Genomic DNA, 57,034 nt, shown 5'->3' with positions numbered 1-57,034 from the left:
TCAGTCGCCGGCAGCCCCTGTTCGATCAGCATATTGAGTAACGCCACAATCCCGCCTTTTTCCAGCAGCATGTCTGGGGGGACATCGTCGGTGCAGACGGTGATTTGTGATGACAGGTGCGGCAGTGTTTTCAGTGCTGCGACGATTTCCGGCAGCAGGTAAGGGTGGGAACCTCTGATCTCCAGCGTCAGACCGGCGCGTAATTTCTCCAGCGCATCGGCTCCGGAGGTCAGTTCATGGTCAGAGGTGACTCCCGCCGCCAGATAAGCCTGCAGATCGGCACCGCTCAGGCCGCGTGCGTGGCCTTCGATCAACTTGCCGCTGTTCAGCCCGGCATTGAGGATCTCCAGCATGCGTTCGCTGCCGTTCAACACGCCGTGCATGTCCATTACCTCGGCGACGCCGCCGACTTCCGGCCAGGCCAACATGGTTTCCATTTCCTGACCGGCAAAATCGGCACCGGACATTTCCAGTCCCGGCGTGGAGGGGACGCTCGAGGGCGCGGCACAGATCACTCTGAGTGGCAAGCCACGGCTGGCGTCTACCGCATAGCGCACGCCGGCTACGCCGAGTACGTTGGCCAGTTCGTGCGGATCCCAGAAAATGGTGGTGGTGCCTTGAGCGACGACGATCTCGGCATAGCGTTCCGGTGGCAGGTGTGAACTTTCAACATGGACGTGGGTGTCGATCAGTCCGGGGCTCAGATAGGCACCGGCCAGGTCCTGCGTCTGCAGGGCTTCGTTCAGGGCACCACAGGGATGAACGCTGGCGATCAGTGCACCAACGATGCCGACATCGGCGCTCCGGACTTCACCGGTTGCCATGTCAATCAACGCGGCGTTAGTCAGCAGCAAATCAAAAGGAAGTTGGCCCAGTGCGGCCTTCACCGCACGCTGGCGTTCGCCCGTGCTGATGCAATGAGTGGTCATGGTAATTACCCGGCATGATGACAGGGTTGTTACTCTAGGGGCCCCGGCAGGCTTTGCACAGATGATTTAATTTATCGCCTGATAAGAAACGTTTATGCTGTCGCAAACGTTTACTTTTTAGCGGACGGAAAGCTGATATGTCTGAACCCTGGCGCCGATTGCCGGCGCTTTCTCTTAAGCAGATCCAATATTTCGTCACTCTGGCGCAGCTTCGGCATTTTACCGACACCGCGAACCGTCTGGCGATCAGTCAACCCGCGTTGAGTAGCGCATTGCGGCAGATAGAGTCGGTGCTGGGTGGCAAACTGGTGAACCGTACCGCCTCTGCGGTGACGCTGACGGAGCAGGGCGCCGCTATCTTGCCGCATGCTGAACGGCTGCTGAATGTGGCACAGGTGGCTTTTGACGATATGCAACGTATTATGCTGGCGGGCGGAGACGGCACTTTGCGTATCGGGCTGGTGCCTTCGGTCAGCGGGCTGTTATTTCCTGCCGTGCCGCAATTGCTGGCGGCGAATTTTCCGCGCTTGCGCATAGAATTTCACGATCAAACCAATGACTCGTTGTTATTACAATTAGAGAACGGCCTGATTGATTTTGGCATTGGTGCGCTCGACAGTTCGGTACCGGAGTCACTGGAAATATATCCGCTGCAAGAGGACCCGTTCGTGGTAGTGATGCGCCGTGACGATCCGATGGCTGAATCTCACCATCTGCCATGGCGACAATTAACCCGGAGAGATATCGCGGTTTTTTCCAAGGGGAATATCAGTCGGTTGGTATTGGCATTGGCGGAAAGTCATCGTCTGAATTTAACCGCACGCTACCAGGTTGATTTTCTGGAGACGTTATATGGTTTGGTGCGTTCGAAATTAGCGGTGGCTATTTTACCGCAACTTTATACTACCCATTTGAATGATGATGAATTAACCGTGGTTCAACTGCAGCAACCCATGCTTAGCCGCACCGTGGCGTTAATGCGCAGCGCGCATCGGAACCATCCGGCGTTAATTGAAGATTGTTTCCAATTGCTATTGCAGGATTTTCAGCAGCGAATGAAAGTGTAGTAAGTCAATGAGATAAATACGGGGGCAGGATAAACATTGAGGCCGACGAATGTATCGGCTCAACGCAGTTTAGTCGGAATTATCTTACGAATTTCCAAACGGCCGTTGGGATTTTATCGTACAGCTTATTCATGGTGAGCTCGGCAAGGCGGTGGTCGGCTGCAGAGTAAAACAGCTCCAGCTCGTCATCTGAAAGCTCGTACTTGTTTTTTTCAATAACGCGTTCCAGTGTCTCAATTGTGGTGCATTTACGTAAACGCATCAGATAATCAATTTTAGTCATGATAGCCTTTGGTGTTATAAACCGTAGAATGGAATAAATTGGGGATAATTATCCCCTAAGTTTTCATTGTCGTACAGATGTCCTCTCCTGAGAACATTCTGAATAATCGCGCCTTGGTCTTTTGCCAGCGACGCAGATCGGAATCATTGATACCGTAACTGCTGAACAGCGTGTAGGTATCATCGAGATACTCTCCGACCAGTTCCGATAAATCACTTTCGTCCATGTATTTAATTTTATAACTCATCACAAACGAAGCAATATGTTCTATCAACTCATTAAGCTGGAGGTTGACGGAAGACGTCGGATCGTTCACCCAGCCGTGGTGGCTGTCGCCCAGCGTGGCAATGCCTTCATCATACAGGTTTTCACACAAGAATTTCAGCTGAGCAATATCGTGCCTTTTAGGCGAATACTCATCCATATCATCCCCTCCGTAAGTCTTAATTTCGGTGTTGATAACACTCTGTGAGTAAGCTGATTTACATCATGGCCAGAGGTAGCTTAATGATGATGATAAAATAAACTTTCTGTATAATGAATATAAATCATTTCTCCGCATCTGGCCTGCTGTTATTACGTAAACTTACAATTCATCTGCGGTAGATGGACGGGAGTTATCAATGATGTCAAAGATGAGCCCTGCTTCGGCCAGGCTAAATGTGACACTATCGCTGATGTATTCCTCGGCGCTGATATCCAGACAGGCATTGAAAATTGTCCATTTATAGCGGTAACTCATTGAATAATGGCCGTTGCTCATTTCTTGAATATCAAGTATTTCTAATGAACCTTCAGCATAACGCGCGCTTTCAGAATAAAAACTCAGGCCACTGGTCAATGCCGGTGCCAACTCTGATATTTTTTCGTTAATCACTTTCTTTAGTTTTTTAACAGAAAGTGCTTCCGTCATTGTGTCGCAGCGAAGAGTTACTTGCATTTAATGCCTGACCATATCGCGATCCTATCTATTAATCTTACTCCTTTTTTATCCATTCGTCGGTAAACTTTTCGTTTGTTACCGGCTTTTTTACCCTATCTCAACGTTGTTTACTGATTAATAACCCTGATATTTCTCAGTCTATCTCCAACGGGGTAGTGCCAGCGTTCTGAAGCCGGGGAATAGTCAGTGAAGCATGACGTGCATTGTTACGTTCAGTTGCATTAATCGTTGGGGCAGAGGCTTGAGTCATTGAAGTGTTTGTGATGTTATATTATAACATTTAAATCTCCTTTCGTTTGGCCATGAAACTGACACCGACACCTCAAGATGACGCTGTACCGTCATTAAACTCATTGTTCACCGCCTCTGCAGGGTTGCGCTGCGGTATCGCCGTGATGCTACTGGTCCTACTCTGGCTGGGCATTCACTGGGCGGTAGCACTGCCATGATCACTCTGCAGCAGGCCGTCCTGGGCTACGGCGGGGAGCCCCTTTTTCCCCCACTCAACGGTCACTTTGCCGCGGGTTCTCTGACGGCGGTGGTCGGCGTGAATGGTGCGGGCAAGTCCACGTTGTTGAAAGCTTTGGCCGGACTTTTACCGCTGCAAAGTGGCAAGCTGTCTTTCAGCGGTAATAAACCGCCCCGAATGGCTTATTTACCGCAGCAGGCCGAGTTGGATCGCCAGTTCCCGATCGTGGTGAGCGATCTGGTAGCGATGGGCAGTTGGCTGCAGATGGGGATGTTCGGTGGACTGAGCAAGCGCGCAGCGCAGCAGATTGCCGAGGCGTTGGCTGCCGTCGGTATGACCTCAATGGCCCACAGTCCGGTCGGTGAGCTTTCCGGCGGCCAACTGCAACGGGTGCTGTTTGCCCGCCTGCTGGTCCAGCAGGCACCGCTGATTTTATTGGATGAACCCTTTACCGGCATCGACAGCGCGACCACCCAGTTATTGTTGCAAGTGATCGCTCAGTTGCATAAACAGGGGAAGACGGTGATTGCTGTGCTCCATGACATGTCGATGGTAGAGAGGCATTTTCCGCAGGCCTTGTTATTGACGCCGCAGTGCTGCCACTGGGGAGCCGCCGATCGGGTGCTGGACCACATTCCCGCGTTGAATATTGCCAACCCGCCGCTGTGCCGTAGGGAGGTGGCGCAATGATGCTGCTTGAGCCCCTCATCGATCCCTTTGCCTCTTTCGGTTTCATGCGCCGTGCGCTGGTTGCCTGTTTTGCACTGTCGCTCAGTGCTGCGCCGCTGGGGGTTTTTCTGTTGTTACGCCGCATGAGCCTGGTGGGTGATGCGCTGTCCCATGCGGTGCTGCCTGGTGCCGCGATAGGCTATCTGATCTCCGGCATGTCGATGGTGGCAATGGGCGTCGGCGGCTTTATCGCCGGGCTGGCGGTAGCGATGTTATCTGGGCTGGTCAGTCGCCGGACGCCGCTGAAAGAAGACGCCAGTTTCGCCGGTTTTTATCTGGGTTCGCTGGCGCTGGGAGTGACCCTGGTTTCGCTGCGCGGTTCCAGCGTTGATTTGCTGCATGTGTTGTTTGGCTCGATTCTGGCGGTGGATACACACGCCATTGTGATGGTGGGGGCGATAACCAGTTTTTCTCTCCTGGCGTTGGCCGCACTGTACCGTGCCCTGGTGATTGAATCTTTCGACGCCATTTTTTTACGTGTCGGTGCGCCGCGCTGGCTGGCGGTAATACACGGGTTGTTTCTGGCGTTGGTGGTAATCAATCTGGTCGCCGGTTTTCAAATTCTCGGCACCCTGATGTCGGTCGGGCTGATGATGCTGCCGGCCGCCAGCGCACGTTTCTGGGCGCGTAATCTGCCGCAAACGCTGGCGGTGGCTATGGGCATCGGCATGCTGTCCAGCCTGATCGGGCTGGAGTGGTCGTACTACGCTTCGTTGCCCGCCGGCCCGGCAATTGTGCTCAGCGCGAGCGTGATCTTCTTTGTATCAATTTTGTTTGGGACGCGTGGGGGGATTTATTCCCTGGCGCGCCGTTGAGAAGTGCTATATGCAAGGAGAAAGTATGAAACGTTTACCTTTATCGCTGGCGGTCGCTGCTCTGCTGTCCAGCCCATTGGCCATGGCCAAGACCGTGGATGCCGTCGCCAGTTTTTCCATCCTCGGCGATATCGTCAAGCAGGTGGGGGGAGAACATGTCAATGTCTCTACGCTGGTAGGGCCGGATGGCGATCCCCACAGCTTCGAGCCTTCACCGAAAGACAGTAAGTTGTTGTCGCAGGCTGATGTGGTGTTCGTTAGCGGCCTGGGGCTGGAAGGATGGATCGATCGCCTGGTCAGTGCGTCGGGTTACAAAGGGCCGGTTATTACCGCTTCGCAAGGGGTTAACTCGCGTCAGATGAACGACGACGGCAAAGAAATCACCGATCCCCATGCCTGGAATAGCATGAAGAATGGCGTGCAGTACGCCACCAACGTGATGAACGCGCTGATTGTCGCCGACCCTGAAGATGCCAACTATTTCCGCCAGCGGGGTGCCGAGTATATCCAGCAGCTGCAGAAGTTGGATCTGTGGGCCAAAACGCAGTTTGCCGCAGTGCCACAGCAAAAACGTAAGGTGCTGACCAGCCACGATGCTTTTGGCTACTTTGGACAAGAATATGGCGTCACCTTCCTTTCCCCGGTCGGCTTCTCTACCGAGGCTGAGGCGAGTGCCAGCGACGTGGCTGGGCTGATCAAACAGATCAAGCAGGAGAAGGTTAATGCTTACTTTATTGAGAACCAAACCGATCCGCGCCTGGTGAAGCAAATTGCCGCGGCTACCGGTGCTAAAGCCGGCGGTGAACTGTACCCAGAGGCGTTGTCCAAACCGCAAGGACCGGCGGCCAGCTATGTGCAGGCATTCAAACACAATGTCGATACCTTGCTGGGTAGCATGAAGTAAACCGTAGCGGCCCTGTCATCATGATGGGGCCACTGTGGGCGTTTCAGTTTCTCCATAAAAAAAGCCCCGTTGAGCAGCAACGGGGCTTTGCGACAGACAGATGGCAATGCTCTTTACTTAACGCTTTTTCTTACGTCCCTGTACCGCTTTGAAGCGTGGGTTAGCTTTACAGATCACATAGATACGGCCTTTACGGCGCACGATCTTGCAATCCGGATGGCGTTTCTTCGCCGAACGCAATGAACTCAAAACCTGCATGTAGATCCCCTGTTACTTATTGCCAGTAAAGAAGCGACCAAAACGCTGCTGGAAGCGCGCCGTGCTGCCTTCTTTTGAGAAATCTTTCTGCTTGCCGGTGTAATACGGATGCGAAGCGGAAGAGATGTCGAGCGTGACATACGGCCAGTTCTCACCTTCAAGCTCAATGGTGCGATCGGTCTTAATGGTCGATCCCACTTTAAAGTAGGTATCGGCACTCAGATCGTGGAACACCACGGTACGGTAGTCAGGATGGATGCCTGCTTTCATGATGCACTCCAATGTAATGTTATACTATAACAATAATTATGCGCCGCACGGCAGGGCGGATCAAGTACAAAATGCATCTGCAGAGGAATTAATGAGAGTGGTTTGTATTAAGCCGCTGAAGCCAAAGAAAAAGGCCGCATAAGCGGCCTAAGATTACTGACGAAGTTACTTGGGGTTAAAGCAACGACTTGATAGCTGCCAGAACCAAAGGATGCTGTCTCTGGTTTAGCCCAAACATCCGAAAACCACGTTTTTCGGGTGTTTGTCGATAAGTTAAAGGCCGCATAAGCGGCCTTTGTATTCAGGGAGAAGCAGTCACTGAGTTATCAGTGATGATCAACCGGATGGCTGTGTTCTACATCGTCAGACTTCTTACTGAAGCGGCGGCGAACCACCACAAAGAAGACCGGTACGAAGAAGATGGCCAATACGGTCGCGGTAATCATCCCGCCCATAACGCCGGTACCTACCGCGTTCTGTGCGCCGGAGCCTGCACCGCTGCTGATAACCAGCGGCAGAACCCCGAGGATGAATGCCAGAGAAGTCATCAGAATTGGACGCAGACGCATACGCACCGCTTCCAACGTGGCTTCGATCAGACCCTTGCCTTCTTTATCCATCAGGTCCTTGGCGAATTCCACAATCAATATGGCGTTCTTCGCCGACAGGCCGATGGTGGTCAACAGCCCCACCTGGAAGTAAACGTCGTTGTTAAGGCCGCGCATGGTGGCCGCCAATAACGCACCGATAACCCCCAGTGGCAGAACCAGCATGACCGAGAACGGAATTGACCAGCTCTCGTACAATGCTGCCAGACACAGGAATACCACCAGAATCGAGATGGCATACAGTGCTGGAGCCTGGTTACCGGACAGACGTTCCTGATAGGACATACCGGTCCAGTCGTAACCAATGCCGCTTGGCAGCTTGGAGGCCAGTTCTTCCATCAGGTTCATGGCTTCACCGGTACTCTTGCCTGGCGTTGCCTGGCCCAGAATTTCCATCGAAGGCAGACCGTTATAACGTTCCAGACGTGGTGAGCCGTATTCCCATTTCGCCGAGGCGAAGGAGGAGAACGGAACCATCTGGCCGCTGGTGCCGCGGACAAACCATTTATTGATGTCTTCCGGCAACATACGGAACGGCGCATCAGCCTGCACGTACACTTTCTTCACACGGCCGCGGTCGATGAAGTCGTTAACGTACGAGCCACCCAACGCGGTGCTCAGCGTGCTGTTAATGGTGGTAATGCTAACACCCAGCGCCTTGGCTTTTTCCTGGTCGATAATCAGCTTGAACTGCGGCGTATCTTCCAGACCGTTAGGGCGCATGCCCACCAGCAAGTCCGGATGCTTGGCAGCCATGCCCAGCAACTGGTTACGTGCATCGGTCAGTTTTTCATGCCCCAGGCCACCCTGGTCGATCAGCTGGAAGTCAAAACCGGTCGCGGTACCCAATTCGATAATCGCCGGCAGGTTGAACGGGAATACCATGCCGTCTTTAATCTTCGAGAACGCGCCCATTGCACGGCCTGCGATCGCCGGCACTTTATTCTCTTCGCCTTTACGCTCAGACCAGTCTTTCAGGCTGACGAACGACAGGCCGTTGTTCTGGCCATTACCGTTAAAGCCGAAGCCCGCAACGGTAAACACCGAAACCACGTTGTCTTTTTCTTTGGTCATGAAGTAGTCGGTGACTTCTTCCAGAACCTTAGAGGTACGAGCTTCGGTAGCCCCCGCAGGCAACTGCACCATGGTCAGCAAAATGCCCTGGTCTTCGTCCGGCAGGAACGAGGAAGGCAAGCGCAGGAACAACAGCGCCATGCCGACAACGATCAGCAGGTAGATCACCAGATAACGACCGGTACTGCGCAGAATATTGGCTACGCTGTCGGTGTAGTGGTGGGTGCTCTTTTCGAACATGCGGTTAAACCAACCGAAGAAGCCGGTTTTAACCCCGTGGTCGCCTTTTTTCACTGGTTTGAGCATGGTGGCGCACAGCGCCGGCGTCAGAATCAACGCCACCAGTACCGACAGCGCCATCGCGGAAACGATGGTGATGGAGAACTGACGATAGATGGCACCGGTCGAGCCGCCGAAGAACGCCATCGGTACGAATACCGCTGACAGCACCATGGCAATACCGACCAGCGCACCCTGGATCTGTTCCATCGATTTCTTGGTGGCTTCTTTCGGCGGCAGTCCCTCTTCGGACATCACACGCTCGACGTTTTCCACCACCACGATGGCATCATCCACCAACAAGCCTATCGCCAGCACCATGCCGAACATCGTCAGGGTGTTTATCGAGAAGCCGAAGGCCGCCAGAATGGCAAAGGTCCCCAGCAACACTACCGGCACCGCAATGGTTGGGATCAAGGTTGCGCGGAAGTTCTGCAGGAACAAATACATCACCAGGAATACCAGGATGATGGCTTCGATCAGCGTTTTCACCACTTCGTTAATCGAGATCTTAACGAACGGGGTGGTGTCGTACGGATAAACCACTTTCATCCCTTGCGGGAAGAATGGTTGCATCTTGGTCAGCGCGTCTTTAACCCCTTGCGCGGTGTTCAGGGCGTTGGCGCCGGTCGCCAGTTTGATACCCAGACCCGCTGCCGGTTTACCGTTATAACGTGCGGTTACCGCATAGCTTTCAGCACCGCGCTCAATATGAGCCACGTCGCTCAGGCGAACCTGAGAACCGTCCGCATTCACCTTCAGCAGGATCTTGCCGAACTCTTCAGGCGAGGTCAGACGGGTCTGCGCGATGATTGAGGCGTTAAGTTGCTGACCCGGTACCGGTGGCATCCCACCCAATTGCCCTGCGGCGATCTGGTTGTTCTGCTCGGTGATGGCGGACGTCACGTCCGTCGTGGTCAACTGGAAATTATTCAGCTTGTTCGGATCCAGCCAGACACGCATTGCGTACTGGGCACCAAACAGTTGCACCTCACCCACACCGGATGAACGGCTGATCGGGTCCTTGATGTTGGAGGCCACATAGTCCGCGATATCGTCCTGAGTCATGCTCGGGTCATCGGAAATGAAGCCGGCCACCATAAGGAAGCTGCTGCTGGACTTTTCAACTTTCAGGCCCTGTTGCTGCACTTCTTGCGGCAGTAACGGCGTAGCCAATGACAGTTTGTTCTGGACCTGAACCTGAGCGATGTCTGGGTCAGTGCCGGAGTTAAAGGTCAGTGTAATGGTGACGCTACCAGAGGAGTCACTGGTGGAGGACATGTACATCAGATTATCGATACCGTTCATGTTCTGTTCGATAATCTGAGTGACGGTATCCTGCACCGTTTTAGCATCTGCGCCCGGATAGTTTGCGGAAATACTTACCGCCGGTGGTGCAATAGTTGGATACTGCGCAATCGGCAGTTTCATTATTGACAGCACACCCGCCAACATGACGATGATGGCGATTACCCAGGCGAAAATAGGGCGATCTATAAAGAACTTAGCCATGTCTTACCGGCTCCTTTTTATGACTTCTGCGCTTCAGACTGCGGCTGCTTTTGCGCCTGAGTGTCAACTTCCTGCACTTTTACCTGAGCGCCTGGGTGGGCTTTCATCAGGCCGGTGACAATCACGCGGTCGCCGGTTTTCAAGCCGTCGGTAACCAGCCATTTGTCGCCAATAGCCAGATCCGCTTTCAGCGTGCGCAATTCGACTTTGTCGTCAGCACCCACCACCAATGCGGTAGCTTCACCACGCGGGTTACGTGTCACACCCTGTTGCGGCACCAGCAAGGCATCGCTACGCACGCCTTCGTCCAGACGGGCGCGAACGAACATGCCCGGCAACAGCGTATCGTTCGGGTTAGGGAATACCGCACGAATAGTGATGGAACCGGTAGTTTCATCAACGGTGACGTCAGAGAACTCCAGCGTACCTTCCTGAGCGTACTGCGTGCCGTTTTCCAGCAGCAGTGTCACCTTGGCCTTGCCGTTTTCCTGTTTCAGCGCACCGCTGGCCAGTTCTTGTTTCAGGCGCAGGAAATCGTTGCTCGACTGAGTCACGTCGACGTACATCGGATCCAACTGCTGCACGGTGGACAGGGCAGTAGTCTGGCCGTTGGTAACCAGCGCGCCTTCAGTCACGGCAGATTTGCCGATGCGTCCGGAGATCGGTGAAGTCACTTTGGTGTAAGCCAGGTTGATGCGTGCGGTTTCCACTGCGGCTTTAGAGGCCACTACTGCGGCTTCTGCCTGTTGCAGCGTGGAGACAGCAGTATCGTAATCCTGTTTACTGATGTAGCTGGTACCCAGCAATGGTTTGTAGCGGTTTACCGTGACGCGCGCGATCGAGGCACTTGCCTGGGATCTGGCCAGGTCGCCTTTGGCGCTGTCATAGCTTGCCTGATAGGTAGCAGGATCGATCTGATACAGGGAAGACCCTGCCTTGATATCACTGCCTTCAACAAAGTTGCGTTTCAGGATAATACCGCTGACCTGAGGGCGAACTTCGGCGATACGATACGCAGCTGTACGGCCAGGAAGATCGGTAGTCATATTGAGAGGCTCGGCCTTCAACGTCACTACACCCACTTCGGGAGCCGGTGGTTGGGCGCCTTGCTGTTGGGTTTCTTTATCGTTACATCCTGTAAGCATTAAGCTGCCTGAAAGCATCAGAACTGCCGCCAGAGGCGTTAACCCTCTGTTTTTGTTCATAGAAAAACCTCAAGTGTCCGATTTCAAAATGATCAATGGATCACAAGCTTTAAAACCCATTGCTGCGTTAATTATATGTGCGTGCTATGGTACATACATACGCGAATGTATGTAAATCACACTCCCCCGAAAAAACAACGCCATGGCACGAAAAACCAAACAGCAGGCGCTAGAAACTCGACAGCACATACTTGATGCTGCGGTGCAAGAATTTTCTGAACGTGGCGTTTCTGCAACCTCACTGACAGATATTGCCACGGCTGCCGGAGTTACGCGTGGTGCAATTTATTGGCACTTCAAGAACAAGGTAGACCTGTTTAACGAAGTTTGGGAATTATCAGAGTCAAAAATTGGCGATCTCGAACTAGAGTATCAGGCAAAGTACCCCGAGAATCCACTGCGTATTTTACGAGAAATTCTGATTTACATTCTGACGGCTACGGTCGATGACAGCCGTCGGCGAGCCCTGATGGAAATCGTTTTTCACAAGTGCGAATTCGTTGGTGAGATGATGCCGCTGCATGAAGCGCGTAAAGTCTTGTACCTGGCAGGTTACGAACGTATTGAGTCGGTCCTGCGCGACTGTATAGCCCATGGCCAATTGCCCGCTGATTTACATACCCGTCGCTCGGCAATCATTATGCATGCCTATATTACCGGCCTGATGGAAAACTGGCTGTTTATGCCGGAGAGCTTTGATCTGAAAGCCGAAGCGCCGGTGTTGATCGATTCTTTCCTCGAAATGGCCCAATTCAGTCCCACGTTGCGGCTCAGGCCGGAAGAGCTGGCCGCGCAGCCGCGCAGTGTCGAAAGTCATCCTTTATAAGGAGTAATACCATGTCATCGTCCTCCGTTGTGTTGATTGCCAATGGCGCCGCCTATGGTCACGAATCCCTGTTTAACGCCTTGCGTCTGGCGATTACCCTGAAAGAGCAGCAAAGCGATCTCGACCTGAAACTGTTTCTGATGTCTGACGCGGTCGTCGCCGGTCTGGCCGGGCAACAGCCGCGAGAGGGTTATCATTTGCAGCAGATGCTGGAAATTCTCACTGCGCAACAGGTGCCGGTAAAACTGTGCAAGACCTGCGCCGACGCGCGTGGCATCAGTCAACTGCCGCTGGCGGATGGGGTGGAGATTGGTACTCTGGTAGAGTTGGCGCAGTGGACGCTGGCGACCGGGAAAGTGCTGACGTTCTGATCCCGCGATCTCTCTGTACATCACCAGCAACGCTTTTCTTATTCTGTGGCTATCTGCGATCGTGATAATCTTGACGCTTCTTTATTGATTCGAAGCCAAATCATGCATCGCAGGTTAGCTAAACGTTCTTTTCTGGCGTTACCCTCGTTCTTCGGTGTGGGCCTCTCCCGCGCCCTTGCCCTGTTTTTACTGATCGCGGTTTGCGCGGTCTGCCAACCTGCGGCCTATGCGTCCCTGAATGGTGATCTGCCGTCACGCAGCGAAATCCAAAGCCAGCTTGAAGCGCTGAACAAGCAAAAGACGCTGACGCCGGTCAATAAACTCACCCAACAAGATTTGACCCGCACGCTTGAGCTGCTGGATGCCATCGAACGCACCAAACAGGACGGCGCTCAGCTTAAGCAGCAGTTGCAGTTGGCTCCGGGGAAACTGCGTCAGGTCACCGCCGATCTGGATGCGTTGAAGACGCCGGTCGACAGCGCAGCCGCCAGGGCAGAACTGCTGCCGCTTTCCCTGCGTCAGTTGGAAACCCGGCTTTATCAGACACTCGACGATCTGCAAACCGCACAGGAAAACCTGTCGACTTATAACAGCCAACTGGTTTCGCTGCAGACCCAGCCGGAGCGGGTACAGAGCAGCATGTATACCGCTTCGCAGCGCCTGCAGGAGATCCGCAACCAGATCAACGATCAGACACCGGGCCAAAACTCACTGCGCGACAGCCAGTTAGTGATGCTGGCGACCGAACAGACGCTGCTCAATGCGCAAATTGACCTGCAGCGCAAGAGCCTGGAGGCTAACACCACTTTGCAGGATCTGCTGCAAAAGCAGCGTGATTACACCACCGGGCACATTGATGCGCTGGACCACAACGTGCAGTTGCTGCAAGAGGTGGTCAACAGCAAGCGCCTGACGCTGTCGGAAAAAACCGCCAAAGAGGCACAGAACCCGGAAGACGCCACGGATATCCAGCACGATCAGTTGGTCAGTAAAGAGCTGGACGTTAACCGCCAGCTCAGCCAGCGGCTGATTGCCGCCACCGAAGAGAGCAACGTGTTGTTCCAGCAGAATATTCGGGTGAAGAACTGGCTCGATCGCGGCCTGCAGGCGGAACGCAATTTGAAAGAACAAATCCAGGTGCTGAAAGGCAGTCTGGTGCTGTCGCGCATTTTGTATCAGCAACAGCAAAGCCTGCCGCAGGGCACGCTGGTGGCGGACATGGGCACGCGCATCGCCGATCTGCGTCTGGAACAGTTTGATATCAATCAACAGCGCGACGACCTGTTCAAAGGTGACGACTACATCAATAAGCTGGTTGCCGACAGTAAAGAAAAAGCCAGCACGGACGTGCTTGATGCTTTGAGCGAAATCGTCGATATGCGACGTGAATTGCTGGATCAGTTAAACAAACAGCTGAGTAATCAGTTGGCACAGTCGATCAGTCTGCAGATCAACCAACAGCAGCTGACCAGCGTTAACAGCTCGCTACGGGATACGCTGACTCAGCAGATTTTCTGGGTCAACAGCAACAAGCCGGTTGATCTGGCGTGGCTGAAAGCTTTGCCGGGCGCGCTCAGGGATCAGATTGCCACTCTCGACTTCAAATTAGACATCGGCAAAATGGTGCAGGGCGGGCTGAATTCACTGGTCATCCTGATCCCGTTGCTGCTGTTGCTCGGCCTGCTGCGCTGGCGCTACAAGTTGATCGACAGCCATTTGCAGAAACTGGCCAACGATGTTGGGCAGTTAAAGCGTGATGGCCAACTGCACACGCCAAAGGCCATCATACTGACCTTGCTGAAGGTATTGCCAGGCTCAGCGTTGCTGCTGGGTGCCGGTTTCTGGTGCTATCGTGCTGAAATTGGCCTCAGTGACTTTATTTGGGCGCTGTCGCAACAATTGGCGCTGTTTTGGCTGATTTTCGGTTTCACCTATCGCACCCTGGCGGTGGGGGGCGTTTGCGAGCGGCACTTCAATTTCACTCCTGAGCTTTGTGCACACTACCGCCGGCAGACGGTGCGTCTGGGCTTGGCGCTGCTGCCGTTGATCTTCTGGTCGGTATTGGGCGAGAAAGCGCCGCTGCGGCTGGTGGAGGATGTCATCGGTCAGGTGGTGGTGATGCTGACGTTGGCGCTGCTGGCCGTACTGGTGTTCCCGATGTGCCGTGACAGCTGGCGTGAGAAAGGCTCGCACGCAGTGCGATTGGTGATTGTTACCGCGATTGCCGCCACGCCGCTGATCCTGCTGGGGCTGATGTTTGCCGGTTACTTCTACACCACGCTGCGGCTGGCCGGTCGCTGGATCGACAGCCTGTATCTGTTCTTCCTGTGGAACATTGTTTATCTGACGGCTATTCGCGGCCTGAGCGTGGCGGCGCGGCGTTTGGCCTATCGTCGTGCGCTGGCCCGTCGCCAAAGCCTGGCGAAAGAAAAAGAGGGGGCCGAAGGGCTGGAACCGGTCGAAGAGCCACCTTTGGCGCTTGATCAGATCAACCAGCAGTCGCTGCGTCTGACCACCATGGCCCTGTTTATTATCTTTGCCAGCGCCTTCTATGCCATTTGGTCCGATCTGGTGACGGTGATTTCGTATCTGGACAGCATCACGCTGTGGCATTACACCAGCACCGTCGCCGGCAGCAGCGTGGCGCAGGCGGTGACGTTGGGCAACATGATGGTGGCGATTGCTGCGGTTATTGTCGCCTACGTCATGACGCGCAACCTGCCGGGCTTACTGGAGGTGGTTGTGCTGTCGCGGTTGCAGTTGCGGCAGGGCACCTCTTACGCCATCACCACCATACTGACCTATCTGATCACCACCGTGGGTGCAGTGACCGCGCTCGGATCGCTGGGCGTATCCTGGGATAAGCTGCAATGGCTGGCCGCCGGTTTGACCGTGGGGCTGGGCTTCGGACTGCAGGAGATTTTCGCCAACTTTGTCTCCGGCCTGATTATCCTGTTTGAACGGCCGATCCGCATCGGCGATACCATTACTATTGGCACTTTCTCCGGCTCGGTCAGTAAAATTCGTATTCGCGCCACCACCATCACCGACTTTGACCGCAAAGAGGTGATCATCCCGAACAAGGCGTTTGTCACCGAGCGGCTGATTAACTGGTCGCTGTCAGACACCATCACCCGCGTATTGATCAAGGTTGGCGTGGCCTACGGCTCCGATCTGGACAAGGTGAAAGCGGTGTTGCTGCAGGCAGCGCGTGATAACCCGCGGGTGATGACCGATCCTGAGCCGCAGGTGTTCTTCCTGAATTTCGGCGCCAGCACGCTGGATCACGAACTGCGCCTTTACGTGCGTGAGTTGCGTGACCGTAGCTATACCGTTGACGAACTGAACCGCTCGATCGAACGCCTGTGCCGCGAGAACGATATCAACATCGCCTTTAACCAGCTTGAGGTGTACTTGCACAATCAGCAGGGCAATGAGGTGCAGGAAGTGAAACGGACGCTATCACCGGATGAAGGCGGTATGTCGGCAGGCTAATGGGATAAGGATAAGGGTTCAGCGCAGGCTGAACCCTTTTTACTGGTCGACAGGCAGGTAAGGGGAGGTCACACCGTTGCGTTGCAATTTTTCCTGATAGTCCCGTTTGACAATATCCAGCGCCGCCAGCGCGGTAACCGGATCGATCTCATTACATTCCAGCAGATAAATCAGATCTACCGCCAGTTGCAATTCTGCTGAGGCATTTTCCAGAGACATAAAACCCACGTTTAAATTGAGATGAATGAGTGATGCTTCGCTTCGGCTGAGTATAGTGAACAAGATCCGCGGAGGGGAATAATCATTAAAATATTGTGATAAATATTCAAAAACCGTTTTCTTTACGTTCGATACTGCGCTCAATACGGGCCAGCGCCTGACGGCAACGCATCAGTCGACCTTCCAGCGCCGCCAGCTCATGCTGCAGTTTTTGCTGCGCCGCCAGCGTGGTCTGCCTGCCTAACAGACTTTCCCGATCCTGGATCATCGAAATGATCCGACGTTCATAATCCTGATGTTCAGCCAGCTTGTGATACAAATCTACGGCCGTCACTTGCTTGGGCTGATTTTTCCGACGCAACGCCTGGGTCGCCAATTCGCGCTGCAGGGCGGTGATTTGCGCCACCAGTCTCTCGGCCAGAAAGGCCACCTGGGTAGTGCGGCTATCGTTGGCTGCAGTTTGCAACTGGGCAAAGTTCTTTTGTACTTCTGTCAGGTAATCGCGCAGCCGGGTACCACGGTTGGAAAATAACGCAGCGTCAAAGCGTGCCTGAGGGATCGGGGCGTCGCCTTGCGGCGTGATTTCACCGGCTAACACGGTGATCTGCTGTTCTAACACTTGTAAAAGACGCTGAGTGCTCACGTTGGCTCCATGACGATGATATTGGGCTCAGCTTGCCTTCGATCACGCTGTGAAACAAGCGCTGTGCACATATTCCGGCCGTTGCGGCTGGTGGCGCAGGGGAGGCCGATGATAAAGTGACGGCAGACAGGTTGATGGACAAGGACTCGCATGACGCGTTGGTTATTGATAATCCTCGGTTGGTTAGCGGTGGTGCTGGCGACGCTGGGCGTGGTATTGCCCCTGCTGCCCACCACGCCGTTTCTGCTGTTGGCCGGCTGGTGCTTTGCCCGTTCATCGCCGCGATTCCATGCCTGGCTGCTGTACCGCTCCTGGTTTGGCTCCTATCTGCGCCACTGGCAACAGCACCGGGCATTACCGCCTGGGGCCAAATGGAAGGCGGTGTTGATGATTGTGCTGACGTTTGCGGTTTCTCTGTGGTTGGTGAAAATCTGGTGGGTGCGCGGCTTACTGTTAGCTATGCTGGCCATTCTGCTGATCTTTATGTTGCGTCTGCCGGTTGTTGACCTGTCGCAACAAAAACAGCGTTGATCGCACACCGCCGGTTGCATTTGTCCGCCAGTTTGCATAAATTTGAGCGTTTTCGTGCGCGGGTTGCAGACGACCTGTGCGCAAGTCATCAGGCAGTTTTATCAGGCAACAATTATGACCGCTACTGCGCAGCAGCTTCAGTTTATTAAAGACAGTATCAAAACCATCCCGGATTACCCTAAGCCGGGCATACTGTTCCGTGACGTCACCAGCCTGCTGGAAAACCCGCTGGCCTATGCCGCCAGCATTGAATTACTGGTTGAGCGCTTCCGTGAAGCGGGCGTCACCAAAGTGGTTGGCACCGAAGCGCGCGGCTTCCTGTTTGGCGCTCCGGTTGCGTTGGCACTGGGCGTGGGCTTTGTACCGGTACGTAAACCGGGCAAGCTGCCGCGTGAAACCCTCAGCGAAAGCTATGAGCTGGAATACGGCACCGACCGACTGGAAATCCATACCGATGCTATCAGCGCCGGCGATAAAGTGCTGGTGGTGGACGATCTGCTGGCTACCGGCGGCACCATCGAAGCCACCGCAAAACTGATCCGCCGTCTGGGCGGTGAAGTCACCGACGCCGCCTTTATAATCAACCTGCCGGATCTCGGCGGTGAAGCGCGTTTAAACACCCTGGGTATTGAATGCTACAGCCTGGTCAACTTCTCCGGCCACTGATCTGCATTACCACAACGGCCTCGCGGATCGCCGCGGGGCTGTGTTAGCATGACCCTCCAGATTACTCGACTTTTCCGGTATTAATGAGCTATCAGGTTCTTGCCCGTAAGTGGCGCCCTCAAACGTTTGCAGATGTTGTCGGACAGGAACATGTCCTGACTGCACTGGCTAACGGCCTCTCGCTGGGGCGGATCCATCACGCCTATCTGTTCTCGGGCACGCGTGGCGTGGGTAAAACCACCATTGCGCGCCTGCTGGCCAAAGGCCTGAACTGTGAAACCGGCATCACCGCCACACCGTGCGGTCAATGTGACAACTGCCGCGAGATTGAGCAGGGACGTTTTGTCGATCTGATCGAGATCGACGCCGCGTCCAGAACCAAGGTGGAAGATACCCGCGATTTGCTGGATAACGTCCAGTACGCTCCCGCCCGCGGCCGCTTCAAGGTTTACCTGATTGACGAAGTGCACATGCTTTCGCGTCACAGCTTTAATGCGCTGTTGAAAACGCTGGAAGAGCCGCCTTCGCACGTCAAATTCCTGCTGGCAACCACCGATCCGCAAAAGCTGCCGGTGACCATTCTGTCACGCTGTCTGCAATTTCATCTCAAGGCGCTGGACGTCGATCAGATCCGTGGCCAACTGGAAACGGTGCTGCAGGCGGAACAGATCACCAGCGATCAGCGAGCGTTGCAGCTATTGGCGCGAGCCGCCGATGGCAGCATGCGTGACGCACTGAGCCTTACTGACCAGGCGATTGCCATGGGCCAGGGGCAGGTGACTACCGCCACCGTCAGCCAAATGCTTGGCACGCTTGACGACGAACAGCCGTTGGCGATCCTCGAAGCGCTGGTCAGTGCCGATGGCGAAAAGGTGATGGCGCAGGTTGCGCAGGCCGCTTCGCGCGGTGTCGACTGGGAAAATCTACTGGTCGAGACGCTGGCGTTGCTACACCGGATTGCGATGGTGCAACTGCTGCCGTCGGTGTTGGACAATCATTACGCCGCCATTGAACAACGGCTGCGTGAACTGGCGCGTACCTTGCCGCCGACTGACGTACAGCTCTATTACCAAACGCTGTTGGTTGGACGCAAAGAGCTGTCCTTTGCGCCAGATCGCCGCATGGGGGTTGAAATGACTCTGCTGCGCGCGCTGGCGTTTCACCCGAAAGCGGTGATCCCGGAGCCGGTGGCGATGGTGCAAACCGCGCCAGTGCAGATGGCTCAGCCACAGGCTCAAGCGGCCCAGCCGTCACAGTTTCAGGACGCGCCCCCGCCGTTAGGGCAGGTTGCGCCGCAGAACAATCAGCAAGCGAATTTACCGGATGCCACCGCGCAATTATTAAAGGCGCGAACCCAACTGCTGAGGCAGCAGGGAGCATCCACACCAAAAAAGAGTGAACCGGCGGCGCCTGGAAAAGCGCGGCCGGCAAACTCAGCACTGGAGCGGTTAGCTTCCGTGACTGAGCGCAGCCAGCAGCGCCAGGCGGAAAAGATCGTGCAGGAAAAACCGGCCAAGCCGGAGGCTTATCGCTGGCGTGCACTGACCGAGCCGGTGGCCGAACCAGAGCCGCTGGCCACGCCGAAAGCGCAGCGTACCGCGCTCGAGCATGAGAAAACCCCCGAGCTGTCGGCCAAGCTGGTGGTTGAATCGCTGGAACGCGATGCCTGGGCGGCGGAAATCGATAAGCTGAAAATACCGAAACTGGTGCAGCAGTTGGCATTAAACGCGGTTAAACAGCTGCTGGAACCCGGTAAGATTTGTCTCCATCTGCGGTCGTCGCAGCGTCACCTGAACTCGCCTTCGGCGCAGAAGGTGCTGACCGAGGCGCTCAGCGAGCTGTATGGCAGCCCGGTTGAGTTGACCGTGGTGGAAGACGATAATCCGGCGGAGCGGACTCCGCTGGAATGGCGACAAGCCATTTACGAAGAAAAACTGGCGCAGGCGCGCCAGTCGATCGTTGCGGATACCCATATTCAGACGCTGCGCCGGTTCTTCGACGCGGATCTGGATGAAGACAGTATTCGCCCCATTTAAACGCCGCGTAAAGTGCGCGGCCCTAGCGACGAGAGACGACTATGTTTGGTAAAGGCGGTCTGGGCAACCTGATGAAGCAAGCCCAGCAAATGCAAGAAAAAATGCAGCAGATGCAGGAAGAAGTCGCCAAATTGGAAGTGACTGGCGAATCCGGTGCCGGCCTGGTGAAAGTCACCATCAACGGCGCGCACAACTGCCGTCGTGTGGAGATCGATCCGAGCCTGATGGAAGACGATAAAGATATGCTGGAAGATCTGATCGCTGCTGCGATCAACGACGCAGCACGTCGCATCGACGAAACGCAGAAAGAGAAGATGGCGTCTGTGTCCAATGGCATGCAACTGCCACCTGGCTTTAAGATGCCGTTCTGATGCAAACCAGCCCGCTCCTTGAAACATTGATGGAGGCGTTGCGTTGCCTGCCGGGCGTTGGCCCGAAGTCGGCGCAGCGCATGGCATTCCAACTGTTGCAGCGCGATCGCAGCGGTGGCATGCGTTTGGCGCAGGCGCTGACCCGCGCCATGTCGGAAATCGGCCACTGTGCCGATTGCCGCACCTTCACCGAGCAGGATATCTGCACCATCTGCGCCAATCCGCGCCGTCAACAAAACGGCCAGATCTGCGTGGTGGAAAGCCCGGCTGATATTCACGCCATTGAGCAGACCGGGCAGTTCGCCGGGCGCTACTTTGTGCTGATGGGCCACCTGTCGCCGATGGACGGCATTGGCCCAGGCGATATCGGTTTGGATCGGCTGGAGCAACGGCTGGAAAAAGAAAGCGTTACCGAAGTGATCCTGGCGACCAACCCGACGGTGGAAGGTGACGCAACCGCCAACTACATCGCCGAAATGTGTGGTCAGTATGGCGTAGTGGCCAGCCGCATTGCCCACGGCGTGCCGGTGGGTGGTGAGTTGGAGATGGTTGACGGCACCACGCTGTCACATTCCCTGGCCGGTCGCCACGTTATCAAATTCTGATGCTTGGCGGGGCCATCGCGGCCCCGTTACTTTCCAAAAAAATTCCCCCCAGTCGCTTGAAAAACAATACCCTGACCCCCACTTGATCCTCATTGTCCGATTTTGGTAGCTATATCTTTGAGGTAATCAATGAGTATGAAAGGTCAAGAAACCCGTGGTTTCCAGTCTGAAGTAAAACAACTGCTTCATTTGATGATTCATTCGCTGTACTCCAATAAAGAAATTTTCCTGCGCGAGTTGATCTCCAACGCCTCGGACGCCGCCGACAAGCTGCGTTTCCGCGCGCTGTCCACGCCTGAGCTGTATGAAGGCGACGGCGAGCTGCGTGTGCGTCTTTCCTTCGATAAAGACCAGCGTACGCTGACCATTGCTGACAACGGCATTGGCATGAGCCGTGAAGAAGTGATTGAAAACCTCGGCACCATCGCGAAATCAGGGACCAAATCCTTCCTGGAATCTATCGGTTCCGATCAGGCCAAAGACAGCCAACTGATCGGCCAGTTCGGCGTGGGCTTCTACTCCGCGTTCATCGTGGCGGATAAAGTCACCGTGCGTACCCGTGCTGCCGGTGCAGCCGCCGATCAGGGTGTGTTCTGGGAATCTGTCGGCGAAGGCGATTACACCATTGCCGATGTCAGCAAAGAAGATCGCGGTACTGAAATCACCCTGCATCTGCGCGAAGGCGAAGATGAATATCTCGACGCCTGGCGTCTGCGTTCGGTGATCGGTAAATACTCCGACCACATCGCACTGCCGGTTGAGATTGAAAGCAAAAACGAAGAAGACGGCACCGTTACCTGGGAAAAAATCAACAAGGCGCAGGCCCTGTGGACCCGTAGCAAGGCCGACGTCACCGACGAAGAATACAAAGAGTTCTACAAGCACATCGCTCACGATTTTACCGATCCGCTGAGCTGGAGCCACAACCGGGTGGAAGGCAAGCAGGAATACACCAGCCTGCTGTATATCCCGGCGCAGGCTCCCTGGGATATGTGGAACCGCGATCACAAGCATGGTCTGAAACTGTATGTACAACGCGTGTTCATCATGGACGACGCTGAGCAGTTCATGCCGAACTACCTGCGCTTCGTACGCGGCCTGATAGATTCCAACGATCTGCCGCTGAACGTCTCGCGTGAAATTCTGCAGGACAGCCGTGTGACGCAAAACCTGCGCGGCGCGCTGACCAAGCGTGTGTTGCAAATGCTGGAAAAACTGGCCAAAGACGACGCGGAAGGTTACCAGAAGTTCTGGCAGCAGTTCGGCCTGGTGTTGAAAGAAGGCCCGGCGGAAGACGCGAACAACAAAGAAACCATTGCCAAGCTGCTGCGTTTCGCTTCTACCCAGAGTGACAGCTCGGCGCAAACCGTCTCGCTGGAAGAGTACGTTGGCCGCATGGCGGAAGGGCAGGAGAAGATTTATTACATCACTGCCGACAGCTATGCCGCCGCCAAGAGCAGTCCGCACCTGGAGCTGTTCCGTAAGAAAGGCATCGAAGTGTTGCTGCTTTCCGATCGCATCGACGAATGGATGATGAGCTACCTGACCGAGTTTGACGGCAAGCCGTTCCAGTCGGTCAGCAAGGCGGACGACGCGCTGGACAAGCTGGCGGACGAGACCGAAGAGCAGAAGGCCGCAGAGAAGCAGCTGGAGCCGTTTGTTGACCGCGTGAAGACCCTGCTGGGCGATCGGGTGAAGGACGTGCGCCTGACGCACCGCCTGACCGATACGCCGGCTATCGTCATCACCGACGCCGATGAAATGAGCACCCAGATGGCGAAACTGTTTGCCGCTGCGGGCCAGGAAGCGCCGGCCGTGCAATACATTTTCGAACTGAATCCGGAGCATGCGCTGGTCAAACGCGCATCCGATGTGGGCGATAACGAACAATTCGCCGAATGGATTGACCTGTTATTGGATCAGGCGCTGCTGGCTGAACGCGGCACGCTGGAAGACCCAAATCAGTTTATCCGCCGCATGAATAAGCTGTTGTCCGCATAACAGTGACTCTATACGCCCCTGGCCTAAAGGTTGGGGGCGTATTTTTTTGCTTTTCTCACTGATTTTCCATGTTTTATCCTCTTTTATGTCCCTTCTGCTCCGCAATCGATTTCCTCGCGTACCTTGAGCCAGCCCCCCCTGAAATGGTATGGTTGAGCGTTTTCGCAATTTTATAAAAACTACATAGCAAGGGGATTTACGCAATGCGTATCATTCTGCTGGGCGCTCCGGGCGCTGGTAAAGGTACTCAGGCTCAATTCATCATGGAGAAATACGGTATTCCGCAAATCTCTACGGGTGATATGTTGCGCGCAGCCGTGAAGGCCGGCAGTGAACTGGGCAAGCAGGCGAAAGAAATCATGGACGCCGGCAAGCTGGTGACCGATGAGCTGGTTATTGCACTGGTTAAAGAACGCATCACTCAGGAAGACTGCCGTAAGGGCTTCCTGCTGGACGGTTTCCCACGCACTATTCCACAGGCTGATGCAATGAAAGAAGCCGGCATCAACGTGGATTACGTGCTGGAATTTGCCGTGCCGGACGAACTGATCGTTGATCGCATCGTTGGTCGTCGCGTACATGCGCCGTCTGGCCGCGTGTATCACGTGAAATTCAATCCGCCGAAGGTGGAAGGCAAAGATGACGCGACCGGTGAAGAACTGACGACTCGTAAAGACGATCAGGAAGAAACCGTGCGTAAGCGTCTGGTGGAATACCATCAGATGACGGCACCACTGATTTCCTACTACAGCAAAGAAGCTGCAGCAGGCAACACCCAATACCGTAAAATCGACGGCACCCGTAAAGTGGCCGAAGTGAGCGCTGAACTGGCAACCATCCTCGGCTGATCGGTTTTTCATTGCGGTGTATAGCGCCAGGCCCTATCGGTCTGGCGTTTTTTTTCGCCATTTCCCAGCCGAACTGTGATCGCCGTGGCTTGTTGCGCCCGTGTGCTTTAATCATCTGCGATAAATGGCGTATAACTGCCCCCATGTAACCCTCGGGGATCATCCTCATGTTCAGACCCACCAATTTGCTGGCAGAATCCACCGCGCGCCAGATCGTGCAGCGGGCGATGGGTATCATCAATCATTCCGTCAACGTGATGGACAGCAATGGCGTCATCATCGCCTCCGGCAACCCCTCACGGCTGTTCCAGCGCCATGAGGGCGCGGTACTGGCGCTGACCGAAAATCGGGTGGTGGAAATCGATGCGGTCACCGCTGCGCACCTGAAGGGCGTGCGTCCTGGTATCAATCTGCCGTTCAGTTTTCGTAGCCAGCAGGTAGGGGTGATCGGCATTTCCGGTGAGCCAACCCAGGTGCGCGCCTATGCCGAGCTGGTAAAAATGGCGGCTGAGCTGATGGTGGAGCAGGCGGCACTGCTGAGCCAAAACCAGTGGGAAAAGCGCTACCGCGAGGAGCTGGCAAACCAGTTGCTGCAGCCGCAGCCGGCATCGGCCTCACTGGAGGCCATGGCCGCTTATATGGGACTGGATCTGCAACTGCCGCGCATTGTTTGGATCGTGGAGTTGCAGGAGCCGCAACCGCATTTGCTGCGTGAACTGCTGACGGAGCTGGAACACACCCAGCGCGAAGCGTTGCTCACCATCACCGGCTTCAACGAAATGATCCTGCTGCGGCCCGCCAGCCTGGTGCAGGGGGAGTGGAGTTTGAAGCAGGAGCGCAAGCAGGCACAGCAGTTGCAAAGCCAGCTGCAGTCTCGTTTCAACCTGCGTTTGATTATTGGCGGTTTTTTTAGTGGTGAAGCGGGACTGCATCGCTCAAACCTGACCGCCCGCGCCACGCAGGCGATGGCGCAGCGGCTGAAACTGCGTCACAAGACGCTGTTCTATCAAGATTATCCTCTGCCCTCATTGCTGTGTGATTTGGGTGAGGACTGGCGGGCACAGGAACTGTCTCGCCCCTGGCAGACTCTGGAGGCCAATGATGAAAAAGGGGTACTGCGCAGTACCCTGCGGCACTATTTTTCGCGGAATTGTGATCAGACGCAGACCGCCACTGAGCTTCATATCCACGTTAATACCCTGCGTTACCGCCTGCAGCGTATTGAGGCGATTACAGGATTAAAAATCAACCAGTTAACTGATGCATTGCAGTTGTATATCGGCATGCTGATGCACGACTGAATTGTGTAAAACCACAACTTTCCGGCGCACCACTCGACGGGTTTTTGTGGCTTCCTCTCACGCTAATGTTCGGCGCTCAGGATATGTTTTCCCCACACCAACAACGGGGAAAATAATAATGACAACGGTATCCACATTGGGGGCGCTGGTGGCATTGGTCGTCGCTATCGTTCTGATTTTACGCAAGGTCCCGCCGGCTTACGGCATGATTGCCGGTGCACTGGCCGGTGGATTATGCGGCGGCGCCGATCTGGTACAGACCGTGACGCTGATGATCACCGGCGCTCAGGGCATCACCAACGCCGTGATGCGCATTCTGGCGGCGGGGGTGCTGGCTGGGGTGTTGATTGAGTCCGGCGCGGCACACACCATTGCTGAAACCATTGTCCGCAAGGTCGGGGAAACCCGAGCGCTGCTGGCGCTGGCGATAGCTACACTGATCCTGACGGCGGTTGGGGTATTTATCGACGTGGCGGTGATCACCGTGGCGCCGATCGCACTCTCCATTGCCCAGAAGGCCGGGATCTCGCGGGGGGCCATCCTGTTGGCGATGATCGGCGGCGGCAAGGCCGGTAACGTGATGTCGCCCAACCCGAACACCATTGCCGCTGCCGACAACTTCCATGTGCCGCTGACCTCGGTGATGATGGCCGGTATCGTGCCCGGCCTGTGTGGGTTGGTGGTGGCCTATCTGCTGGCCCGTCGCCTGAGTAACAAGGGTGAAAAGGTGATGGCAGAGGAACTGACTCAGCATGCCGAAGGTTCTCGCCCAGGTTTTGCGGCGGCGATCAGCGCGCCGTTGGTTGCCATTGTGCTGCTGTCGCTGCGACCGATCGCCGGTATCGCAGTTGATCCGCTGATTGCATTACCGGCTGGCGGCCTGGTCGGGGCCCTGTTGATGGGGCGTATTCGCCAGTGTAATCAATTTATGGTTTCTGGCCTGAGCCGCATGGCACCGGTGGCCATTATGCTGCTCGGCACGGGTACGCTGGCAGGTATTATCGCCAACTCGGCGTTGAAGGACGCATTGATTAACGGGTTGACCCACACCGGGATGCCGGCCTGGCTGCTGGCACCGCTCTCGGGGGCGCTAATGTCGATGGCGACGGCCTCGACCACAGCCGGCACCGCCGTGGCATCCGGGGTATTCAGCAGTACCTTGCTGGAGCTGGGCGTCAGCGGGTTGGCCGGTGCGGCGATGATCCATGCCGGTGCGACGGTGCTGGATCACCTGCCACACGGCAGCTTCTTCCACGCTACCGGTGGCAGCGTCAATATGGCAGTCCATCAACGGCTGAAGCTATTGCCGTATGAAACCCTGATCGGCTTTACCATCGCGGCCGTCTCGGCGCTGATGTTTGGCGTATTTAATCTGGCGGGATAAGGAATACTGATGAAAACGCTGAAAAAAGTGGTTATTGCCCCAGACTCGTTTAAAGAGAGCCTGAGTGCGATGGAGGTGGCCGAGGCCATCGAGCGCGGATTCCGCCAGATTTACCCGCAGGTGCAGTATATGAAGTTGCCGATGGCGGACGGCGGTGAAGGGACGGTGGACTCGATGGTGGCGGCCACCGGCGGAGAAATCGTCAGCGTTGAGGTGACTGGCCCGCTGGGCCAGCCGGTATCTGCCTTTTACGGCTTGCTGGGGGAGGGGGAAACCGCCGTGATTGAGATGGCGGCCGCTTCCGGCCTGCATCTGGCGCCTAATGGTCGACGCGATCCGCGCATTACCACCAGTTACGGTACCGGTGAATTGATCCTGGCGGCGCTGGAGCGCGGCGTGAAGGCGATTATTCTGGGCATCGGCGGCAGCGCTACCAACGATGGTGGTGCCGGTATGATGCAGGCGCTGGGCGCCAGGCTGCTGGATGACAACCAGCAGCCGCTGGCACCGGGTGGCGCGGCGCTGGCCCGGTTGGCGCAAATTGACCTTTCTGGGGTGGACCCACGCCTGCAGCAGGTGAGCGTGACGGCCGCCTGTGACGTGGATAATCCTTTGTGTGGCCCGCATGGTGCCTCGGCGGTGTTTGGCCCGCAGAAGGGCGCCACGCCGGAGATGGTGACGCAGTTGGATGCGGCACTGAGCCATTTCGGCCGTTTGCTGGAGCAGGCTACTGGCCGTCAGGTGCTCAATGCGCCGGGTGCCGGTGCGGCGGGCGGAATGGGGGCGGCATTGCTCGGCATGCTCAACGCCCGCTTGCGACCGGGGATTGAGATCGTGATTGAAACCTTACGGCTGGAAGAGGCGCTGCGTGATGCCGATCTGGTGATCACTGGAGAAGGGCGGCTGGACAGCCAGTCGATCCACGGTAAAACGCCGATTGGCGTGGCACGGGTGGCCAAACGCTACGGCCTGCCGGTGATCGGCATTGCGGGCAGCCTGTCGAAAGATTATCAGGTGGTGCACCAGCATGGCATTGACGCGGCCTTTTCGGTGCTCGATCGCGTCGTCACGCTGGAAGAGGCACTGACGGATGCGGCCACTAACCTGGAGGTGACGGCACGCAACGTGGCGGCGGTCTGGCGGCTGGCGCAAGGCTGAGGTCAACCTCTTTTACCATGGGCACTACCTGTTGCTGATATCGGTTCCGATGAGGCGCTTTTCCGTTACAATAGGCGCCATTAATCGAGGTTAATCCCCTGACCCAGAATGGGGGGTTAGCTTGCAAGGAATCAAGGGGAACTGAGATGAAGCAAGAGAAACACGGAGTATTGCTGGTGAACCTGGGCACACCAGATGCTCCGACCTCGTCGGCGGTAAAACGCTATCTGAAGGAATTTCTTAGTGACGACCGCGTGGTGGATACTGCCCCTCTCATCTGGTGGCCGATCCTCAACGGGGCGATCCTGCCGATCCGTTCACCGCGGGTTGCCAAGCTGTATCAGTCGGTATGGATGGACGAAGGTTCACCGTTGCTGGTTTACAGCCGCCGTCAGCAGCGCGCACTGGCCGCACGCATGCCGAACACGCCGGTTGAACTGGGTATGAGCTACGGCTCCCCGAGCCTGGCCGAGGCGATCGACAAGCTGTTGGCACAAGGGGTGACTAACCTGGTGGTGTTGCCGCTGTATCCGCAATACTCCTGTTCGACCAGCGCTGCGGTGTGGGATGGGGTGGCTCGCATACTGAAAGGCTACCGTCGTCTGCCGTCAGTCAGCTTTATCCGTGATTATGCTGAGCACCCGGCCTACATTGCCGCGCTGCGCCAGAGCGTTGAGCATTCGTTCGCTGAGCATGGTCAGCCGGATCGTTTGGTGCTGTCATTCCACGGCATCCCCAAGCGCTATGCGCGCCTCGGTGACGATTATCCGCAGCGTTGTGAAGACACGTTACGTGCTCTGACGGCGACATTACCGCTGGCGCCGGATCGGGTGATGATGACCTATCAGTCGCGCTTTGGCCGTGAGCCCTGGCTGACGCCTTACACCGACGAAACCCTGAAAGGTCTGCCGGCTCAGGGCGTTAAACATATTCAGCTGATCTGCCCCGGCTTTTCGGCGGACTGCCTGGAAACGCTGGAAGAGATCAAAGAGCAGAACCGTGAGATCTTCCTTAAGGCCGGCGGTGAGAAATTCGAGTACATTTCTGCGCTGAACGACGAGCCGGCGCACATTGATATGATGCAGCAACTGGTGGCGCAGCGCTTCTGAATCTCATAGCGCAAAATATACCCAAAATAATTGGAGTTGTATTGAGGCGGCCAGTCTGCAAGAGCCTGGGAGCATAGATAACTATGTGACCAGGGCGAGTAGACGCAGCCAACAAAAATACAGTTTCAAGTATGACGGGTATAGTGACAGTCATCAGCAATCGGGCAGGAATGTGCTAACATTCTCTGCCTGTTAACTGCCACTGCCGCCAATTAAATGAAATTTCCTGGTAAACGTAAGTCCAAACACTATTTTCCGGTGAACGCCCGCGATCCACTCTTGCAGCAAGCTCAGCCCGAAAATGAAATCAGCACCTCCTATGTCGTCGGTATTGACCAGACGCTGGTGGATATCGAAGCAAAAGTGGATGACAGCTTCGTCCAGCGCTATGGCCTGAGTCTGGGGCATTCCCTGGTGATCGAAGATGACGTCGCCGAGGCGTTGTATCAGGAATTGATCGACAAAAATTTAATCACCCATCAGTTTGCCGGCGGCACTATCGGCAATACCCTGCACAACTATTCAGTGCTGGCGGACGACCGCTCGGTACTGCTCGGCGTGATGTGCAGCAATATCAAGATTGGCAGCTACGCCTACCGCTACCTGTGCAATACCTCCAGCCGTACCGATCTTAACTATCTGCAGGCCGTTGACGGTGCCATTGGCCGCTGCTTCACGCTGATCGGTGAAAGCGGTGAGCGAACCTTCGCCATCAGCCCGGGACAGATGAACCAACTGCGGCCGGAAAGCGTCACGGAAGAAGTGATTGCCGGCGCTTCGGCGTTGGTACTGACGTCCTACCTGGTGCGTTGCAAGGAAGGGGAACCGATGCCGGCGGCCACTATGCAGGCGATCGCGTTTGCCAAAAAGCACGACGTGCCGGTGGTTCTGACGCTCGGCACCAAGTACGTGATTGCCGATAACCCGCAGTGGTGGCGCGACTTCCTGAAACAGCACGTGTCGATCCTGGCGATGAACGAAGATGAAGCGCTGGAACTGACCGGGCTGAGCGATCCGTTGACCGCCTCGGACATGGCGCTGGAATGGGTCGATCTGGTGCTGTGCACAGCCGGGCCAAACGGCCTGTATATGGCGGGTTACACCGAAGAGTCCAACAAGCGGGAAACCCAGCATCCGCTGCTGCCGGGGCATATCGCCGAATTCAACCGTTACGAGTTCAGCCGCGCGATGCGCCGTGAAAGCTGTGAGAGCCCGTTCCGCATCTATTCGCACATTGCGCCATACATGGGTGGGCCTGAGAAAATCATGAACACCAACGGTGCCGGTGATGGTGCGTTATCTGCGCTGCTGCATGATATTGCCGCCAACGGTTTTCACCGTAATAACGTGCCGAACTCCAGCAAGCACGTTCGCAGTTACCTGACTTACTCCTCGCTGGCACAGGTGTGTAAATACGCCAACCGCGTCAGCTATCAGGTGCTGAACCAGCATTCACCGCGCCTGACGCGCGGCTTGCCGGAACGGGAAGACAGTCTGGAAGAGTCTTACTGGGAACGGTAAAAAACAAAAGGTCCGGCAAGCCGGACCTTTTTTACATCGCTTGTCACATCAGATCGGGCAGCCGCCCATTTTCTCTTCTTCAGTCAGCGTATCCAGTTTAAGGATATTCAGCATGCTGTTGGCGATTTCCCGTTCGCCCATCACCACCTGATCCGCGCCGCGATCGGAGATATACGACACTTCGTCATCGTAGTGCGCCCGGGCAATAATCTCGATATTGGGCCGCTTGGTTCGCGCAGAGGCTACGATCTCACCGGCCTCGTAACCGTTGGGTATGGTCAACAACAGCCAGCGAGCGCAGTCTAGTCGCGCCAGATCCATCACTTCCGGATTGGCGGCATTGCCCAATACCGTTTTGATGCCCTGTTCACGCAGCGCCTCAACCCGTGGACGGGAATTCTCGATCACCACCAGCGGAACGCCGGCCTCGGCCAACTTGGCCCCCAGCAGGCTGCCTACGCGGCCATAGCCGACTACCAGCGCATGGTTGCACATATTGACCGGGATCTGCTTCTCGTCTTCTACCGCTTCTTCCAGGATTTGGTCTTCTATGGTCTCCGTCTTGGCCAGATAACGCTCGAGCAGGGTGAACAGCAGTGGGTTAAGCATGATCGACAAGATAGCCCCAGCCAGCACCAGATTGCGACCGTGCTCCGACATCATGCCCAGCGTGATCCCCAGCCCTGCCAAAATGAAGGCGAACTCGCCAATTTGCGCCAGGCTGGCGGAGATGGTCAACGCGGTGCGCTTGGAGTGACCGAACATTTTCACCAGCAGGAACGCCGCGGCTGATTTACCGAACACGATAATCGCCAGCGTTGCCAGCACCGCCAGCGGTTCGCGGATCAGGATCATCGGATCAAACAGCATGCCGACCGAGACAAAGAACAGTACGGCAAACGCATCGCGTAGCGGCAGCGTGTCGTGGGCGGCGCGGTGGCTCAGCTCCGACTCGTTCAGCACCATACCGGCGAAGAAGGCCCCCAGGGCAAAGGAGACGTCAAAGAAGCCGACAGCGCCGTAGGCAATGCCCAGCGCCAGCGCCAGCACCGCCAGGGTAAACAGCTCGCGTGAGCCGGTACTGGCGGTTTTTGCCAGGATCCACGGCACCAGACGGCGACCAACCACAATCATCAGTGCCATAAAGGCGATAACCTTGCCGATGGTAATGGCCAGCTCGATCAGCAACTGACTGCTGCTGGCGTTGTCGTTACCCAGCATGTTGGCAAAGGCCGGTAACAGTACCAGCGCCAGCACCATCGCCAGGTCTTCCACAATCAGCCAGCCGATGGCGATTTGCCCGCGTTGGCTATCAATCAACTGGCGTTCTTCCAGCGCGCGCAACAGCACCACGGTACTGGCGGTGGACAGACAGAGCCCGAACACCAGGCCGGAAATCAAATCCCAACCCAATAACTTTGACAGCCCCATACCGAGCAGGGTGGCGACGGCAATTTGCGCGATGGCACCGGGAATGGCGATATGTTTTACTGCGAGGAGGTCTTTAAGGGAGAAATGCAGGCCAACACCGAACATCAACAGGATCACACCGATTTCCGCCAGTTCTGGAGCCAACGAGGTATCGGCAACAAAACCGGGAGTAAACGGGCCGGCGAGTACGCCTGCGGCAAGGTATCCCACCAGTGGGGAGATGCGCAGGCGATTTGCCAGCATACCGAAGAGGAAGGCGAGTACTAACCCTCCGACAATGGTGGAGATTAGCGGTGTTGAATTATGCATCCAGACTCCTTCTAGTTATGCATCGCAGCAGAGAGGGAAACGCAACAGAGTTACGAAAAGATACATTTAGTTTATTGCATTTGTTCGCGCCTTGCTTAGCTAAATATAGCTATTTTGCGAAAAAGCAGAGGATTCCGCTTTTGGTACGCCAGTAAGGGGATTTAACACTTAATAAGTCAAATAACATGGGATTGTGTGGGAGATGACCCGGTTGAACGATGGATTACAACCGGGGTTTCAACAGGGTTATTTGGCGTTATGGTCCGTATTTGGCAGTAGAGCAGTGATAATGCCGATCAACGGCAGGAAAGCACAGATTTGGTAGACCAGCTCGATGCTGGTCAAATCTGCGACATAACCAAGAACTGCCGCGCCTAACCCGCCCATACCAAAAGCAAAACCGAAGAATAAGCCGGAAACCATACCCACTTTGCCGGGGATCAGTTCCTGGGCATAAACCAGAATGGCGGAAAACGCTGACGCGAGAATTACCCCGATAAACACCGTTAAAATGCCGGTCCAGTACAGAGATGCATAGGGTAAAACAAGGGTGAATGGGGCTGCACCAAGAATAGAGCCCCAAATAACACGTTTCCTTCCTATCTTGTCGCCAAGAGGCCCGCCAATAATGGTGCCTGCGGCTACGGCAAACAGGAACGCAAACAGGTGAAATTGGGCATTCTGCACGGATACACCGAACTTGTGCATCAAATAAAAGGTGTAATAGCTACTAATGCTCGCCAGGTAGAAGTATTTGGAGAAAATCAACACCAGCAGGATGCCAATCGCATAGGTAACGGTACGTTTTGGCAGCGGTTTCACCATCGAAGCCACTTTAGGCTGGCCTTTTGTCGCACGATGCTGCTGTTGATACCATTTACTGACCTGCAACAACACCACGATGGCCAGCAGGGCCGCCAGTGAGAACCAGGCGACATTGCCCTTGCCATAAGGAGCGATAATCAGTGCCGCCAGCAGTGGCCCGAGGGAACTGCCAAAGTTGCCTCCCACCTGGAACAGCGATTGTGCCAGGCCATGTCGGCCACCGGACGCCATACGCGCTACGCGGGAGGATTCTGGGTGGAATACCGACGAGCCGGTGCCGACCAACGCAGCAGCCAGTAGCACCAGTGGGAAGGTATTGGCCACGGACAGCAGCAGCAGACCGCACAGGGTAAAGCCCATGCCAATCGGCAGCGAATAAGGCTGCGGGTGTTTATCCGTGTAGTAACCAATCAGCGGCTGCAATAAGGACGCCGTGAGCTGATAGGTCAGAGTAATCATGCCGATTTGCACGAAGCTGAGGCTGAAGTCAGCCTGCAGGATCGGGTAAATCGCCAGGATCAGCGATTGAATCATGTCATTGAGCAGGTGAGAGACGCTGATGGCTCCGAGGATCGAGAAAGCCGTCCCTTTAACCGCACTGCTCTTGGCCGGTGGCAGGGCAGTTTCGCTACGGTCGGTCATTTTATTATTAGCCTGGTAAGTTTTAGAGGACAGAGCAGATATCTTAGGCAAGTTGTTCACTATTTACCATATCCGACATAATTTGACGCATATCGCAAAAATTTGAAATTTGTTACCTTCGTTTCGCGCTACAATTTCGTCCACCTCAAAAAAACAGTTAATTATCATATGGAGTTCGCCATGCGCTTTTCGTTAAAAACCACCGCATGTGCCCTGGCCGTATCCCTGACTTTCCTGTCGGGAGCCGCCAGCGCCTGGGAAAAGGATAAGACCTACGACATTACCATTCTGCACACCAACGATCACCACGGTCATTTTTGGCAGAACGACCACGGCGAATATGGTCTGGGCGCGCAAAAAACGCTGGTGGACAGCATCCGTCAGGACGTTGCGGCCAAGGGCGGTAGCCTGTTGCTGCTGTCGGGGGGCGACATCAATACTGGCGTGCCGGAATCCGACTTGCAGGATGCCGAGCCGGACTTCCGTGGCATGAATCTGGTGGGCTATGACGCGATGGCGATCGGCAACCATGAATTCGACAATCCGCTCAGCGTGCTGCGCCAGCAGGAGAAGTGGGCCACCTTCCCGCTGTTGTCGGCCAACATCTATCAGAAAAGCACCCAGCAGCGTCTGTTCAAGCCTTATGCCTTGTTCGACAAACAGGGCATCAAAATTGCGGTGATCGGCCTGACCACCGATGACACCTCCAAGATTGGCAACCCGGAATATTTCACCGACATCGAGTTCCACGTGCCGGCGCAGGAAGCCAAACAGGTAGTAGAGCAACTGCGTAAGGACGAGAAGCCTGACGTGATCATCGCCGCGACCCATATGGGCCATTATGATGACGGCAACCACGGCTCTAACGCACCCGGTGATGTCGAAATGGCGCGCAGCCTGCCTGCCGGTTATCTGGACATGATCGTCGGTGGCCACTCGCAGGATCCGGTTTGTATGGCTGGTGAAAACCACAAGCAGGTGGATTATGTGCCGGGCACCCCGTGCTCGCCGGATCGTCAGAACGGTACCTGGATCGTGCAGGCGCACGAGTGGGGCAAGTATGTCGGCCGTGCCGATTTCCAGTTCCGTAACGGTGAACTGAAGCTGGTGCATTATCAGCTGATCCCGGTCAATCTGAAGAAGAAGGTGGAGAAAGCCGACGGCACCAGTGAGCGCGTGTATTACACCCAGCAGATCGCGGAAGATGCGTCGATGATGAAACTGCTGACGCCGTTCCAGGAAAAGGGCAAGGCGCAGTTGGACGTGAAAATTGGCAGCGTCAACGGCAAGCTGGAAGGCGATCGCAGCAAGGTGCGCTTTGTTCAGACCAACCTGTCGCGCGTGCTGCTGGCAGCGCAGATGGAACGTGCCGAGGCCGACTTCGCCGTAATGAGCGGGGGCGGGGTACGTGACTCGATTGAAGGCGGCGACATTACCTATAAAAACGTGCTGAAGGTACAACCGTTCGGCAATACGCTGGTTTACGTCGAAATGAAAGGCAGCGAGGTGGAAAAATACCTGGCGGTAGTCGCCAACATGAAGGTGGATTCCGGTGCCTACGCGCAGTTTGCCAACGTTAGCCTGACGGCGGACGGTCAGCAGGGTGTCAGCAATGTCAAAATCAAGGGCGAGCCGCTACAGGCGGATAAAACTTACCGTATGGCAACGCTGAACTTCAATGCGCTGGGCGGGGACGGTTATCCGAAGCTGGATACTCTGCCAAGCTACGTCAATACCGGCTTTATCGATGCCGAAGTGTTGAAACAGTACATTGAGAAGCACTCACCGCTGGATGCGGCGGCCTATGAGCCGAAGGGCGAGATCGTTTATCAGTAAGTGGTCGCCGGGGAGCCGCATGGCTCCCCTGACTCTTCAATCGCGCTTGGCGATATCGGCGAAGCTACCTGCCAACAATCGGCAAAGATCTGCTGCCGCCAGCTCAATGTCCAGCCCGCGTTTGCCGCCGGAAACGTAAATGGTGGCGAACTGCTGTGCCGGGCTGTCGATCACCGTTGGCAGGCGTTTTTTCTGCCCCAACGGGCTGATGCCCCCCACCAGATAACCAGTGACGCGTTGCGCCAGCAGCGGATCGGCCATTTCTGCTTTTTTAGCCCCCAGTGCACGGGCGACCTTTTTCAAATCCAACTGAGTGGCGACCGGCGTGACCGCTACCGCCAGATGTTTGGCATCACCGTTCAGTGCCACCAGCAGCGTCTTATAAACGCGATCGGCATCCAGTCCAAGTTTCTTCACTGCTTCATCACCGAAGTGGGTTTCTGCACTGTCGTGATGATAAGGATGAAGGGTAAAGGCGACTTTTTGTTTCTCAAGCAGGATCACTGCGGGCGTCATGGGTTTTCCTATTTCTCCCGACGCACAAGGGTGCAACGGGTTGCAACAAAACGACAAAAATATAACGGTAACAGCAACCTGAGCAACGGCAACATAAAGCGGGTTGCCAAGATGTTCACTCGGTTGCTACCCTGTGTATTGTAACCGTTAACACGGTTGCTATGCGTATAACTAAAATACAAGAAATTCCTCTTTGACTGGCCAGTAGCGATATTGGCCACTTTTTTTACTGCTCCTGCAGCATCGCCGGCAGATTATCCTCGCCGTACAGATGCAGCGCACCCACCGCCACTACGTAATTGCCTGCCGGTAACGCCTCCAGTTTTTGTCGCCAGTCGCGGTTGCGCTGATGCATCAACACGTCGTACAGATCGGCACTGAAAGTCGCGGGCAGGGTTTCCAGCATGCCGTTGGGTTTCGCGTCCAGCCACCAGCTCACCATAGTTTGCAGCAATCGTGCGTTGGTATGCCAGTGCTCCAGCGTATCACGCAGCAGCGCCATGCCTCCTTCCGGTAACTGCTCCAGCATCGCCATCTGCTGTTCAGCACCTTCCAGCTCGATCACCTTTTTATGCTGTGCCCTGGCGGCCTGCAACAACTGATAATCCACGCCGTATTCGGCGCGCAACCCCAGCCGCTGAGCCTGACGGGCCTGCATCATCAGCGCCACCTGCCAGCCGGGCAGGGTTGAAAAAGTCTCGGCATCGGTCCCCAGCTCCTGGCACAGCGTCAACAACTGCTGAAATTCGGGTTCGGAGAGCCGTTGATCCAGCTCTGCCTGCTGCGAGATGTGGTCAAAGGGGGAGGCGGAGCCGGTAATATCGGCCTCCACGATCAAGGCATCTGCCTGCTTCAGGCGTGCGGCCAGTTTGGCCGGCAGCGGTGACATATCCACCGTCCCCATATGAATACTGCCCACCAGATGGAACTGACGATCGCCGGGCAGTCGAATATCCAGTGCCGGATAGGCGTAGGTGATGGGGGAGATCAGGCCGAGAAAGGCGGCGATGCGGCGTAACAGTTGACCCATACAGCGTGGCTCCTGAATAACTTGTTCGCCTTTCAGCTTGAAAGGTGAGGGGCGTAACATTTACCCCATGCTAAACGCTATCTGGCATACAAGAAAGTCTGAAGAGTGAAGGAATTATCCCAAAGGAAACGGGGCGCGATGAATTGCGCCCCGTGGTCTTGGTTCAGTCTATGGGGGGTTAGGCAAGAGTGGCGTGATAACCGGCCTGTTCCACTGCGTTAATCAGCGTTTGTGGCGCGACATCGCCAGTCACTTTGGCGCTATCAATAGCCACATCCACGGCGGTAACGCCAGGCACGGCTTCCAGGGCTTTACGTGTGCTGCCAACACAATGCATGCAGGAAAGTCCCTGCAATGCCAGTACGGTAGTTTGTGACATGATTCGATTCCTCGCTCAAGTGCGGTGTTTAAAGGTTGACCGCTTGACCTGTTTTCACTAAGAATGAAGGATAAACCTTCCAGCAAGGGGAAGGTCAAGGAGTGAAAATGAATATTAGCGATGTAGCGAAAAAAACCGGTTTAACCAGCAAGGCCATTCGCTTTTATGAAGAGAAAGGGCTGGTGACCGCGCCGATCCGCACCGATAACGGTTACCGCAGCTATAACCCAAAGCACATTGAAGAACTGACGCTGCTGCGCCAGGCTCGGCAGGTGGGGTTTAATCTGGATGAATGCCGTGAGCTGGTGGCGCTGTTTAACGATCCGGCCCGCCATAGCGCCGATGTGAAAGCGCGCACGCTGCAAAAAGTGGCTGATATTGAAAAGCACATTGCCGAACTCGGTGAGATGCGCCAGCGTTTAGTGGCGCTGGCGGATCAGTGTCCGGGCGATGACGGAGCCGAGTGCCCGATCATTAATAATCTGGCGGGTTGTTGTCATAACCACTAACGGGTAATGGCGCGGATCACCAGCGTTATGCCCTCGACGGCGATCACTTCGACCTCGGTACCCACCGCCAGATCTTCACTGGCCTGGGCCCGCCAACTGCTGTCGCCGATGTTAATGCGCCCCATACCGTTATGCATAGGTTCGGTCAGCGTGGCGCGGGTGCCAATCAACTGGCGGTTGCGCTGGTTCAGCACCTGCGAACCGCTGGAAGCTGCAGCCGGGCGCTGGCGCAGCCAGTACCACCACAGGTAGGCCACTACTACGGTCAGTACGGCAAAAATCACCCCCTGCCATTCCCAGCCCAACTGCGGCAACAGCCAGACGATGGCGCCGACCACCACCGCCGATACGCCACTCCACAACAGGTAGCCGCTGGCACCGAGCATTTCTGCCGCCAGCAGCAGCCCGCCGAGGGAAAGCCAAAACCAGTGCGGGTTTGCTGCAATTTGTTCGAGCATGATTACTTGCCTTTGTTGTCTTTCAACAGTTCGGCAATGCCACCAATTGAACCAAGCAGGCTGCTGGCGTCCAGCGGCATCATGATAACTTTACTGTTGTTGGCGGAGCCGATTTTCTGCAGCGCATCGGTGTATTTCTGCGCCACAAAGTAGTTCACTGCCTGGATATTGCCGCTGGCGATAGCGTCGGACACCAGTTGAGTGGCTCGCGCCTCTGCTTCAGCGGCACGCTCACGGGCTTCTGCCTGCAGGAACGCGGACTGACGTTCACCCTCTGCCTTGAGGATTTGCGACTGTTTGTCACCTTCGGCACGCAGGATGGCAGCCTGACGCACGCCTTCGGCCTCCAGAATATCTGCACGCTTGGTTCGCTCGGCCTTCATCTGGGCGTTCATTGCCGAGATTAATTCTGCCGGCGGACGTACGTCTCGGATCTCGATGCGGGTGATTTTAATGCCCCACGGATTGGTGGCTTCGTCGACGATATGCAGCAGGCGACTGTTGATGCTGTCACGTTGCGAGAGGATTTCGTCCAGCTCCATGGAACCGAGCACGGTACGGAAGTTGGTCATGGTCAGGTTGACGATTGCCAGCTCAAGATTACTCACTTCATAAGCGGCACGCGCCGGATCGACCACCTGGATAAAACACACCGCATCGATGGCCACGTTGGCGTTGTCGCGCGAGATGATTTCCTGTGAAGGGATATCCAGCACCTGCTCCATCATATTAATTTTTCTGCCGATGCGGTCCATAAAAGGCACCACCAGGTTTAAACCGGGCATCAGCGTTTTGGTGTAGCGGCCGAAGCGTTCCACCGTCCATTGGAACCCTTGCGGAACAATTTTGACGCCGGCAAATACGATGATCAGTGCGACGACAATCACGATGGGAATAAGGGTGAACATGGCAAACCTCCTGTCAGACATATGTAAACAGATATTACGCCAGCCGCAGTGTAAAGACTAATAAATCAGGGGCGCTGGGCCATTAACATTCCAAATTGGCATGTTTCCAATAATTTTAATTCATTTCATGACGTTGTCCGTCTTGGCTACAGTAAAAAGCATTGCCGCTTTTCACTTCGAATATTTGTCATTTTTATTTGCGACTATGCTTTTTGAAATGACATCAGTGCCAAGGATTGTTATGGACTCAATCAGTGTTGATGAACTCGCCCCAAAAAAAGATCGTTGGTATCGCATTGTGGAGGAATTACTGTCCGCCGCCGGTATCGCCATCAATGGTAACCGTGCCTGCGATATCAAGGTGCATAACCCGGCGCTGTTTAAACGCATTTTGCAGGAAGGTTCGCTTGGGTTCGGCGAAAGTTATATGGACGGCTGGTGGGACTGCGATCGGTTGGATGGGTTGTTCACCCGCATTTTGCAGGCCGGTGTCGACGAGCGTTTGCCAAAAAATCTGAGCGACATTGCGCGCATTGCCTATACCCGGTTGTTCAACCTTCAGTCACGCAAACGTGCCTGGCAGGTGGGCAAAGAGCATTATGACATTGGCAACGATCTGTTCCGCGCGATGCTCGATCCCTATATGCAATACTCCTGTGGTTACTGGAAGGAGGCCGAAACGCTGGAACAGGCGCAGTTGGCCAAGCTGAAAATGATCTGCGAAAAGCTGCAGTTAAAACCGGGCATGTCGTTGCTGGATATCGGCTGCGGCTGGGGTGGGCTGGCGCAGTATGCGGCGGAAAACTACGGGGTCTCGGTGTACGGTGTGACCATTTCCGCCGAGCAGCAAAAGCTGGCGCAGGAGCGCTGTGCCGGTCTTGAGGTCGAGATCCTGCTGCAGGACTATCGTGATTTGAATCTGCAATTTGACCGCATCGTTTCCGTTGGGATGTTTGAACACGTGGGGCCAAAAAACTACGACACTTATTTCCGTGTTGCCGCGCGTAATCTTAAACCCGATGGCCTGTTCCTGCTGCACACCATTGGTGCCAACCAAACAAATCTTCACGTCGACGCCTGGATAGACAAGTACATCTTCCCCAATGGCTGTCTGCCTTCGGTGCGTCATATCTCCGAAGCCAGCGAAGGGCGTTTTGTGATGGAGGATTGGCACAATATCGGTGCCGATTATGATCGCACGCTGATGGCCTGGTATGAGAATTTCAAACAGGCCTGGCCGATGCTGTCCGAAGGCTATTCTGAACGTTTTGAACGGATGTTTACCTATTACCTGAACGCCTGTGCCGGCGCATTCCGTTCGCGTGATATTCAGCTCTGGCAGGTGTTGTTCAGCCCGAAAGGCGTTGAAGGCGGGGTGCGGGTTTACCGCTGAGAAGGGTTGGGGCGCAGTTCAAGGAGCTGCGCCCCAACCTATCAGTACAACAGTGAATACAGCTGACGACGGTACTTGGCGGCCAGCGCGTCGCCGGTGCCCAGTGCGGCCAGAATATCCATCAATGTTTTACGCGCGCTGCCGTTGGCGGCGGCGAGATCTTTCTTCAGATGCCCGATCAACAGTTCCAGCGCTTCTTCATTACGCCCAACCTGATGCAGTTGTAGCGCCAGTTGCACGGCCAAGTCGACGTTTTCCGGCTGCTGCTCCACCTGCTGTTGCAACAGCTGAATTTCCGGCGTGTCGGCGGCCTGTTTCAGCAGTTCAATTTGCGCCACCAGGCCCTGATAACGGGTATCTCGATCCTGTAACGGGATAGTCGCCAGCACGGCTTCGGCATCTTCAGTGCGGTTCAGCGCGATCTGGGTTTCTGCCAGTGTCAGGCCGATATCACTACGTTGCTGGCTGGCTTGCCAGGCGTCTTTCAACAGGGGCAGCGCCTCTGCGGCTTTGTCTTCGGCCAGCAGTTCGGTCGCCTGCGCCAGTTTCAGATCTTCTTCCTTCGGCAGGAAACGCTGCAGGAATTCACGGATCATTTCTTCCGGCTGTGGGCCCTGGAAACCGTCGACGGGCTGACCATCTTTGAACAGATACACCGTCGGCAGCGAGCGCAAACCGAACTGGGCAGCGATGGCCTGTTCTGCGTCACAATCGACCTTTGCCAGCAGGAACTGACCGGCATATTCCGCCGCCAGCTTATCGAGTATTGGGGTGAGTTGCAGACAGTGTTGGCTGCGATCCGACCAGAAGTAGAACACCACCGGCATGGACATTGACTGTTCCAGCGTCTGGTGCAGGTTTGTTTCGTTAATATCAACAACAGCTTGAGCTAGCATGTAATTTTCTCTCTGATCTTGCGGAGCCATTGGCTTTTAGATGGGGGCGGAGCAGCATTCTTCAACCCCGGCGGCCAAATTAACCGTTGCTGCGTAATACCCAGTCCAGACAGCGGCCGGGCAGGATGCGACGTAATACGCTTAGCGCGTGCGCCAGCAGGGTCACCGGGTAACGCAGTTTGGCCCTTGGGCTTTCCAGCGCGTGGCGCAGTTTGGGTAAAATCGCCTCCGGTGGCAGCGTCAGACGCTTGGCAATGCCGGGGTTATGCACCGGTTTATCGCTCTGCGCCTGATTGACGTTCTGGGTAAAGTGGGTGGAGATCGGGCCGGGTTCAATCAGGCTGACCTGAACGCCGGTGCCGTGCAGCTCCATTCGCAGCGCGTCGGACCAGGCTTCCAGTGCAAACTTGCTGGCGGCATAGGCACCACGTCCGGCGCTGGACACCAGCCCCATCACCGAACTGGTCTGAATAATGCGCCCTTCACCGTGCGGTAACATCGCCGGCAACAGCAGCTGGGTGAGTTGATGGGTACCGAACAGGTTGGTGGCGAACTGCCGTTCCAACTGCTGGCGGGAAATGCTGCTCAGCGGGCCGTAAACGCCAAAACCGCCGTTATTGAACAGGCCATACAGGCGGCCGCCGGTCAGTTCGATTACCTTCGCGGCGGCGCGTTCGACGCTGGCGCTGTCGTCCAGATCCAGCTCAATGCCTTCCAGCCCAAGCTGAAGCATATTCTCTACGTCCTGCGGCTTGCGACAGGCGGCCAGCACCCGGTAACCACGGTTACGCAGATCCTGCGCGGCAATCAATCCAATCCCGCTGGAACAGCCGGTTATCAACACTGCTTTTTGCATAACTTTACCTAGTGTACAACCCTATTTAGTTAGACTCATGTTTTACTAGAGGTTCCAGGCGTTCCGCCATCCAGGTGGCGATAAACGGTTGGGCATCCTTATTGGGATGCAATCCGTCATCCTGCATCCATTCCGCTTTTACCACCACCTGTTCCATGTAGAACGGCAGCAGTGGAATGTCGAACTGTTTGGCCAGCTGCGGATAAATCGCGCTGAAGGCCTCGGTATAGCGGCGGCCATAGTTGGGGGGAATACGGATTTGCATCAGCAGCGGTTGTGCACCGGCCTGCTGCACCAGCGTGATGATTTGGCTGAGGTCGCGCTGCAGATCCTGCGCCGGGAAACCGCGCAGGCCATCGTTGGCACCCAGTTCAATCAGTACCCAGCGTGGCTGGTGTTGTTTTAGCAGTTCGGGCAGGCGTGCCAGCCCCTGTGCGGCGGTGTCGCCGCTGATGCTGGCGTTGACCAGCTGCGGTTCACCCGGTTTTTTCTGCCATTGGTCGGCCAGCAGCGTCGGCCAGGCCTGCGCCACCGGCAAGCGGTAACCGGCGCTTAAACTGTCGCCCAATATCAATAAGGTATCGGCGGCGACAGCGCGTAAACTGAATAATCCCAACAGCAAAAGGAAGGGAAGATGCCAGCGGAAAACGTTCTTGAAGTTCATCATCTTAGTAAACACGTTGGTCAGGGTGAGCATCAGCTCTCCATCCTTACCGGAGTCGAGCTGGTTGTCAAACCCGCGCAGACAATTGCCCTGATTGGCGAGTCCGGTTCGGGCAAGTCAACGCTGCTGGGGATCCTCGCCGGGCTGGACGACGGCAGTGAAGGGGAGGTGCATTTGTTGGGCGAGTCACTGACCGCGCTGGATGAAGAAGGCCGTGCCGCCCTGCGCGCCAAAAATGTCGGCTTTGTATTTCAATCATTTATGCTGGTACCGACGCTCAACGCGCTGGAAAACGTACAGTTGCCGGCGTTGTTGCGTGGCGAAAGCGATCGCCAGAGCCGCGAACAGGCAGTGCAACTGTTGGATCAACTGGGGTTGGGCAAGCGTCTTGACCACTTGCCGGCACAGCTTTCTGGCGGTGAACAACAGCGCGTAGCGCTGGCACGGGCGTTCAGTGGCCGACCACGGGTGCTGTTTGCCGATGAGCCCACCGGCAATCTCGATCGCCAGACCGGTGAACGCATCGCCGATTTACTGTTTTCCCTCAACCGCGATTTCTCCACCACGCTCATTCTGGTCACCCATGACGAAACCCTGGCGGCACGCTGCCAGCGGCGGCTACGCCTGCGTGAAGGCAAGCTGTGGGAGGAAGCATGATCTGGCGCTGGTTTTGGCGCGAGTGGCGTTCGCCGTCGCTGCTGATCGTCTGGCTGGCGCTGACGCTGTCGATGGCCTGCGTGCTGGCATTGGGCAGCATCAGCGACCGTATGGACAAAGGCCTGAGTCAGCAGAGCCGCGATTTTATTGCCGGTGATCGGGTGTTGCGCAGCGCCCGGCCGGTACCGGAAGGCTGGCTGCTGGACGCACAGCAACAGGGGCTGAAAGTCAGCCGACAGCTGTCGTTCACCACCATGACCTATGCCGGCGATCGGCCCCAGTTGGCGGATGTAAAAGCCACCGATCTGGCCTATCCGCTGTACGGCAAGCTGGAGACTCGCCCGGCCAACGTCAAACTGGAGCCGGGGAGCGTGCTGGTGGCACCGCGTCTGCTGGCGCTGTTGAACGTGAAGGTAGGAGATAAGCTGGACGTGGGCGATACCCGCTTACGCATCGCCGGAGAAATCATTCAGGAGCCGGATTCCGGCTTCAACCCGTTCCAGACGGCACCGCGCATCATGATCAATCTGGCGGATGTGGACAAAACCGGGGCAGTGCAGCCGGGCAGCCGCCTGACCTACCGTTATATGTTTGCCGGGACCCCGGAGGATATCCAGCGTTACGAAGCTCGCCTGACGCCGCAGTTGGGGCCTGACCAACGCTGGTTTGGTCTGCAGGAGTCCGGCAGCGCTCTGGGGAAATCATTGCAGCGTTCTCAGCAGTTCCTGCTGTTGTCGGCGTTACTGACCCTGTTGCTGTCGATTGCCGCCGTGGCGGTGGCGATGAGCCACTATTGCCGCAGCCGTTACGACCTGATCGCGGTGCTGAAAACCCTGGGGGCCGGTCGCAGCGCGTTGCGGAAGCTAATCGTCGGCCAGTGGTTGGCGGTGATCCTGTTGGCGGCGGTGTGTGGCGGCATTATCGGGCTGGGGTTTGAAGCGGTGTTGATCCGCCTGTTGGCACCGGTGTTGCCGGCGGAGTTGCCCGCAGCCGGAGCCTGGCCGTGGTTGTGGGCGATCGGCGCATTGCTGATGATTTCGCTGCTGGTGGGGCTGCGGCCATACCGGCAGTTGCTGGCGACCCAGCCGCTGCGGGTACTGCGTCGTGACGTGGTGGCCAATGTCTGGCCGCTACGCTATTTCCTGCCGGTGACGGCGGTGATAGTGGTGGCGTTGCTGACTGCGCTGATGGGAGCCAGCACGCTGCTGTGGTCGATCCTCGCCGGCATTCTGGTGCTGGCACTGCTGTTGGGCTGTATCGGTTGGGGCAGCCTGCTGTTGCTGCGCCGTATTACGCTTAAAAACCTGGCGCTGCGGCTGGCGGTTAATCGTCTGCTGCATCAGCCCTGGGTCACTGTCAGCCAACTGGCGGCGTTCTCGCTGTCATTTATGCTGTTGGCGTTATTATTGGTGCTGCGTGGCGATCTGCTCGAGCGTTGGCAGCAGCAGTTGCCGCCGGACAGCCCGAACTACTTCCTGTTGAACCTGACCGAAGCGCAGGTGCCTCAGGTGAAAACCTTCCTGCAACAGCATCAAATCAAGCCAGAAACCTACTACCCGATTGTCCGTGTACGCCTGACCGAGATTAACCAGCAGGTGGCGACCGAGCGGGTGCATGAGGACGATCCGGGTGGCGAGGCGGTGAATCGTGAGCTGAACTTGACCTGGCTGGCAGATTTGCCAGCGCACAATCCGCTGCTGGCCGGTAGTTGGCCGCCGAAAGTCGGCGAGGTGTCGATGGATCAGGGCATTGCCGGGCGGCTTAAGATCAAACTGGGTGATACGCTGACCTTCAGCGGCGATACTCAGTCGTTCAGCGCCAAGGTCACCAGCCTGCGTCAGGTGGATTGGGAAAGCCTGAAGCCGAACTTTTACTTCATCTTCCCGCCGGGTGCGCTGGACGGCCAACCGCAAACCTGGCTCACCAGTTTCCGCTACGACGGGGATGGCCAGATGCTGACCCAGCTTAATCGTCAGTTCCCGACGCTCAGCCTGCTGGACATAGGTTCGATCCTCAAACAGGTGGGTGGCGTACTGCAGCAGGTGAGCCGCGCACTGGAAGTGATGGTGGTGCTGGTGGTGCTCTGTGGCGGCCTGTTGCTGATGGCGCAGGTGCAGGTAGGTATGCGTCAGCGACGTCAGGAACTGGTGGTGTATCGCACGCTGGGTGCCAGCAAGCGCCTGTTGCGCAGCACGCTGTGGTGTGAGTTTGCCCTGCTGGGGCTGGTGGCGGGCATTGCCGCCGCGGTGGGCGCGGAAGCGGCGCTGTGGTTGCTGCAGAGCCAGGTGTTTGACTTCCCATGGGCACCCACGCCGGTATTGTGGTGGGCACTGCCGTTACTCAGCGCGCTGTTGTTGTCACTGTGTGGCGGTTGGCTGGGCGTGCGCTTGCTGCGCGGACAGGCGCTGTTCCGCAGCTACGAGGGTTAACTCAACGTGATATCAGGCTGGCCCAAGTGACAGGGCCGGTCATAACCACAATAAGCACTGCCCCCCACGCGTTCCAGTTCTTCGCTTACCCCCCGTATTTATCCCCAACTCCAGCGCTTTCGGCCAGGGCACTTCGACGTCCTGAGTGTGAAATCGGTTACACTTAATGTTCGGTTTACTAAAACAGACATCAAAAATGAGGGTAAAGGGAAGTTACCAATATCGTCATTTCAACTCCACGATCTGGCAAATTATCACATTAAATCAATGTATTTAAGTCTTTTCAGGGTTATGGTTTTGCTTTTTTTGTGATAATTAAATTATGTAATCGTTTCCACTAATGTGATCGCACTCACTTCTCTCCGGCGGATTGCCTCCTATCATAACGGCAACTTAAGAACGTTATCGATTGGAGGCAGTATGAGTACTACCGTCAAAGTGTCGGCGGCTGAGAAAAGCCAAAGCAATGCAGGCATGACTTTTTTCGTCTGTTTTTTAGCCGCACTGGCCGGGCTGCTGTTTGGTCTGGATATCGGCGTTATTGCGGGGGCTCTGCCGTTTATCACTGATTCGTTTCATATGACCAGTTCCCAGCAAGAGTGGGTGGTCAGCTCAATGATGTTTGGGGCCGCGGTCGGTGCCGTGGGCAGCGGTTGGATGAACTTCCGTATCGGGCGTAAATACAGCCTGATGATTGGCGCAGTGCTGTTCGTGCTGGGCTCGTTGTGCTCAGCGGCGGCACCTAACGTTGAAGTCTTGCTGCTGTCGCGTATTCTACTCGGGCTGGCGGTGGGGGTCGCATCCTATACGGCGCCCATTTATCTGTCTGAAATCGCGCCGGAAAAAATTCGCGGCAGCATGATTTCGATGTATCAGCTGATGATTACCATCGGCATTCTGGCGGCCTACCTGTCGGATACCGCATTCAGTTACACCGGCGCCTGGCGTTGGATGCTGGGGGTGATTACCATTCCAGCCGTACTGCTGCTGGTCGGGGTGTTTTTCCTGCCGGATAGTCCACGCTGGCTGGCTTCGCGTAACCGTCATGAACAGGCGCGTCAGGTCTTGGAGAAACTGCGTGATAGCAGTGCTCAGGCGCAGCATGAACTGAACGAAATTCGTGAAAGCCTCAAGCTGAAACAAAGCGGCTGGTCACTGTTTAAAGACAATAAGAACTTCCGCCGTGCCGTTTTTCTCGGCGTCCTGCTACAGGTGATGCAACAGTTCACCGGCATGAACGTTATCATGTATTACGCACCGAAGATCTTTGGTCTGGCGGGCTTTGCCAGTACCGCCCAGCAGATGTGGGGGACGGTGATTGTGGGTTTGGTCAACGTACTGGCCACCTTTATCGCCATTGGCCTGGTTGACCGCTGGGGCCGCAAACCGACGCTGACGCTGGGCTTTATCGTCATGGCAGTGGGCATGGGGGCGCTGGGGACGATGATGCATGTGGGGATGAATTCACCGACCGAGCAATACTTCGCCATTATCATGCTGCTGATGTTTATTGTCGGTTTTGCCATGAGTGCCGGTCCGCTGATTTGGGTGCTGTGTTCCGAGATCCAACCGCTGAAAGGTCGTGACTTTGGCATCACCTGTTCCACCGCCACCAACTGGATCGCCAATATGATCGTCGGGGCGACGTTCCTGACCATGCTGAATTCGCTGGGCAGCGCTTATACCTTCTGGGTCTACGCGGCGCTCAACCTGGTGTTTATCTTCATCACGCTGGCGTTGATCCCGGAAACGAAAAATATCTCTCTGGAACATATCGAACGCAATCTGATGGCCGGCAAACCGTTACGCAACATTGGTTCACGCTGAGCGGTTAACCAGGCACACGAGACCCGCGGATACGGCGGGTTTTCGCTCCTGATACTGAATAAGGGGAAGTGAAGTTATGACGATTCTGGTAACCGGCGGCGCGGGCTACATTGGTTCACATACGGTACTGGCGCTGCTGGAACGTGGTGAAGATGTGGTGGTGCTGGATAATTTGGTCAATGCGTCCGAAGAGTCTTTACGGCGCGTGGAACAACTGACGGGCAGGGCTGCGACGTTCTATCAGGGAGATGTGCAGGATGCCGGTTGCCTGAAGCGCATCTTTGAGGAAAACAGAGTTGCCTCGGTGATCCACTTTGCCGGTCTGAAGGCGGTGGGGGAATCCACCCAAAAACCCCTGGAGTATTATCAGAACAACGTGGCGGGGACGCTGGTGCTGCTGGAGGCGATGCGCGAGGCGGGAGTCCATCAGTTTATCTTCAGCTCCTCCGCCACGGTGTACGGAGAACATGCCCCGGTGCCTTATCGGGAAGATATGCCGATCGGTGGCACCACCAGCCCCTACGGCACTTCCAAATGGATGGTTGAACAGATCCTGCAGGATTTTGCCAAGGCCGAACCGGCATTTTCGATTATCGCGCTGCGCTACTTTAATCCGGTGGGTGCCCACGAGTCTGGCCTGATTGGCGAAGATCCGAGCGGCATTCCCAATAACCTGCTGCCTTATATTGCGCAGGTGGCGATTGGCCAGCGGGAAAGCCTGAGCGTGTTCGGCGGCGACTACCCAACCAAAGACGGCACGGGCGTGCGTGATTATATCCACGTGATGGACGTGGCGCAGGGCCATCTGGCGGCGATGGATCATTTAGCTAAGATGGTCGGTTTTAAAGCCTATAACCTCGGTTCCGGGGTCGGCTACTCGGTGCTGGAAATGGTGCAGGCGTTTGAAAAGGCCTCGGGCGTTGCCATTCCTTATCAGATCCTACCGCGCCGCGCAGGCGACTTGCCTGCCTTCTGGGCCGATGCCGGGCTGGCGAAACAGGAACTGGGTTGGCAGGTGCAACGCGGGCTAGACGTGATGATGCGCGATACCTGGAACTGGCAGAGTAAAAATCCGCAGGGCTATCGCCGCTAGCTTTTCATCGGCAATAAAAAAGGGTTCAGCTCTATGAGTTGAACCCTTTGTTTTTGGCGCGGCGTAATACTTAAGCCAGCTTTTGCTGTGCCCAGGCCAGACCGCTTTGGTATTCGGTTGGTAGCAATGGTGCCAGTGCCTGTAACGTCTGCTGCAATGCAGAGGCGTCAGGATCGTTCAGGTTCAGGTGCCCGACCTTACGGCCTTCACGCACCTCTTTCTCGTACCAGTGCAGATGCACCAGCGGCAGCGCCAGCCACTGCGGATCCACTGCGGTACCGATCAGGTTGACCATCACCGACGGGGTGCTCACTACCGGCTTCGGCAGCGGCAGGGCGAGAATGGCGCGCAGATGCAGTTCGAACTGGCTGATGGACGCGCCGTTCTGCGTCCAGTGACCGCTGTTGTGCACCCGGGGGGCCAGCTCGTTAATCAACAGACGATCGCCAACGATAAAGCACTCCATCGCCATCACGCCGACGTAGTTTAGCTCATCAAGGATGGCCGTCAGCATTTGCTCCGCCTGCTGTTGCAGCGCAGGGTTGGGCAGCGGTAACGCCACGCTGGTGCGCAGAATGCCTTCTTCATGCAGGTTATGGGTCAGTGGATAGAACACCGATTGGCCATCATGCCCGCGAGCACCAACCAGCGAGACCTCACCGGAGAAGTTAATGCCCTGCTCAACGATACATTCACCATAGGCATCGGCCGGCAGTTCGGCTTCCTGGCCTGGACGCAGACGCCACTGGCCGCGGCCGTCATACCCGCCAACACGGCGTTTAACGATCGCCAGTTCGCCAAGGGCAGCAAACACCTGTGGCCATTCGGCGGTATCGGCCAGCAACTGCCACGGTGCGGTAGCCAGGCCAAGCTGATCGAGCAACTGTTTTTGCGTCAGGCGGTCCGCCAGACGTGGGAAGATATCGCGGTTGACGAAGCTGTTATGGGTCGCCAGTTCGCGCGTCAGCGCGGTTTCCGGCCAGCGTTCGATTTCAGCGGTGATCACGCTGTTCTGGTAGGGCACGGCTTCCGGTTCGGCGTCGAGGCCAACCGGATACACGGCGATGCCCAGCGGCTCACCGGCCTGGCGCAGCATGCGCCCTAACTGGCCGTTGCCCAGTACGCAAACCGGCTTCATGCTTCCTCCCGCGGATCCGGGTTGTTCAGAACGTCGTCAGTCTGTGCCTGACGCCAGTCGGCCAGGCGTTGTGCCAGCGCGGTGTCGTGCAGCGCCAGAATTTGCGCCGCCAGCAGTGCGGCATTGGCAGCACCCGCTTTGCCGATCGCCAAAGTACCGACGGGAATGCCACGCGGCATTTGCACGATCGAATACAGGCTGTCTACACCGCTCAGGGCGGCGCTTTGGACCGGAACACCCAGCACCGGAACCAGCGTTTTCGCCGCCAGCATGCCTGGCAGATGCGCAGCACCGCCCGCACCGGCAATGATCACGTCAAAACCGTTTGCCGTCGCCTGTTCGGCGAAGCTGAACAGCTTGTCTGGCGTGCGATGAGCGGAAACGACTTCGACATGGAACGGGACATCGAGCGAGGTCAGGACGTCGGCCGCAAACTGCATGGTGGCCCAGTCACTTTTCGATCCCATTACAATTGCGATTTTGACCCCAGCGTGGGTGGCTGAAGCGGCGTTGGCTCCCATGGGTGTAAGGCTCCTGTGATTGTACAAACGACGGCCGGTTGCCTGCGGCGGGAGGCCGAATGAGGGCGTAGAGCATACCATGAGCGCACGGCGAGGAAAACGGTTGCGTCGCCGGTTTTCATCGTCAAAAGGGTGAATTTTTTTACCTGTGCGACAAGTCAGGAACTTAGAACGGGAACTGGATCAGTTCGACGGCGTCGGCGCTGACTTTGATCATTGAGCCTTCGACGTGCCAGGCACCCAGCACCACGCGGTGGGCCTTGCCGTTGCTCAATGCCAATTCATGCACCGCCGGGCGGTGAGTGTGGCCGTGGATCATCCAGTGAACCTGGTGGCACAGCATTGCCTGCTCAACCGCTTGCGGGTTGACGTCCATAATCGATTCTGACTTGTACTGGTTGCTCTGCTGGCTGCGGGCCCGCATTTTGGCAGCGATCTTCAGTCGCCAGCGTAGCGGCATCGCCAGAAACAGTTTTTGGATCAGGGGATTGTGCACTTTGCGACGGAACTGTTGGTAGGCCTGATCGTCGGTACACAGCGTGTCGCCATGCAGGATCAGGATTTTTCGGCCATACAGATCCAGCACTTTTTCTTCCGGCAGCAGTTGCATGCCGCTGGCGCGGGCAAAGCGTTTGCCGACCAGAAAATCACGGTTGCCGTGGATAAAGTAGCAGGGGACGCCAGTCTGTTGCAGCGCCTTCAGGGCCGCGGCGATTTCGCCGTGCAGCGGCTCGGGATCGTCATCACCGATCCAGGCTTCAAACAGGTCGCCAAGAATGTACAGGGCGTCGGCGTGGGGAGCATCTTGCCGCAAAAAACGCAGAAAACCGGCAGTGATTGCCGGTTCCTGTGCGCTTAAATGCAGATCTGCGATGAACAGCGTGTTCATGCAGCCGCGATTACTCGCTGACGGTAACGCTAGTGACGATCACGTCTTCTACCGGTACGTCCTGGTGCATGCCGCTACGGCCAGTTTTCACCGCTTTGATCTTGTTAACCACGTCCATGCCTTCAGACACTTCAGCAAATACGCAGTAGCCCCAGCCCTGCGCGTTTTCGCCGCGGAAGTTCAGGAAGTCGTTGTCAGCCACGTTGATGAAGAACTGTGCGGTCGCAGAGTGTGGATCGTTGGTACGAGCCATTGCCAGGGTGCCGATGGTGTTTTTCAGACCGTTGTTGGCTTCGTTCTTGATGGTCGCTTTGGTGTCTTTCTGGGTCATACCAGGTTCGAAACCGCCGCCCTGAACCATAAAGCCATTGATAACACGGTGGAAAATGGTGTTATCGTAGAAACCTGCACGGCAATAGTTCAGGAAGTTTTCAACGGTAACCGGCGCTTTGTCAGCAAAGGTGTTGATAACGATATCGCCGTGATTAGTGTGGAAAGTAACCATAGTTTTAGTCCTAACAAGATGAATTGAGATGTCACAGGGATCGAGTGAACAATCAGACCGCCGTTATAACATATCTCCTTTAATCAGTCAGCAGCGGCTAAACCGCATGCCGACTGTGGTAAACCGAGATTTGTTATATTATAACGTTGAAGGCGATCGCTGATTTCTCACCGTTTTCCACCTCTCAGCTTAGCAAACCGCGGCCTTAACCTTGCATTAGATCAGGCTTCGGGTTTCAATACGCTGCTGGGTGAATCGCCTAATTACTATTTTTGTTATCACGCACACCACGGAATGTCCCGATGCTAAAGATTTTTAATACCCTGAGTCGTCAAAAAGAGGAATTTAAACCCATTCATGCCGGTAAAGTGGGCATGTACGTGTGCGGGGTAACCATCTATGACCTGTGTCATATCGGCCACGGGCGTACCTTTGTTGCTTTCGACGTAGTGGCGCGTTATTTACGCTACCTCGGTTATTCGCTGAACTACGTGCGTAACGTTACCGACGTTGACGATAAAATTATCCGCCGCGCGACAGAGAATGGCGAAAGCTGCGATCAACTGACCACGCGCATGCTGGCAGAGATGCACGCCGATTTCGACTCCCTGCTGATTGAACGCCCGGACATCGAACCGCGTGCTACCCAGCATATTGCCGAGATCATTGAGATCACCCAGCGCCTGATCGAGCGCGATCACGCTTATGTGGCCAGCAACGGCGATGTGATGTTCTCCATCGACAGCGATCCGCAATACGGCTTGTTGTCACGCCAGGATCTGGATCAGTTGCAGGCCGGTGCACGCGTAGAAATCGACGACGTGAAACGCAACCCGATGGATTTCGTGCTGTGGAAAATGTCCAAGCCGGGCGAACCGAGCTGGGAATCGCCATGGGGCGCAGGCCGTCCGGGTTGGCACATTGAATGTTCTGCCATGAACTGCAAGCAATTGGGCACTCATTTTGACATCCACGGCGGCGGTTCCGATCTGATGTTCCCGCACCACGAGAACGAAATTGCCCAGTCGAGCTGTGCGCACGATGGCCCTTACGTCAACTACTGGATGCACTCCGGTATGGTGATGATCGACAAAGAAAAAATGTCGAAATCGCTGGATAACTTCTTCACCATCCGCGACGTGCTGGGCTACTACGACGCCGAAACTGTGCGTTACTTCCTGATGTCTGGCCACTATCGTAGCCAACTGAACTACAGCGAAGAGAACCTGAAGCAGGCGCGTACTGCCCTGGAACGTCTGTACACCGCGCTGCGTGGTACCTACGCCAACGCTCAACCGGCCGGTGGCGAAGTGTTCGAAGCTCGCTTCCGCGAGGCAATGGACGACGACTTCAATACGCCAGAAGCTTACTCAGCGCTGTTTGATTTGGCGCGTGAGGTTAACCGCCTGAAGGCTGAAGATCTGACGGCAGCCAACGGGCTGGCGGCGGAACTGCGCAAGCTGGCGAAGGTGTTGGGCTTGTTGCAGCAAGAACCGGAGCTGTTCCTGCAGGGCGGCGCACAGGCTGACGACGGTGAAGTGGCGGAGATCGAAGCCTTGATCAAACAGCGCAACGACGCGCGCAAAGCCAAAGATTGGGCGCTGGCGGATGCCGCGCGCGACCGCTTGAATGAGATGAACATCGTGCTGGAAGATGGCCCACAGGGTACCACCTGGCGCCGTAAGTAATTCGCTTTAGGCTGACAAACAAAAAAGGCGCTGAGTTAACCCTCAGCGCCTTTTTCTATGGAGCACGGCTTACGGCTTAACGACAACCTTGCCGCCGTTATACTCGACTACCTGATCGGCAACGATTTTGCAGCGCTTACGCGTTTCTACTTTGCCGTTCACTTTCACCTGCCCATCGGCGATGACTTCTTTGGCGCCGCCGCCGCTTTCACACCAGCCCTGGAATTTGAGCAGGTCGCACAGTTCGACGTGCGGGTGATTATCCAGATTAAAAGTTTCCATACTGCCTTACTTATTTAGGTTGAACGTCGTGATAAACCTCGCAGGCCTGCAAGGTATTTTGGATCAGTGTAGCAACGGTCATTGGGCCAACGCCACCCGGAACCGGAGTAATGTAGGCTGCGCGCTCGCTGGCGGCTTCAAAATCTACGTCGCCGACTACTTTACCACTTTCCAGGCGGTTAATGCCGACATCCACCACGATCGCACCCGGTTTGATCCAATCACCCGGAATAAAGCCCGGTTTACCGACCGCAACCACCAGCAGATCGGCGTTTTCGACGTGATGACGAAGATTTTTGGTGAACCGGTGGGTCACGGTGGTGGTGCAACCGGCCAGCAGCAGCTCCATGCTCATCGGGCGGCCGACGATGTTGGACGCGCCAACCACGACGGCATTCAGGCCATAGGTATCGATGTTATAGCGCTCGAGCAGGGTGACGATGCCGCGTGGGGTGCAGGGACGCAGTTTAGGCGAGCGCTGGCACAGGCGACCGACGTTGTACGGATGGAAACCGTCGACGTCTTTATCCGGATGAATACGTTCCAGCACTTTGACGTTATCGATGCCGGCAGGCAGCGGCAACTGCACTAAAATACCGTCGATCTCGCCGTCGGTATTCAGTTGATCGATCAGCGCCAGCAGTTCGGCCTCACTGGTGGTGGCAGGCAAATCATAGGAGCGGGAGAGGAAACCCACTTCATCACAGGCGCGGCGTTTGCTGGCGACATAAATCTGTGAGGCCGGGTTTTCGCCAACCAGTACGACTGCCAGGCCCGGCGCGCGTTTACCGGCAGCCAGACGTTGTTTAACTTGCTCAGCCACTTCGTTTCTAACCTGCTGCGCAATCGTTTTACCATCAATAATCTTTGCTGACATCAGTGAGGAAATCCATCAATTAAGAAAAGCGGGGATGGTGCTATTTTGTCAGAAGCGGAGCGCGCTGTCAGGCGCTGAATCGTGTTCGACGCCGTTTGCCTGGCATGATTTACGTTTTTTTATGCCAACAGAATGATCCGCTACATCTTTTTACCGCCCGGTACCGAGCCGAACTCAAGATAAATAACGATGTTAACTTCATAGCGATATCTGTAATGGCTGAAAAAACACCATAAAGCACGGCTACAGCCGTAACGTCATGAAAAGGCATTGACTCAGTAACCCCTGACCGTATAATCCCCTCCCGCAACCCTCGGTTGCCGCATCCCAATGCGCCCTTAGCTCAGTTGGATAGAGCAACGGCCTTCTAAGCCGTAGGTCACAGGTTCGAGCCCTGTAGGGCGTACCATTTAGATTCAACGAATTAAGCTTCTTCCTCAACAGCTACATTTCCCAAAAGTGTCAGATTAGTGACATTGTCCGCCAAGACTTCGTCAATTTTTTCTCGTATGTTCGGTTAAATGATATGGGGAAACGGGGCAGCTCTCCAAAAGTAGCAATCAGTAGACCTGAAACTGGGGGACGGAAAAGTCTGGGAATATCCCCCCAAAAAAGAAGATCAGGGACGCAAGTAATGTTTCAAAAAAGTCACCCCATCTTTTAATCCAGCCATGCCTGCCGGATGGGTGGTGGTATCTTTAAAGAATTGAATAAAGCCATGCTCAGCATTTTTATACACGTTAACCAGGGTTGTTACTCCCGCATGGTTTAAAACATCGCCCAACTGTATACATCCATCGTAAAGTGGATCATTGTCACCTACGGATATAAGTGTCGGGGAAAGGTGATGGTGATTTCCATATAATGGTGAAACGAGCGGATCGTTTATTGCCATCCCTTCAGGGAGGTAACAGCTTGCCACAAATTTCATAATGTCAGTAGTAGGGAAATTAGTTTCACCAAATGCGGCGAAGGATGGCGTGTCAAAATCGAAACTGGCACTGGGATACATCAACCACTGTGCACAAATGGGTGGACCTTTACGATCACGGGTGAGGGCATTCACCACTATAGCTATTGTCGCTCCCGCGCTGTCGCCGGTTACTGCAATAGCATTGCGGTCGATCTGCAACGTCTCTGCCTGCTGATGTAACCATTGTAAGGCTGCATAGCTATCTTCAATCCCTATTGGGGCGGGAAACTCTGGGGCTAGACGGTAGTCAATTGCCAGCACGACAGCACCGAATTTATTGGCCAGGGCGCGGCAAAGTACATCATGAGTATCTAAATCGCCCGAGACCCAGCCACCACCATGAATAAACAGAATTGCAGGTTTAAGTGTGTTTTCTTTTTGTGCAGGGACATACAATCGTGCAGGCATATCATATTCAGGTGAGGTGGGAATAACTATTTCTGACAGGGTTTCTACCCAATCTGGCTCACCGGCAGTCGGGATCAGTTGACGATAATCACTCCGCATTTCTAAAACTCGTTCGATTTTCTTGTCCATTAAATTGCTACTCCTATCCGTTTATCGAAACGTCCCTAAAAAAGGAATGTTGTCTTTTGCCGATTATTTTTTCCCTACCTGAAATGCTGCCACATCGGTTCTGTTCTGGATAACCCACTCACCACTGGCACGGAATGATGCCGCAGAGGCATAAGTATCTTCCATGAACTGAAAATATACGATTTTACTGTTTTCTACTTTAGCCTTGATCGAAAAGGGGGAGGTAAACTGGTGGCCCAGAGCGACAGAGGTGTAAGTAAATTGCCCAAATACGGCCACTGTATCGCCCTCTGCAAGGATATCTGTGATATCAAAGGCATCAACATTCCAGTAGGTCCCAACATTGACGAAGGTATCAATATACACTTGACGCCCTTGGGAGGTACCCGCCCAAGGCTCAATCTGTTTTAACTCAGGGTTGTTAAAATTGAGCGAGACATAGGTAGCATTAATATCTACTAATTGATTAGCGGCATTTTCAACTTTATCCTTAGCGGTATTTTCTAAGAATGCCTGGTAATGGTGCCAACTTACTG

The 57,034-nt window shown here is 55.6% G+C and carries 54 protein-coding genes, 1 tRNA gene, 1 pseudogene and 1 other annotated feature (1 of these 57 cut by a window edge); of the genes and pseudogenes, 28 read left to right on the top strand and 28 right to left on the bottom strand.

Annotated elements, in window-relative coordinates:
* Window positions 1-929, bottom strand: the 5' portion of a protein-coding gene (locus BEI65_RS23870; protein WP_099065376.1) for an adenine deaminase. It extends 859 nt beyond the left edge of the window; the window shows 929 of its 1,788 coding nt (coding positions 1-929); its start codon is at window positions 927-929; its stop codon lies off the left edge, out of view.
* A gap of 137 nt (window positions 930-1,066) precedes the next feature.
* Between BEI65_RS23870 and BEI65_RS23865 the strand changes: the two genes are divergently transcribed.
* On the top strand, window positions 1,067-1,996 hold the full coding sequence (locus tag BEI65_RS23865) for a LysR family transcriptional regulator (protein ID WP_099065375.1): 930 nt from the start codon (window positions 1,067-1,069) through the stop codon (window positions 1,994-1,996).
* 79 nt (window positions 1,997-2,075) lie between these two features.
* Here the strand turns inward: BEI65_RS23865 and BEI65_RS23860 are convergent, their stop codons facing one another.
* From BEI65_RS23860 to BEI65_RS23850, 3 genes are all read right to left on the bottom strand, one after another.
* A complete protein-coding gene (locus BEI65_RS23860; RefSeq protein WP_012005558.1) occupies window positions 2,076-2,279 on the bottom strand; it encodes an HHA domain-containing protein in 204 nt (67 codons plus the stop codon).
* Between the two features lie 55 nt (window positions 2,280-2,334).
* Complete coding sequence (tomB, locus tag BEI65_RS23855; protein WP_099065374.1) at window positions 2,335-2,703, bottom strand: Hha toxicity modulator TomB; 369 nt, start codon at window positions 2,701-2,703, stop codon at window positions 2,335-2,337.
* Between the two features lie 162 nt (window positions 2,704-2,865).
* Window positions 2,866-3,219 (bottom strand): hypothetical protein, encoded by a 354-nt coding sequence (locus BEI65_RS23850; protein WP_232519151.1) that lies wholly within the window; start codon window positions 3,217-3,219, stop codon window positions 2,866-2,868.
* A gap of 448 nt (window positions 3,220-3,667) precedes the next feature.
* On the opposite strand from BEI65_RS23850, the gene BEI65_RS23845 reads away from it, so the two are divergent.
* The 3 genes from BEI65_RS23845 to BEI65_RS23835 are packed head-to-tail and all read left to right on the top strand — an operon-like array spanning window position 3,668 to window position 6,139.
* Window positions 3,668-4,381 (top strand): metal ABC transporter ATP-binding protein, encoded by a 714-nt coding sequence (locus BEI65_RS23845; RefSeq protein ID WP_099065372.1) that lies wholly within the window; start codon window positions 3,668-3,670, stop codon window positions 4,379-4,381.
* Window positions 4,378-5,235 (top strand): metal ABC transporter permease, encoded by an 858-nt coding sequence (locus BEI65_RS23840; protein ID WP_099065371.1) that lies wholly within the window; start codon window positions 4,378-4,380, stop codon window positions 5,233-5,235. Before BEI65_RS23845 ends, BEI65_RS23840 begins: the two co-directional genes overlap by 4 nt.
* 25 nt (window positions 5,236-5,260) lie before the next feature.
* On the top strand, window positions 5,261-6,139 hold the full coding sequence (locus BEI65_RS23835; protein WP_099065370.1) for a metal ABC transporter substrate-binding protein: 879 nt from the start codon (window positions 5,261-5,263) through the stop codon (window positions 6,137-6,139).
* Between the two features lie 117 nt (window positions 6,140-6,256).
* Here BEI65_RS23835 and ykgO read toward each other — a convergent pair whose 3' ends face one another.
* The 4 genes from ykgO to sdeX form a co-directional block, all read right to left on the bottom strand.
* Entirely contained in the window at window positions 6,257-6,397 is a 141-nt protein-coding gene (gene ykgO, locus BEI65_RS23830) for a type B 50S ribosomal protein L36 (protein WP_085115485.1), read from the bottom strand.
* Between the two features lie 12 nt (window positions 6,398-6,409).
* Window positions 6,410-6,667 (bottom strand): type B 50S ribosomal protein L31, encoded by a 258-nt coding sequence (locus BEI65_RS23825; protein WP_099065369.1) that lies wholly within the window; start codon window positions 6,665-6,667, stop codon window positions 6,410-6,412.
* 326 nt (window positions 6,668-6,993) lie between these two features.
* The gene (gene sdeY, locus BEI65_RS23820; RefSeq protein ID WP_099065368.1) at window positions 6,994-10,140 is read right to left on the bottom strand and encodes a multidrug efflux RND transporter permease subunit SdeY; all 3,147 of its coding nucleotides are present in this window, start codon (window positions 10,138-10,140) and stop codon (window positions 6,994-6,996) included.
* Window positions 10,141-10,157: 17 nt separating this feature from the next.
* Entirely contained in the window at window positions 10,158-11,345 is a 1,188-nt protein-coding gene (sdeX, locus tag BEI65_RS23815; protein WP_099065367.1) for a multidrug efflux RND transporter periplasmic adaptor subunit SdeX, read from the bottom strand.
* A 142-nt stretch (window positions 11,346-11,487) separates the two neighbouring features.
* Here sdeX and acrR point away from each other — a divergent pair, with 142 nt between their 5' ends.
* The 3 genes from acrR (at window position 11,488) to mscK (ending at window position 16,037) form a co-directional block, all read left to right on the top strand.
* The gene (gene acrR / locus BEI65_RS23810) at window positions 11,488-12,171 is read left to right on the top strand and encodes a multidrug efflux transporter transcriptional repressor AcrR (RefSeq protein ID WP_099065366.1); all 684 of its coding nucleotides are present in this window, start codon (window positions 11,488-11,490) and stop codon (window positions 12,169-12,171) included.
* A gap of 11 nt (window positions 12,172-12,182) precedes the next feature.
* Entirely contained in the window at window positions 12,183-12,542 is a 360-nt protein-coding gene (locus BEI65_RS23805) for a DsrE/DsrF/TusD sulfur relay family protein (protein ID WP_099065365.1), read from the top strand.
* A 102-nt stretch (window positions 12,543-12,644) separates the two neighbouring features.
* Entirely contained in the window at window positions 12,645-16,037 is a 3,393-nt protein-coding gene (gene mscK, locus BEI65_RS23800) for a mechanosensitive channel MscK (protein ID WP_099065364.1), read from the top strand.
* A gap of 39 nt (window positions 16,038-16,076) precedes the next feature.
* On the opposite strand, the gene rsmS is transcribed toward mscK, so the two are convergent.
* A complete protein-coding gene (rsmS, locus tag BEI65_RS23795; RefSeq protein ID WP_099065363.1) occupies window positions 16,077-16,256 on the bottom strand; it encodes a pleiotropic regulatory protein RsmS in 180 nt (59 codons plus the stop codon).
* 106 nt (window positions 16,257-16,362) lie between these two features.
* Window positions 16,363-16,899, bottom strand: a complete 537-nt coding sequence (priC, locus tag BEI65_RS23790; protein WP_099065362.1) for a primosomal replication protein PriC — start codon at window positions 16,897-16,899, stop codon at window positions 16,363-16,365.
* 150 nt (window positions 16,900-17,049) lie between these two features.
* Here priC and BEI65_RS23785 point away from each other — a divergent pair, with 150 nt between their 5' ends.
* The 12 genes from BEI65_RS23785 (at window position 17,050) to BEI65_RS23730 (ending at window position 30,430) form a co-directional block, all read left to right on the top strand.
* Window positions 17,050-17,430 (top strand): DUF454 family protein, encoded by a 381-nt coding sequence (locus tag BEI65_RS23785; RefSeq protein ID WP_099065361.1) that lies wholly within the window; start codon window positions 17,050-17,052, stop codon window positions 17,428-17,430.
* Window positions 17,431-17,544: 114 nt separating this feature from the next.
* On the top strand, window positions 17,545-18,096 hold the full coding sequence (apt, locus tag BEI65_RS23780) for an adenine phosphoribosyltransferase (RefSeq protein ID WP_099065360.1): 552 nt from the start codon (window positions 17,545-17,547) through the stop codon (window positions 18,094-18,096).
* Between the two features lie 83 nt (window positions 18,097-18,179).
* The gene (dnaX, locus tag BEI65_RS23775; RefSeq protein WP_099065359.1) at window positions 18,180-20,132 is read left to right on the top strand and encodes a DNA polymerase III subunit gamma/tau; all 1,953 of its coding nucleotides are present in this window, start codon (window positions 18,180-18,182) and stop codon (window positions 20,130-20,132) included.
* Window positions 19,465-19,529: a sequence feature (DnaX frameshifting element), on the top strand. Its footprint overlaps the gene before it by 65 nt.
* Before the next feature lie 41 nt (window positions 20,133-20,173).
* Complete coding sequence (locus BEI65_RS23770) at window positions 20,174-20,503, top strand: YbaB/EbfC family nucleoid-associated protein (RefSeq protein ID WP_012005575.1); 330 nt, start codon at window positions 20,174-20,176, stop codon at window positions 20,501-20,503.
* Entirely contained in the window at window positions 20,503-21,108 is a 606-nt protein-coding gene (gene recR / locus BEI65_RS23765; protein WP_012005576.1) for a recombination mediator RecR, read from the top strand. The genes BEI65_RS23770 and recR overlap by 1 nt, the downstream gene beginning before the upstream one ends.
* A 135-nt stretch (window positions 21,109-21,243) precedes the next feature.
* Complete coding sequence (htpG, locus tag BEI65_RS23760) at window positions 21,244-23,109, top strand: molecular chaperone HtpG (RefSeq protein WP_198404504.1); 1,866 nt, start codon at window positions 21,244-21,246, stop codon at window positions 23,107-23,109.
* A gap of 203 nt (window positions 23,110-23,312) precedes the next feature.
* On the top strand, window positions 23,313-23,957 hold the full coding sequence (adk, locus tag BEI65_RS23755) for an adenylate kinase (protein ID WP_099065357.1): 645 nt from the start codon (window positions 23,313-23,315) through the stop codon (window positions 23,955-23,957).
* A 167-nt stretch (window positions 23,958-24,124) separates the two neighbouring features.
* Window positions 24,125-25,258 carry a sugar diacid recognition domain-containing protein gene (locus tag BEI65_RS23750; RefSeq protein WP_099065356.1) on the top strand — a complete coding sequence of 378 codons (1,134 nt, stop codon included), beginning with the start codon at window positions 24,125-24,127 and terminating at the stop codon, window positions 25,256-25,258.
* Between the two features lie 118 nt (window positions 25,259-25,376).
* Window positions 25,377-26,642 (top strand): GntP family permease, encoded by a 1,266-nt coding sequence (locus BEI65_RS23745; RefSeq protein ID WP_099065355.1) that lies wholly within the window; start codon window positions 25,377-25,379, stop codon window positions 26,640-26,642.
* Between the two features lie 9 nt (window positions 26,643-26,651).
* Window positions 26,652-27,800 carry a glycerate kinase gene (locus BEI65_RS23740; RefSeq protein WP_099065354.1) on the top strand — a complete coding sequence of 383 codons (1,149 nt, stop codon included), beginning with the start codon at window positions 26,652-26,654 and terminating at the stop codon, window positions 27,798-27,800.
* 146 nt (window positions 27,801-27,946) lie between these two features.
* A complete protein-coding gene (gene hemH, locus BEI65_RS23735; RefSeq protein WP_099065353.1) occupies window positions 27,947-28,909 on the top strand; it encodes a ferrochelatase in 963 nt (320 codons plus the stop codon).
* 216 nt (window positions 28,910-29,125) lie between these two features.
* Window positions 29,126-30,430 carry an inosine/guanosine kinase gene (locus BEI65_RS23730; RefSeq protein ID WP_099065352.1) on the top strand — a complete coding sequence of 435 codons (1,305 nt, stop codon included), beginning with the start codon at window positions 29,126-29,128 and terminating at the stop codon, window positions 30,428-30,430.
* A 48-nt stretch (window positions 30,431-30,478) separates the two neighbouring features.
* Here BEI65_RS23730 and ybaL read toward each other — a convergent pair whose 3' ends face one another.
* On the bottom strand, window positions 30,479-32,170 hold the full coding sequence (ybaL, locus tag BEI65_RS23725) for a YbaL family putative K(+) efflux transporter (protein ID WP_099065351.1): 1,692 nt from the start codon (window positions 32,168-32,170) through the stop codon (window positions 30,479-30,481).
* Between the two features lie 246 nt (window positions 32,171-32,416).
* Entirely contained in the window at window positions 32,417-33,637 is a 1,221-nt protein-coding gene (locus tag BEI65_RS23720) for an MFS transporter (RefSeq protein ID WP_099065350.1), read from the bottom strand.
* 180 nt (window positions 33,638-33,817) lie between these two features.
* On the opposite strand from BEI65_RS23720, the gene ushA reads away from it, so the two are divergent.
* The gene (gene ushA, locus BEI65_RS23715) at window positions 33,818-35,473 is read left to right on the top strand and encodes a bifunctional UDP-sugar hydrolase/5'-nucleotidase UshA (protein ID WP_099065349.1); all 1,656 of its coding nucleotides are present in this window, start codon (window positions 33,818-33,820) and stop codon (window positions 35,471-35,473) included.
* Window positions 35,474-35,509: 36 nt separating this feature from the next.
* Here ushA and ybaK read toward each other — a convergent pair whose 3' ends face one another.
* The 3 genes and pseudogenes from ybaK to BEI65_RS23700 all read right to left on the bottom strand — a co-directional run.
* A complete protein-coding gene (gene ybaK / locus BEI65_RS23710; protein ID WP_099065348.1) occupies window positions 35,510-35,989 on the bottom strand; it encodes a Cys-tRNA(Pro)/Cys-tRNA(Cys) deacylase YbaK in 480 nt (159 codons plus the stop codon).
* Window positions 35,990-36,215: 226 nt separating this feature from the next.
* Window positions 36,216-37,019 (bottom strand): TraB/GumN family protein, encoded by an 804-nt coding sequence (locus tag BEI65_RS23705; RefSeq protein ID WP_099065347.1) that lies wholly within the window; start codon window positions 37,017-37,019, stop codon window positions 36,216-36,218.
* A 181-nt stretch (window positions 37,020-37,200) separates the two neighbouring features.
* Window positions 37,201-37,386 (bottom strand): annotated as a pseudogene (locus BEI65_RS23700) (cation transporter); the annotation flags it as partial.
* Between the two features lie 119 nt (window positions 37,387-37,505).
* Here BEI65_RS23700 and cueR point away from each other — a divergent pair.
* Window positions 37,506-37,907: a Cu(I)-responsive transcriptional regulator gene (gene cueR, locus BEI65_RS23695; protein ID WP_099065345.1), complete on the top strand. Its 402-nt coding sequence runs from the start codon at window positions 37,506-37,508 to the stop codon at window positions 37,905-37,907.
* Here cueR and BEI65_RS23690 read toward each other — a convergent pair.
* Window positions 37,904-38,365 carry an NfeD family protein gene (locus BEI65_RS23690; RefSeq protein WP_099065344.1) on the bottom strand — a complete coding sequence of 154 codons (462 nt, stop codon included), beginning with the start codon at window positions 38,363-38,365 and terminating at the stop codon, window positions 37,904-37,906. The genes cueR and BEI65_RS23690 overlap by 4 nt on opposite strands.
* 2 nt (window positions 38,366-38,367) lie before the next feature.
* Window positions 38,368-39,273 (bottom strand): SPFH domain-containing protein, encoded by a 906-nt coding sequence (locus BEI65_RS23685; RefSeq protein ID WP_017891872.1) that lies wholly within the window; start codon window positions 39,271-39,273, stop codon window positions 38,368-38,370.
* A 241-nt stretch (window positions 39,274-39,514) separates the two neighbouring features.
* On the opposite strand from BEI65_RS23685, the gene cfa reads away from it, so the two are divergent.
* Window positions 39,515-40,666, top strand: coding sequence for a cyclopropane fatty acyl phospholipid synthase (gene cfa, locus BEI65_RS23680; RefSeq protein ID WP_099065343.1), 1,152 nt, complete (start codon window positions 39,515-39,517; stop codon window positions 40,664-40,666).
* Window positions 40,667-40,707: 41 nt separating this feature from the next.
* Here the strand turns inward: cfa and BEI65_RS23675 are convergent, their stop codons facing one another.
* The 3 genes from BEI65_RS23675 to tesA form a co-directional block, all read right to left on the bottom strand.
* Window positions 40,708-41,562, bottom strand: coding sequence for a co-chaperone YbbN (locus BEI65_RS23675; protein WP_099065342.1), 855 nt, complete (start codon window positions 41,560-41,562; stop codon window positions 40,708-40,710).
* A gap of 79 nt (window positions 41,563-41,641) precedes the next feature.
* On the bottom strand, window positions 41,642-42,418 hold the full coding sequence (locus BEI65_RS23670) for an SDR family oxidoreductase (RefSeq protein ID WP_099065341.1): 777 nt from the start codon (window positions 42,416-42,418) through the stop codon (window positions 41,642-41,644).
* Between the two features lie 25 nt (window positions 42,419-42,443).
* Entirely contained in the window at window positions 42,444-43,082 is a 639-nt protein-coding gene (gene tesA, locus BEI65_RS23665) for a multifunctional acyl-CoA thioesterase I/protease I/lysophospholipase L1 (protein WP_165366381.1), read from the bottom strand.
* Between tesA and ybbA the strand changes: the two genes are divergently transcribed.
* The 4 genes from ybbA (at window position 43,053) to galE (ending at window position 49,088) form a co-directional block, all read left to right on the top strand.
* On the top strand, window positions 43,053-43,739 hold the full coding sequence (ybbA, locus tag BEI65_RS23660; protein ID WP_099065340.1) for a putative ABC transporter ATP-binding protein YbbA: 687 nt from the start codon (window positions 43,053-43,055) through the stop codon (window positions 43,737-43,739). The genes tesA and ybbA overlap by 30 nt on opposite strands.
* Window positions 43,736-46,168: a putative ABC transporter permease subunit YbbP gene (ybbP, locus tag BEI65_RS23655; protein ID WP_099065339.1), complete on the top strand. Its 2,433-nt coding sequence runs from the start codon at window positions 43,736-43,738 to the stop codon at window positions 46,166-46,168. Before ybbA ends, ybbP begins: the two co-directional genes overlap by 4 nt.
* 420 nt (window positions 46,169-46,588) lie before the next feature.
* Complete coding sequence (locus tag BEI65_RS23650; RefSeq protein ID WP_099065338.1) at window positions 46,589-47,995, top strand: sugar porter family MFS transporter; 1,407 nt, start codon at window positions 46,589-46,591, stop codon at window positions 47,993-47,995.
* 76 nt (window positions 47,996-48,071) lie between these two features.
* Window positions 48,072-49,088: a UDP-glucose 4-epimerase GalE gene (galE, locus tag BEI65_RS23645; RefSeq protein ID WP_099065337.1), complete on the top strand. Its 1,017-nt coding sequence runs from the start codon at window positions 48,072-48,074 to the stop codon at window positions 49,086-49,088.
* Between the two features lie 70 nt (window positions 49,089-49,158).
* Here galE and purK read toward each other — a convergent pair whose 3' ends face one another.
* The 4 genes from purK to ppiB form a co-directional block, all read right to left on the bottom strand.
* Complete coding sequence (gene purK, locus BEI65_RS23640) at window positions 49,159-50,226, bottom strand: 5-(carboxyamino)imidazole ribonucleotide synthase (RefSeq protein WP_099065336.1); 1,068 nt, start codon at window positions 50,224-50,226, stop codon at window positions 49,159-49,161.
* Window positions 50,223-50,747 carry a 5-(carboxyamino)imidazole ribonucleotide mutase gene (gene purE, locus BEI65_RS23635; protein WP_099065335.1) on the bottom strand — a complete coding sequence of 175 codons (525 nt, stop codon included), beginning with the start codon at window positions 50,745-50,747 and terminating at the stop codon, window positions 50,223-50,225. Before purE ends, purK begins: the two co-directional genes overlap by 4 nt.
* Window positions 50,748-50,913: 166 nt before the next feature.
* On the bottom strand, window positions 50,914-51,636 hold the full coding sequence (locus tag BEI65_RS23630; RefSeq protein WP_099065334.1) for a UDP-2,3-diacylglucosamine diphosphatase: 723 nt from the start codon (window positions 51,634-51,636) through the stop codon (window positions 50,914-50,916).
* Between the two features lie 10 nt (window positions 51,637-51,646).
* Complete coding sequence (gene ppiB / locus BEI65_RS23625; protein WP_085115523.1) at window positions 51,647-52,141, bottom strand: peptidylprolyl isomerase B; 495 nt, start codon at window positions 52,139-52,141, stop codon at window positions 51,647-51,649.
* A gap of 302 nt (window positions 52,142-52,443) precedes the next feature.
* Here ppiB and cysS point away from each other — a divergent pair, with 302 nt between their 5' ends.
* Window positions 52,444-53,829, top strand: coding sequence for a cysteine--tRNA ligase (gene cysS / locus BEI65_RS23620; RefSeq protein WP_099065333.1), 1,386 nt, complete (start codon window positions 52,444-52,446; stop codon window positions 53,827-53,829).
* 69 nt (window positions 53,830-53,898) lie between these two features.
* On the opposite strand, the gene ybcJ is transcribed toward cysS, so the two are convergent.
* Together ybcJ and folD are read right to left on the bottom strand one after the other, a co-directional pair.
* On the bottom strand, window positions 53,899-54,111 hold the full coding sequence (gene ybcJ, locus BEI65_RS23615; RefSeq protein ID WP_085115525.1) for a ribosome-associated protein YbcJ: 213 nt from the start codon (window positions 54,109-54,111) through the stop codon (window positions 53,899-53,901).
* Window positions 54,112-54,121: 10 nt separating this feature from the next.
* On the bottom strand, window positions 54,122-54,988 hold the full coding sequence (gene folD, locus BEI65_RS23610; RefSeq protein WP_099065332.1) for a bifunctional methylenetetrahydrofolate dehydrogenase/methenyltetrahydrofolate cyclohydrolase FolD: 867 nt from the start codon (window positions 54,986-54,988) through the stop codon (window positions 54,122-54,124).
* Window positions 54,989-55,320: 332 nt separating this feature from the next.
* On the opposite strand from folD, the gene BEI65_RS23605 reads away from it, so the two are divergent.
* A tRNA-Arg gene (locus BEI65_RS23605) sits at window positions 55,321-55,397 on the top strand.
* Between the two features lie 210 nt (window positions 55,398-55,607).
* Here BEI65_RS23605 and BEI65_RS23600 read toward each other — a convergent pair.
* Together BEI65_RS23600 and BEI65_RS23595 are read right to left on the bottom strand one after the other, a co-directional pair.
* Window positions 55,608-56,498, bottom strand: coding sequence for an alpha/beta hydrolase (locus BEI65_RS23600; protein WP_198404503.1), 891 nt, complete (start codon window positions 56,496-56,498; stop codon window positions 55,608-55,610).
* Between the two features lie 63 nt (window positions 56,499-56,561).
* A partial coding sequence (locus BEI65_RS23595; RefSeq protein WP_157765478.1) for a nuclear transport factor 2 family protein occupies window positions 56,562-57,034 on the bottom strand: 473 nt, incomplete at its 5' end.

The organism is Serratia sp. BW106 (genome assembly GCF_002607755.1).
Lineage (GTDB): Bacteria > Pseudomonadota > Gammaproteobacteria > Enterobacterales > Enterobacteriaceae > Serratia > Serratia proteamaculans.
This window is presented reverse-complemented; position numbering and strand designations above follow the sequence as displayed.

Bases quoted from the DNA above. Each gene is read 5' to 3' on its own strand.
- mscK (WP_099065364.1), top strand. From the start codon at position 12,645: ATGCATCGCAGGTTAGCTAAACGTTCTTTTCTGGCGTTACCCTCGTTC.
- rsmS (WP_099065363.1), bottom strand. From the start codon at position 16,256: ATGTCTCTGGAAAATGCCTCAGCAGAATTGCAACTGGCGGTAGATCTG.
- apt (WP_099065360.1), top strand. From the start codon at position 17,545: ATGACCGCTACTGCGCAGCAGCTTCAGTTTATTAAAGACAGTATCAAA.
- cfa (WP_099065343.1), top strand. From the start codon at position 39,515: ATGGACTCAATCAGTGTTGATGAACTCGCCCCAAAAAAAGATCGTTGG.
- ykgO (WP_085115485.1), bottom strand. From the start codon at position 6,397: ATGCAGGTTTTGAGTTCATTGCGTTCGGCGAAGAAACGCCATCCGGAT.
- adk (WP_099065357.1), top strand. From the start codon at position 23,313: ATGCGTATCATTCTGCTGGGCGCTCCGGGCGCTGGTAAAGGTACTCAG.
- htpG (WP_198404504.1), top strand. From the start codon at position 21,244: ATGAAAGGTCAAGAAACCCGTGGTTTCCAGTCTGAAGTAAAACAACTG.
- BEI65_RS23745 (WP_099065355.1), top strand. From the start codon at position 25,377: ATGACAACGGTATCCACATTGGGGGCGCTGGTGGCATTGGTCGTCGCT.
- sdeX (WP_099065367.1), bottom strand. From the start codon at position 11,345: ATGAACAAAAACAGAGGGTTAACGCCTCTGGCGGCAGTTCTGATGCTT.
- BEI65_RS23675 (WP_099065342.1), bottom strand. From the start codon at position 41,562: ATGCTAGCTCAAGCTGTTGTTGATATTAACGAAACAAACCTGCACCAG.
- acrR (WP_099065366.1), top strand. From the start codon at position 11,488: ATGGCACGAAAAACCAAACAGCAGGCGCTAGAAACTCGACAGCACATA.
- recR (WP_012005576.1), top strand. From the start codon at position 20,503: ATGCAAACCAGCCCGCTCCTTGAAACATTGATGGAGGCGTTGCGTTGC.
- ushA (WP_099065349.1), top strand. From the start codon at position 33,818: ATGCGCTTTTCGTTAAAAACCACCGCATGTGCCCTGGCCGTATCCCTG.
- sdeY (WP_099065368.1), bottom strand. From the start codon at position 10,140: ATGGCTAAGTTCTTTATAGATCGCCCTATTTTCGCCTGGGTAATCGCC.
- BEI65_RS23840 (WP_099065371.1), top strand. From the start codon at position 4,378: ATGATGCTGCTTGAGCCCCTCATCGATCCCTTTGCCTCTTTCGGTTTC.
- BEI65_RS23740 (WP_099065354.1), top strand. From the start codon at position 26,652: ATGAAAACGCTGAAAAAAGTGGTTATTGCCCCAGACTCGTTTAAAGAG.
- BEI65_RS23845 (WP_099065372.1), top strand. From the start codon at position 3,668: ATGATCACTCTGCAGCAGGCCGTCCTGGGCTACGGCGGGGAGCCCCTT.
- ybaL (WP_099065351.1), bottom strand. From the start codon at position 32,170: ATGCATAATTCAACACCGCTAATCTCCACCATTGTCGGAGGGTTAGTA.
- ybaK (WP_099065348.1), bottom strand. From the start codon at position 35,989: ATGACGCCCGCAGTGATCCTGCTTGAGAAACAAAAAGTCGCCTTTACC.
- purK (WP_099065336.1), bottom strand. From the start codon at position 50,226: ATGAAGCCGGTTTGCGTACTGGGCAACGGCCAGTTAGGGCGCATGCTG.
- ybbP (WP_099065339.1), top strand. From the start codon at position 43,736: ATGATCTGGCGCTGGTTTTGGCGCGAGTGGCGTTCGCCGTCGCTGCTG.
- galE (WP_099065337.1), top strand. From the start codon at position 48,072: ATGACGATTCTGGTAACCGGCGGCGCGGGCTACATTGGTTCACATACG.
- BEI65_RS23670 (WP_099065341.1), bottom strand. From the start codon at position 42,418: ATGCAAAAAGCAGTGTTGATAACCGGCTGTTCCAGCGGGATTGGATTG.
- BEI65_RS23835 (WP_099065370.1), top strand. From the start codon at position 5,261: ATGAAACGTTTACCTTTATCGCTGGCGGTCGCTGCTCTGCTGTCCAGC.
- cysS (WP_099065333.1), top strand. From the start codon at position 52,444: ATGCTAAAGATTTTTAATACCCTGAGTCGTCAAAAAGAGGAATTTAAA.
- BEI65_RS23600 (WP_198404503.1), bottom strand. From the start codon at position 56,498: ATGGACAAGAAAATCGAACGAGTTTTAGAAATGCGGAGTGATTATCGT.
- BEI65_RS23685 (WP_017891872.1), bottom strand. From the start codon at position 39,273: ATGTTCACCCTTATTCCCATCGTGATTGTCGTCGCACTGATCATCGTA.
- BEI65_RS23730 (WP_099065352.1), top strand. From the start codon at position 29,126: ATGAAATTTCCTGGTAAACGTAAGTCCAAACACTATTTTCCGGTGAAC.
- BEI65_RS23750 (WP_099065356.1), top strand. From the start codon at position 24,125: ATGTTCAGACCCACCAATTTGCTGGCAGAATCCACCGCGCGCCAGATC.
- dnaX (WP_099065359.1), top strand. From the start codon at position 18,180: ATGAGCTATCAGGTTCTTGCCCGTAAGTGGCGCCCTCAAACGTTTGCA.
- BEI65_RS23850 (WP_232519151.1), bottom strand. From the start codon at position 3,219: ATGCAAGTAACTCTTCGCTGCGACACAATGACGGAAGCACTTTCTGTT.
- BEI65_RS23705 (WP_099065347.1), bottom strand. From the start codon at position 37,019: ATGGGTCAACTGTTACGCCGCATCGCCGCCTTTCTCGGCCTGATCTCC.
- BEI65_RS23825 (WP_099065369.1), bottom strand. From the start codon at position 6,667: ATGAAAGCAGGCATCCATCCTGACTACCGTACCGTGGTGTTCCACGAT.
- folD (WP_099065332.1), bottom strand. From the start codon at position 54,988: ATGTCAGCAAAGATTATTGATGGTAAAACGATTGCGCAGCAGGTTAGA.
- hemH (WP_099065353.1), top strand. From the start codon at position 27,947: ATGAAGCAAGAGAAACACGGAGTATTGCTGGTGAACCTGGGCACACCA.
- tesA (WP_165366381.1), bottom strand. From the start codon at position 43,082: ATGAACTTCAAGAACGTTTTCCGCTGGCATCTTCCCTTCCTTTTGCTG.
- cueR (WP_099065345.1), top strand. From the start codon at position 37,506: ATGAATATTAGCGATGTAGCGAAAAAAACCGGTTTAACCAGCAAGGCC.
- BEI65_RS23805 (WP_099065365.1), top strand. From the start codon at position 12,183: ATGTCATCGTCCTCCGTTGTGTTGATTGCCAATGGCGCCGCCTATGGT.
- purE (WP_099065335.1), bottom strand. From the start codon at position 50,747: ATGGGAGCCAACGCCGCTTCAGCCACCCACGCTGGGGTCAAAATCGCA.
- BEI65_RS23770 (WP_012005575.1), top strand. From the start codon at position 20,174: ATGTTTGGTAAAGGCGGTCTGGGCAACCTGATGAAGCAAGCCCAGCAA.
- BEI65_RS23690 (WP_099065344.1), bottom strand. From the start codon at position 38,365: ATGCTCGAACAAATTGCAGCAAACCCGCACTGGTTTTGGCTTTCCCTC.
- BEI65_RS23720 (WP_099065350.1), bottom strand. From the start codon at position 33,637: ATGACCGACCGTAGCGAAACTGCCCTGCCACCGGCCAAGAGCAGTGCG.
- BEI65_RS23650 (WP_099065338.1), top strand. From the start codon at position 46,589: ATGAGTACTACCGTCAAAGTGTCGGCGGCTGAGAAAAGCCAAAGCAAT.
- tomB (WP_099065374.1), bottom strand. From the start codon at position 2,703: ATGGATGAGTATTCGCCTAAAAGGCACGATATTGCTCAGCTGAAATTC.
- BEI65_RS23860 (WP_012005558.1), bottom strand. From the start codon at position 2,279: ATGACTAAAATTGATTATCTGATGCGTTTACGTAAATGCACCACAATT.
- ybcJ (WP_085115525.1), bottom strand. From the start codon at position 54,111: ATGGAAACTTTTAATCTGGATAATCACCCGCACGTCGAACTGTGCGAC.
- BEI65_RS23630 (WP_099065334.1), bottom strand. From the start codon at position 51,636: ATGAACACGCTGTTCATCGCAGATCTGCATTTAAGCGCACAGGAACCG.
- ppiB (WP_085115523.1), bottom strand. From the start codon at position 52,141: ATGGTTACTTTCCACACTAATCACGGCGATATCGTTATCAACACCTTT.
- ybbA (WP_099065340.1), top strand. From the start codon at position 43,053: ATGCCAGCGGAAAACGTTCTTGAAGTTCATCATCTTAGTAAACACGTT.
- BEI65_RS23785 (WP_099065361.1), top strand. From the start codon at position 17,050: ATGACGCGTTGGTTATTGATAATCCTCGGTTGGTTAGCGGTGGTGCTG.
- BEI65_RS23865 (WP_099065375.1), top strand. From the start codon at position 1,067: ATGTCTGAACCCTGGCGCCGATTGCCGGCGCTTTCTCTTAAGCAGATC.